We start from the raw sequence: 56257 nt of genomic DNA on the forward strand, positions 1-56257 counted from the left end.
GCGCCGAACCCACGATCCCAAAGACCTCCTTCACCCCGTGCGCCACCAAGGTCTCCACGAACGCTTCGCTCGGAGTCATCCGCACCGGACCCACGCCCACCAGCGCGCTGCCCCGGGGCTCTTCCATTAGCTTGGGATTGGTTGCCATCGTTCTTCCTTCAGTTGGGTTGACCGGTACGGATCACAGAAGATATTCGTCGCGCAGGAAATACCACCGATACAGCAGCCACTGGCCAAGCCGGCGAAACGGCGCGAACGCGTGGCCCGGCAAGGGGGAGTTGTAGATGGGCAGGTCGAGCCCGCGCCCCTTGCCCGCGATCCATTGGGCCATCCGCCGACCGGCCTGGGCGGAGAAGGAGACGCCGTTCCCGCCGTAGCCGAGCGCGTAATAGATCGTCTGCCTCGGATCCGGCTGGACGATGCGCGGCATCATGTCGTGGCTGATGTCCACCCAGCCCCACCACGAATACTCGACCTCGATGCCCTTCAGCGCAGGAAACTTGCGGTGCAAGCCATCCACCAGGAGCTGAAAGTGCTTCGGGTGAGGGGCGTCCCGCCCCGTGATAGCGCTGCGGCTGCCGATCTGCACGCGGTTGTCCGGCAGCCGGCGGTAGTAGAAGCGGAGCGTGCGCGTATCGGTGAGCACCTCGGTGGTGCGCCAGTTGCACGCATCGATTTCCTGGGGCGTGAGCGGGCGGGTCACCATGGAATTCGAGAGCACCGGGAAGACGCGATTCTTGAGCAGCGGGTGCAGCGTCTGCATGGTGTAGCCGCCCGTGGCGACGCCCACCGCGCGCGCCCGGACGGTGCCCCCCGGCGTCTTGAGGTGATGGACGCCGTTTTTCGTCTCCCATTCGACGACGGGACTGACGGGATGCACGGTGGCGCCGAGCTGGCGCGCGAGTCTGAGATAGCCGAATGCCAGCTTCATCGGGTGCACCCCGATGCCGTCGGGCTCGTGCATCGCACCCGCGGCTTCGGCGTCGTTCACGTAGCGGCGGCGCAGGGTCGCCGCGTCCAGGATCTCGGCCTCGTAGGCGAACACGTCTTTCATCACCCGCGCCTCCGCCTCGAGCTTCTTCATGACGTGGGGGCGGTGGGCGATCCATAAATGGCCGCCCGGCTGAGGATCACAGTCGATGTCCTGGATGAGAGACTTAAACGTTTCGAAGCCGTCTCGGATCTCGGCGTGCAGGCGCAGGGCCGTGTCCTTGCCCCAGCGCTGGAGCCACTGGGAACGGTACAGGCGTCCGCTGGCGTTCTGGGCCTGGCCGCCGTTGCGGCCGCTGCAGCCCCAGGCGGCTCGGTTGGCTTCCAGGACGGTGGACTTGATGCCATGCTCCCGGGCAAGGAAGATGGCGGTGGCGAGCCCCGTGAAGCCGGCCCCGATGACGGCCACGTCCACGTCCACGTCTTGGGTGATGGGTCCGTCGTCGGGCGGAGGCGTGCCGGCGGTGGCGGCCCAGTAGGTGGGCGGGTACGCCTGGCCGCACGCCGGAGTGTCCGCGGCCAGCGGATCGAAGGTCGGATCGTACGTCGCCGGCGCCCGTGGGAAGTCGCTCTGATCCATGGCAACACCTCTCATTCTCGTGGGTCCTTGGGTAGCTTCGTGACGCGGTCAGCGGGAAGGCCCCTTGACCGGCGGACGATCCTTGCGGAAGGCGTTCTTGACGGCGATCTTCCCGCCCCGGAAGGTGAAGAGGTCCACGCCGTTCGCCTCGATGCGGATACCGTCGGCCCGAGTGCCGGTGAACGTCCATTCGGACACGCCTCGATCGCCGCAGACAAAATGGCGTCCATTCCTCCAGCGGGCGTCGGGAAAGAGGGCCCACACCTGGGCGAAGGCAGCGCGCACCGCTTCGCGGCCTTCGTACCGGGTGCCCCAGGCATCCGGTCCGGCCGCGGTCTCGAACACACAGTCGTCGGTCATGAAGGTCATGAGGGCGTCGATGTCGTGGCGGTTCCAAGCCTCGGCGAAGGCTTGCAGGGTTTCGGTCGTCACGCTGTGTGTTTGCTTGCTCATGCTTTCTTTCTCCTTCGGCAGTTGTCCTGTCGTTCCGGCAGGTGCTTCCACCCGCGGGATTTGGAAACCCCTCGGCACGGCGATCACCTTAGGAGAGTGAGCGGTCAGACGGTAGCGCCAGTTGGCGGAATTCGCTTGGGCCAGCGGGCGGCGCGGTGGCGAGGCGCCGAAAAGGGATCTTCAAGCGGGCGGAGAACGCCCGGGCTAAGGCGCCTTGCTTATCCGGATACTGCGGGAGCTGGCCTGTTCGTCCAGCGCCTCGACGAGGCGCCGGATGCCGGGCTCGATTTTGTCCACGGGGATGGAAGAGAAGCCGAGGCGGAAATGATGACGAGGCGGATCCTCCGCCATGAAAAATATGTCCCCCGGCTCGATCAGCACGCCCCGGGCGGCCGCCGCTCTTGCCAGCTCGCGGGCGTCCAGCCAGTCCGGTCCCCTGACCCAGCAGGAAGCGCCGCCGGTGACGGGGACATGGGCCACTTGGGGCAAATAGCGGTCGATGGCCTCGGCCAGCACTTGGGCCCGCTCCCGATAGGCGTAGGACAGGCGCCGCAGCAGGGCGTCGTGGTGGCCGAGGGCGAGAAACAGCGCGAAGGAGCGCTGGATGAACGCGGAAGGGTGGCGCAGCATGAGCCGGCGCAGGGCCCGCACTTCCCGGATCAAGGCCTCGGGCCCAACGATGTACCCCAGACGCAAGCCCGGCGCGAAGGTCTTCGAGAGGCTGCCGATGTAGATCACCCGGTCGCTGCGGTCGAGGCTTTTGAGCGCCGGGGTCGGCTCCTTGGAAAAGCCGTACTCGCACTCGTAGTCGTCCTCGATCAGGACGAAATCGGCTTCTTCCGCCCGTTTGAGGAGAGCTTCCCGCCGCTCGAGGGGTAGGGTGACCGTGGTGGGGCATTGGTGGCTGGGCGTCACGTACACGTAGTCGCACCGGTCGAGAGCCTCGCTCATGGGGAGCCCCTGCTCGTCCACCGGCAAGCCGATCACCTGGAACGTGCGGCTCGCGAAGATGTTGCGCGCGTCGGGATAGCCCGGATCCTCCATGCCGACCACCGTCCGGTCGGTGACCAGCAGGTCGGCCAGGAGATAAAGCGCCTGCTGGGCGCCCACGGTGACCACGATCTCTTCCTCCGACGCCCACACCCCGCGCCGGGGCAGCACCCGGGTGCGGATCTGCTGGATGAGGGAAGGATCGTCCCGGGCGATGAGGTCCGGGGCCCAATCGCGGATCTCCATGACCGACAGCTCCTTCATGCAACACTCCCGCCACTCGGCGGTGGGAAAGAGCGACGGATCGAACTGGCCATAGATGAACGGATAGGGAAACTTCTGCCAGTCCGCCGGTTTCACGATGTTGCGCTGCCGGGAGGGCTGGAAGCGGAATCGCTCCGTCCACTGGGGAGCCGGCCCGCTCCCTGTCGCGCTGCCGCGGGGGGACGCTTTGCGCCCCAGGATGTCGGGATTGACGAAGTGGCCGCTGCGCTCCCGGGAGATGAGGTAACCCTCGTCGATGAGCTGCTGGTAGGCGAGCACCACGGTGTTGCGCGCAACGCCGAGCTGCTCAGCCAGCTCGCGGCTGGAGGGCAGGGGTACCCCCACCGGGATCTGGCCGTCGAGAATGGCGGAGACCAGCATTTGCCGGATCTGCCCCTGCAGGCTCATGCCGCCCTGGGCGGAGCGCTGGAACAGCCGGTCCCACATCAGCGTCCTGAGCCTGCCCGCCATTTCAGCGCCTCCGGCCGATACGCCTTATCACCTAATACCTTAATGTACGGCGAAACCAGGGGAATGAAAACGTGCGCTAGCCTCCGGCACGGGCATCCCCTTGGCCCCATTGATTCCCGCCAACTGGTTCTAACCAGCCTTCCCACGGGCATGCAATATGGCGTCACGCTCCAGCCGGTTCCAGGCTGGGGCCCCATGCCAGGGTAGCGCTGCATCCATGCGGTCAAGTGCCAGGATAGTCCGATCAGACAAGAAATCCGGGAACGAGCGGCCACTCCGACTAGAGCACCATTGGCTGCCCTTCACGCCGAACCGGGACTTCCGGGCCGAGCCGCGAATTATCGCCCGCGCCGAGGGCATGTACTACTGGGACGATCGCGGGCGGCGCATCCTGGACGGGTCTTCGGGCCTCTTCACCTCTCCAGCGGGCCACGGCCGGCCGGAGATCGCCGAGGCGGTCAAGCGCCAATTGCTGGAACTCGACTATGTCCCGAGCTTCCTGCGGGGGCACCCCGGCGCCTTCGAGCTGGCCGAGCGCCTGGCGGCCCTCACCCCGTCCGGGCTCGACCGGATCTTCTTTGTCAATTCCGGCTCGGAGGCGGTGGATACCGCCATGAAGATCTGCCTTGCCTACCACCGCGCGCGCCGCGAGGCAAGCCGGACCTTGTTCGTGTCCCGGGAGCGGGCGTACCACGGGGTCAATCTCGGCGGCCTGGCCCTGTCGGGCATGGTGCAGAACCGCCGCGGCTTCGGCGGCCCCGCCGTCGGCGTCGCCCACATGCGCCACACCTGGCTGCCGGAGAACCGGTTCACTCAGGGACAGCCCGGTTCCGGTGCCGAGCTGGCGGAAGACCTGCAGCGCTTCGTGGACCTGTACGGTGCCGAGAACATTGCCGCCTGCTTCGTCGAGCCCATCGCCGGCTCCACGGGCGTGCTGGTCCCCCCCAAGGGCTACTTGGAGCGCCTGCGCCAGATCTGCGATGAAAGCGGGATTCTGCTGGTGTTCGACGAAGTGATCTGCGGTTTCGGTCGCACCGGCCCCGCTTTTGCCGCCCAGAGCTTCGGGGTCACCCCGGACTTAATTACCATGGCCAAGGGGATCACCAACGGCGCCCAGCCCATGGGGGCAGTGGCGGTGAGAAGGGACATCTACGAGACCATCTTGAGCGCGGCAGCGCCAGAGGCGATCGAGCTCGCCCACGGGTATACCACTTCCGCCCATCCGGCGGCCTGCGCCGCCGCCCTGGCCGCGCTGGATGTCTACGAGAAGGAAGCGCTGTTCGAACGCGGCGCTGCCCTGTCGTCCTGCTTCCTCGAAGCGGTGTTCGCCCTGGGGGATCTGCCGGTAATCACCGACATCCGGGGCTACGGGATGATCGCCGGCATCGAGTTCGCGAAGGACGCGGTTCCAGGGCGGCGCGGCTACGAGATCCAGAAGCGGTTGTTCGACGCCGGGCTGCACATCAAGACGACCGGCGATGCCGCGATCCTGGCGCCGGCGCTCGTCGCGCAGCGGCACCATATCGAGGAGATGTGCCAGATTCTGCGGAGCGTGCTCTCCGCCTGCGGGTAGAGGCGATCGGCCCGCGGTTTTTGCAGCAGTACGTTAGCCAAAACGACTTTTCTTGCGAGGAGGACGTGGGATGAAACGCATCAAGACCTGGGTATGCAACGCTTTAGGGGTGGGGCTGGCGGTTGGGCTGATGGCCGGTTCCGGCGGCTCATGGGCCCAGCAGAGCGAAGTCACCGTCGCCTACCAGTTGATCGTCGGTCCGCTGTTGGTGGGGATCGCCGACGGCCGCTTCGAGAAGGCGACCGGCTACAAGATCCGCTGGCGGCAGTTCGATTCGGGGGCCAAGGTGGCGACCGCCATGGCCTCAGGCGACGTGCAGGTGGGCGTGATCGGCTCGAGCCCTCTGGCAGCAGCGGTGAGCCGAGGCGTGGACCTGCAGCTCTTCTGGATCCTGGATGACATCAACGAGGCGGAAGCCCTGGTGGTGCGCAACGGCTCCGGCATCAACGGTCCGCAGGATCTTAAAAGCAAGAAGATCGCCGTGCCGTTCGTTTCCACCGCCCATTTCCATACCATGTTCGCCCTCGAGGTCTGGGGCATCAAGCCCACCGAAGTGCGGCTGCTCAACATGCAGCCCAACCAGATCGCCGCCGCCTGGGAGCGGGGCGACATCGACGCGGCCTACGTGTGGGACCCGGCGCTCTCCCGCATCAAGCAGAGCGGTAAGGTGTTGATCACTTCGGGTGAGCTTTCCAAGAAGGGCAAGGCGACCTTTGACGGCATCGCTGCCAACCGCAAGTGGGCGGAGGCGAACCAGGACTTCATGGTTAAGTTCACCCAGACGCTGGCCGACCTCTACGCCGCTTATGCCGGGGAGGGCAAGCGCTGGACGGCGGATTCGCCGGAGGTGAAGGCCATGGTGAAGCTCGTGGGCGGCGAGTCCAAGGACGTGGCGGAGGCCGTCAAACTCTACCGTTTCCCGACCGTGGAGGAGCAGGCGTCGGCCGCCTGGCTGGGGGGCGGCCAGAATGGCGGGGCCGTGCGGGCCCTCAAGGCCACCGCCGAGTTCCTGAAGGCGCAGAAGAGCATCGACAGCCTGGCGCAGGATTATGGCAGATTCGTCACCTCGAAGTACGCCGAGGCGGCCATGAGGCCGTAACCGTCCGCTCTCCTGGGGTCGCCGGGTTGGCTCGGCCCGGCGGCGCCGCAGAGAAAAGGATCCCGCCAAGGCGGGCAACATGGAGGAGGAAATCGAGATGGAAAGCCTACATATCAAGGGCGTGAGCGTCGTCTATCCCGGGCGGCGCCGCGGAGAGGAGGTGCATGCCCTGGACAACATCAACCTCTCCATCGAGAGCGGCGACTTCGTCGTGGCGCTAGGCGCGTCAGGGTGCGGCAAGACGACGCTGCTCAACCTGATGGCGGGATTCATCTCGCCCTCGAGCGGCGAGTTGCTTTTGGGCGGACGCCGCATCACGGGACCCGGGTCCGACCGCGGCGTCGTGTTCCAGAAGCACGCCCTCCTGCCCTGGCTCAACGTCATCGAGAACACGGAGTTCGGCCTCAAGCTCCAGGGTGTGCCCAAGCGGGAGCGGCGGGAAGTCGCGGCGAAGAACCTGGCCCTGGTGGGGCTGCAGGACTTTCACCGCCATATGATCTACCAGCTCTCGGGCGGCATGCAGCAGCGGGTAGGCATCGCCCGAGCTCTCACCTGCAATCCCTCCATGCTGCTCATGGACGAGCCGATGGCGGCGTTGGACGCCCTCACGCGGGAGACCATCCAGGAGCTGCTCCTCGACGTGTGGCAAAGAACGAAGAAGATGGTGTTCTTCATCACCCATAGCGTGGAGGAGGCCCTGTTCCTCGGCAGTCGCCTGGTCGTGATGTCGCCGCGGCCGGGCCGCATCACCCACACCTACGAGCTGGACTTCAACCGGAGGTTCCTGGAGTGCCGCAACGCCCGGGCCATCAAGTCGAGCCCCGACTTCATCCAGGTGCGCGAGGAAGTGCTTTCCATCATCTACGGCGACGAAAGGGCGGGAGAGAGCGCTCGGGAGGTGGTCCATGCCTAGGAGCGTTTTTTTATTCTCGACGCGGAGGACGGCGTCCAAGCAGCAGGGCGCCGTTAGCATCCCGAGGCCGATGAAGACCGAGGAGACGAGACTGCACGCGTTGCTGACCCGCTGGTTCGGCGCCGGCGCGGTGAAGCCGGGCGACGCCTACGGGGCGCCCGGCCAGGGCAGCAGCACGGCGATCAACGTCGCCACTGTTGTGACTCTGGTAACGTTGTGGGTCGTGGTCACCAACCTGGGATGGGTCAAGCCCCTGTTCCTACCTTCACCCCAGGCTGTGTTCCAGAAGTTCATCGTGGTGGCGACGGAAGGCTTCGCCAACTCGACCCTACTGGAGCACACGATCACCAGCCTGTCCCGTGTGTTCGGCGCGTTCCTGCTCGCCTGCGTGACCGCCATCCCCATCGGCGTGCTCATGGGGGTGAACCGGGTGGTGCGGGGGATCTTCGACCCGCCCATCGAGTTCTACCGGCCCCTGCCGCCCCTAGCGTATCTACCGCTGGTGGTGATCTGGTTCGGTATCGGCGAATTCTCCAAGGTGTTCCTCATCTACCTGGCGATCTTCGCCCCCATGGCCATCGCCGCCCGGGCCGGGGTGCGCTCGGTGTCCATCGAGCAGATCCACGCCGCCTATTCGATGGGGGCGACCCGGCTCCAGGTCATCCGCTTCGTGATCCTCAAGGCTGCTTTGCCGGAGATCTTCACCGGTATGCGCATCGGCATCGGCGTGGGCTGGACCACCCTGGTGGCGGCCGAAATGGTGGCCTCGACCCGCGGCCTGGGATTCATGGTGCTCAACGCCGCCGAGTTCCTGGCGAGCGACGTGGTCATCATGGGTATCATCGTGATCGGGTTCTTCGCCATCGCCTTCGACCTGTTGATGCGCTACCTTGAGCGGGTGCTGGCGCCGTGGAAGGGGAGGGTGTAGGGTGTCTAGAGGGCGCCGCACAGGTTGCGGCAGGCAGGCGAAGCGCACCGATTTGTCGGAGTTCCCTCGCTGTGGTGCGCTGAAGCGCGCCCTGCTCGTCGGGAGAGGTCAGACGCCGTTGCTCTTCCAGAGAGGCGATGCGCCGGGTGGACGCTTCGACGAAGACCAGGCCTCGTCAACGGCGCGGTTCTTTCGCCTGGTGGTCTGGATCATTTGCCCCGATCATGCCCTCTAGTGCCCGTCGCCGGACGGGCGGAACGAGCCGGCTGCCCGGCGTACATATTCGCTCATGGAGAGGCCGGCTTCTTCGGCTTTGACGGTCCCCGCGAAGGCTACCCGGGAACCAGCACCGCCCAGGGGATCGTCCTGAAGAGCTCGGCGGCCGGCACGGACGCCGTCCCCGATCCGTCGGTGGCGGTGATGCGCTCCCCGGTGAGCACGTTGAACCATTCCCCCGGCGCCGGCGTTTCCACCGCCGTGCCGGTCCAGAGGTCCCCCACAGGCTTCACCGTCACCGCGTTCAGCTTGGCGAACCAACGGGTAACCGCCACGGCCACGGAGGCGTTGCCATGACTGCGCGCGTAGGCGATCACATGGTCGGCGCGGGGACCCATGATCCGCAGGGGCAGGTATTCGCCGCAGCGAAAAAGCTCGTCTCGCTCAGCGCGCAAGGTGAGGAGCTTCCAAGTGAAATAGAGTTTGAGCCGGCCGTCCTCGATGCCTTCGTAGAGCTCGGCTACGTAGTCGGCGAGGGCAGAAGGGTCGCCCGAGGCGGCCTGACGAAGCTGGGCCAACAACCGGGCGCGATGCTCGTAATCCACCGGCCGGCGGTTGTCCGGGTCCACCAGGCTGAAGTCCCACAGCTCGTTGCCCTGGTAGAGGTCGGGAACGCCGGGCACGGTGAGCTTGAGCAGCACCTGGGTGAGGCTGTTCAGCAGCCCCAGCCGCGCCACCTTGCGCTGGAAAGGAAGGAATTCGGCGAGGAAAGGGTTATCGGCGTCCGGCGCCAGCAAGGCGTCAATGAAGCCGAGCATGGCCTCTTCGTACACCGGGTCCGGGTTGATCCAGGAGGTGTAGGCCTTGGCCTCCCGGATGGCCTTGAGCATGGCGCTTGCGATGCGCTCCCGGAAAGCGGCGAGGCCCGCCTGGTCCAGCGGCTCCAGGGGCCAGGCCCCCAGCAGAGTCTGGTAGAAGAAGTACTCGTCGTTCAGGCTTGGCGCCCGTAACGTTTCCAGCTTGCGCTTGTGGGGGCGGTTGATCCGGTGCCAGCGCAGGACCTTGGCGCGCCACTCGTCGGGAATCTCCGACAGGACGTGGAGCCGCGCCCGCACGTCTTCCGAGCGCTTGTTGTCGTGGGTGGAGGTGGCGAGCAGGGTATGGGGCCAGCTCTTCTGCCGCTCCCGGTTGGCCCGGTGGAAGGCGAGGGGCGTCACCCCGAAACGGCGCGGATCGCCGCCTACCTCGTTCAGGGAGATGAGCCGGTTGTAGAGATAGAAGCTCGTGTCCTCCATGCCCTTGGCGGTCACGGGCGCGGTGTACTGCTGCAGCTTCATGGCGAAGGTCATCACCTGCCGGCGGTAGGCGTCGCCCTTGCCCTCGGCGACGGCGGTGAGCATGACATCGCGCACGAAGTCGAACACGCTCACGTCGCCGGCGCGCGAGCGGCGCTTGGCGGCTTCTACCGCCTGGTGGATGGTGCGCCGGTCGTCCTCGCGGGCGGCCCCGTGGGCGATGTACGTCCGGTACACGGGGAAGCAGGCCACGATCTCCCGCAGCGCGTAGCGCAGATTGTTCAGCGTGAAGTCGCAGGTGTGGCGGTCTCCCTCGGAAATGCGGTTCAATTGGGTGGCCAGCACGTTAAGCTCGCCCGCTAGGGAGGTGCGCATGATGAGGCGCTTCGCCTGGTAGAGGATTTCGTCGAAGGAATCCGCCTCCCGGGTAAAGGCGCGGTAGAAACGCTCCAGCCGCGGCCCGGCAGCGGGATCGAGGAGGAGGCCCCCCACCAGGTTCATGAAGTCGTATCCCGTGGTACCGTGCACGGGCCAGTCTTCCGGCAGGCGCTCGTCGCCCTCCAGGATCTTTTCCACCACCACGTAGGTGGAGCGGAAGGGTGGCTGGCCTTCCGGCTCCGCCGACGGCGGCGGCACTTGGGCACGGCGGTACTGCAGTCGCCGGAAGTATTCCGCCGGGTCGAAGAGGCCGTCGGGATGGTCGATGCGCAGAGCATCCACCTTGCCGGCGTTGAGGAACTCCAGCACCCGGCGGTGGGTGAACTCGAACACCTCCGGGTTTTCCATGCGCAACGCGGCCAGATCGTTGATATCGAAGAAGCGCCGGTAGTTGATCTCGTCGGAGGCGACCCGCCAGTAGGCGAGCCGGTAGGCCTGGGCCTCCAGCAGGAGATGCAAGGCGTCGAAGGACAAGGGATCCCCCGGCGTGCCGTTCAGCTCCCTCACCACCTCGTCGAGGTACCAGGCAATGTCGGGCGAGCGGCGCACGAGCTCCCCCAAGTGGCGCTTGTGGATCTCCTTGTCCCGGTGGCGCTCCGCGAGCCTGACGGGGTCGGTCTCGCCGCGCCCTGGAAGATTCTGAAAAGCGGTGGCGAGGCTTTTAAACTCCAAGGCGTTGGGATCGTCCGGACCCAGGCGGGCGTCCAGCCGCTCGATGGCGGCGAGCAAGATGCGGGGATACTCCCGGGGGTCTATGGGGAAGCGGTGCTCGTAGTACCAGACGCTGAATTCTCCCCGCTGGGCGTCGAAGGCGAGCTTCAGCTCGCCCCGCTCCAGGATGATCCCGTATTGATCCCCCAGCACCGGCACCAGCACCTTGCCCTGGATCTCGTCCTTGACCGGCTCCCAGTCGATGTCGAATACGCCGGCGTGGACCGAGGCCGGGCCGTTCTCCAGCACGTCGAGCCAGTAGGCGTTGTCCGCCCCCAGCACCCCCATGTGGTTGGGAACCAGGTCCAGGATCTGGCCCATGCCGTGAGCCTTCAAGATAGCGACGAAGTGCTCGAAGTCTGCCTCGGAGCCGATCTCGGGGTTGAGGGCTGTGTGGTCGATGATGTCGTAGCCGTGGAGACTTCCGGGGCGGGCCTTGAGATAGGGGGAGCAGTAGACGTGGGAGATGCCAAGCTGGGCGAGGTAGGGCACCAGCTCGGCGGCGCGGGTGAAGGTGAAGGCCCGATTTAATTGCAGGCGGTAAGTTGCCCGGGGAATGATGGGGGTGGCCTCGGGACGCCCCGGGGCGGCCGCTTCCTCTTTGGGGTGAACGCCCGCTCCGCGGCTGCGCTTGAGGGTCTCCGCTAGAGCGGTGAAACGTGGGTCGGTGCCCCACTCCTCCAGGTTTAAGGGAAGCTTGCGCTGCCAGTTGGGATGCTGGTCGGTGGTTCCCGGAAGGTTCACCTGCTCGAGCTGGCCCAGCACGTCCTCCATCTGGATCATCATGATCTTGGCCGGGCTGCGCGCTAGGTAGGCGTGGATGGCGAGCATGAGCTCGGGGGTCATCTCGGGCGCCGAGATGGGATGGTGGCTCACCCCGGCGGGCAGCAGCCCCTCTTGCTCCAGTGCCCACAAGAGCCGCGCCCGGTCCTGGGAGCGCTCCACGAGCTGCCGGGCCCGCATCTCCTCGTTGGGATAGAGGTGCAAGTTCGCCCGCAGATCCAGGTCGTGGCCGAGCCAGAGGCTCTTCAACGTCGGCAGATCATGGGTGCTCACGGCCACCAGCGCCTGGGCCGGGTACGCCTGGGGTGGCTTGAAGGCGCCGTCGCTCTCCTTTTCGAACAGGAGTAGCCGGTAAGAAAGCACTCCCAGGGGCTCGAGGCCTGCGTGCACTTCGTCGGGCACCGTGCCCAGATCCTCCCCCACCACCAGGCAACGGTTGCGTTGGCTCTCCAGCGCTAGGATTCCCAGCAGTTCCTGGAACGGGTAGTAGACATAGCACCCTTCAGAGGGCTTTCTCCCCGCTGGCACCCAGAACAGGCGCAAGAGACCCATCACGTGGTCGATGCGCAGGGCCCCCGCGTGGCGCATGTTGGCACGCAGCATGGCGATGAAGGGCGCGTAGGCGGCTTCTTCCAGCCGCTCCGGGATGAGGGGCGGCAGCCCCCAGTCCTGGCCGTGGAGGTTGAAGTCATCCGGCGGCGCGCCGATGCTGACCTCGAGTGCGTACAACCTCTGCCACGCCCACGCCTCGGCGCCGGCCCGATCGATGGACACCGCCAGATCTTGGTAGAGGCCGACGCCCAGTCCCATTTCCCAGGAGCGCTTCCCACACGCGGCGAGCTGCTCCTCGCACAGCCACTGCAGCCAGGCGTGATAGTCGATGCGGTCGCGATGGGTTTGAGCGAAGCGCTGCACCGCCGGAGCCAGAGGATCGCGGTAGTCCTCTGGCCACACCGGCCAGCCCCATATGCCCGGGTCCTGAGCGTGGAGGTGCTCCTGGAGCGCGTGATAGACGGCGAAGCGCTCTAGGGCTTCTCCCTGGGCCTGACGATATTGCTGGAACGCTTTGGCTCGCGCCGTGCCGGTAGCCAGATGCCGCTCCTGGAAGTGGGCGAACAGAAGCTCTAGCACCGGGAGCTTCACCTCGGCGACCCCGGCGTAGTCCACCAGCTCCGCCGCCCGCAGTGCCCGCAGCCGGGCCTGGAACTGGGGATCGGCCACCCGCTCCCGGGCCTTCACGCACTCGGCGAACTCCGGCACCGCCTCCACGTCCAGGTAGAACACGTTCAGGAATTGCCGGCTGGACGGGCTGTAGGGGCTCTTGTGCTGGGGATTGTGGGGAAACAGGGCGTGCAAGGGATTCACGCCCACGATGCCGGCGCCCGCGCGGCCGGCGATCTCCACCACGCTGCGCAGGTCGGTGAAGTCGCCCATGCCCCAGTTGCGGGCGCTGCGCAAGGCGTAGAGCTGCAGCGCCGGACCCCACACCCGGCCCTCTCCCTCCAGGGCGGGGGGCAAGTAGCACCGGTCGGGCGCGACGATGAGACTCGTTGTCGCTGCGGTCTGGGTGCCTGGCGGATGAACGGCGAAGCGGTGATAGCCGAGGGGCAGCCGGTCGCGCCACTGGAACGCGACCTCCACGAAAGGAATCCCGTCCACGTCCCGGCGGCCGCGCTGCTCGAGCTGCCCGGGCTGAAACTCGCCGGTTTTCGTCTCGCCGTTTTCCAGCGTGAGGGTCCAGCGGTGGCTGCGGGCGGCGAGGCTTTCGGCGCAGCGATAGACGATGACGTACGGCGGTGTCGCTTGCCGCACCACGGTCGCCGGGGCGAGCCCCCTGCGCCAGGGCCGCTCCTCCCGCTCCTTGAGCGCCGCGGGCACGTCGGCTGCGTCCCGGATTACGCCCATGGCGTGGAGCAGGCCGAGACGCGTCGCGTCGGGTACGCGGTGGACCTTGCCCCAGATGTCGGTGTACTCGGCGGCGATGCCGACGAGCTGGCACAGGCGCTCGAGGGCGTGGGGCTCGGTCATGCCGGGCTCCTTCCTTCGTCCAGGAACCAGACGGCGCTGGCGGGAGGCAGGCGACCCGCGGAGAGCGCAGTGCAGGCACTCTGGGGCTCGGCGAAGAAGGGCCGATCCTCAGGCGGCGTGTCGATCGCCACCGACTGGGGCCCAAGATTGAGCCATAGGACGAGACGGCTTCCGTCCCCCAGCTGCCAGCGGACAGTGAGCGCCCCCTCGGCCAGCACCTGGAAGCTTCCCGCGCGCCCGGCCATGCCGGGAAGCCGCGGCACGACGTAGTCGCGGCGCAGCTCGAGCAGGCGCCGGTACAGGGCAAGCCAGCGATCATGGGGCGCCCGCCGCAGGCAGTTCCAGTCGAGCTTGCTGCGGGCGAAAGTTTCCTCGGCGTTGGGATCTGGGATTTTTTTCCGGGCTTCCGGGTCGGCGAAGCGGACGAAGCGGGCGAACTCCCGTCGCCGCCCCTGGGTGACCGCCTCGGCCAGCTCCGGCCCAAAATCGCAGAAGAAAAGGAAAGGCGTCGCAGCACCGAACTCTTCCCCCATGAAAAGCATCGGCGGGGAGGGGGCGAGTAGCCAGGCGGCGGTTGCGGCGCGCAGGCCCGCTTCCAGCGCGAGCGCCGCCAGCCGCTCGCCGAAGGCTCGGTTGCCCACCTGGTCGTGGGTCTGGAGGAAGGTGACGAAGGCGCCCGGCGGCAGCTCGGCGCTGGGCTCGCCTCGGGGCTTGTGGTGCCGGTAGGGCGAAGGCTCGCCCTGGTAGGCGAAACCCTCGGCGAGGGAGCGACCCAGGTACCAGGTCGGCTTATCCCCGTAGTCGGCGTAGTAGCCGTCCTTTTCCCCGGTCAGCAGCACGTGGAAGGCGTGGTGGACGTCGTCGTTCCACTGGGCGTCGTACCAGCGGGGGCGGCCGGAAGGCTCGCGCACCAGGTAGCGGGCCTGGTTCTTGTCGTTCTCCAGGATGAGGTGCACGGGGCGCTCCCTTCCCGGGCCGCGGCGCACCGCTTCCGCCAGCTCCTCCAGGATGTCGGGGCGCGAATCGTCGGCGATGGCGTGCACCGCGTCGAGGCGCAGCCCGTCCAGGTGGAATTCCTCGATCCAGTAGAGGGCGTTGTGGATGAAGAAGTCGCGCACCACCCGGCTGCCGGGACCGTCGAAGTTGATGGCGGCGCCCCAAGGGGTCTGATGGCGCTCGGTGAAGAACGGCTTCGCGTACAGGTGTAGGTAGTTGCCCTCGGGACCGAAATGGTTGTACACCACGTCCAGCAGCACCATGAGGCCCCGGGCGTGGGCCGCCGCCACCAGGCGCTTCAGCTCCTCCGGCCGCCCGTAGGCCGCGTCGGGGGCGAAGGGAAGGACAGCGTCATAGCCCCAGTTTCTCCGTCCCGGGAAGTCCGCCACCGGCATGAGCTCCAGGGCGGTTACCCCCAGCCCAGCGAGATGGTCGAGCCGTGCCTCCACGCCCGCGAAAGTCCCCTCCGGGGAGAAGGTGCCCACGTGCAGCTCGTAGATCACCGCCTCTTCCCACGGCCGCCCGCGCCAGGCCGAGTCCGGCCAGTCGAAGGCGCCCGGGTCCACCACTTCGCTCGCCCCGTGCACGTCGTCGGGGTTGAACCGGGACGCAGGATCGGGCACGGCCAGGCCCCCGTCGATGCGCAGCCAGTAGCGGGTACCGGGGGGCGCAGGGACAGTGCGTTCGAACCATCCCTCCCCCACGGGCGCCATGGCCAGGCGTCCGCCAGCGCCTTCCAGCTCCAGATCCACCTCCCGGGCGGAAGGCGCCCAGAGGCGGAAGCGGGTGCGGCCGTCCCCCTGCACCTCGGCGCCGAAGGGCATCGAGTGGGCACGTCTCATGGGGAAACCTTCTGTTGTTGCAGAAGGGCAAGGGACCGGCCCTGTAGAGGATAGGAAGCGCCCGCCATGTACACCCCATCCCAGGCGAGGCCCTCCTCGTAGGCCGTGTCCAGCACCACCAGCCAGCGGGGCCCGCCGGCGAGCTGGGGCAGGCTAAAAGGGATCTCCTCGTGGTGGGCATTGAATAGTACGAGGAAATTGCTGTCGGTAATGGGGCGGCCCCGCTCGTCGGTCTCGGTGAGTCCCTCTCCCGCGAGATAGACGCCCAAGCAACGGGCGTGGTGCTGGTTCCATTCCTCGTCGGTCATCTCTCGGCTATCGGGGTTGAGCCAGACGATGTCCTTGACCCCGGTGCCATGGATGGGTCGTCCCTGGAAGAAGTGGCGTCGGCGGAACACCGGATGATCGCGCCGCAGGGCCACCATCCGCTGGACGAAGGCAAGGAGTTGGCGTTTCGGCTGGGTCAGGTTCCAGTCCACCCAGGAGATTTCGTTGTCCTGGCAATAGGCGTTGTTGTTCCCCCGCTGGGTGCGGCAGATCTCGTCCCCGGCGAGCAGCATGGGCACCCCCTGGGACAGGAGCAGGGTGGCGAGCAGATTGCGCTTCTGGCGCGCCCGCAGGGCGTTCACCTGGGGATCATCGGTCTCGCCCTCCACGCCGCAGTTCCACGACAGGTTGTGGTTGTGGCCGTCCCGGTTCTCCTCCAGGTTGGCCTCGTTGTGCTTCTCGTTGTAAGTGACGAGGTCGTGCAGGGTGAAGCCATCGTGCGCGGTCACGAAGTTGATGCTGGCGTGGGGGCTGCGTCCACTCTTGCCGTAGAGGTCGCTGGAGCCGGTGAGCCGCCGGGCGAACTCCCCGATCAGGCCCCCGTCTCCCTTCCAGTAGGCGCGCATGGTGTCCCGGTACTTGTCGTTCCATTCGGTCCAGCCGACCGGGAAGTTGCCCACCTGGTAGCCGCCCTCGCCCAAATCCCAGGGCTCGGCGATAAGCTTGACCTGGGACAGCACCGGGTCCTGGCGGATGATGTCGAAAAACGCCCCCAAGCGGTCTACTTCGTGCAGCTCCCGGGCGAGGGCCGAGGCGAGATCGAAGCGGAAGCCGTCCACGTGCATCTCGTTCACCCAGTAGCGCAGGGAGTCCATGATGAGCTGGAGCACCCGCGGATGCTGCATGTTCAGCGTGTTGCCGCAGCCGGTGTAGTCCATGTAGTAGCGGGGATTGTCGGCCACCAGCCGGTAGTAGGAGGCGTTGTCGATGCCGCGGAAGGCAAGCGTGGGCCCCAAGTGGTTGCCTTCAGCGGTGTGGTTGTACACCACGTCCAGGATCACCTCGATCCCGGCCGAGTGCAGGGCCTTCACCATGGTCTTGAACTCGGCCACCTGACCGCTGGCGGAATAGCGGTTGTCGGGAGCGAAATAGCCGATGGAATTGTAGCCCCAGTAGTTGCGCAAGCCCTTCTGCACCAGGTGGCGATCGTCCACGAAGGTGTGCACCGGCATGAGCTCCACCGTGGTGACGCCGAGACGTTTCAAGTATTCGATGACGGGGGTCGTGGCAAGCCCCGCGTAGGTGCCCCGCAGAGCGGGGGGCACCTCCGGGTGCAGCATGGTGAAGCCCTTCACGTGCAGCTCGTAGATGATGGTCTCGTGCCAGGGAATGTCGGGCCGGCGGTCGTCACCCCAGGTAAAGGCGGTATCCACCACCTGGCACTTGGGCATGCCGGGCGCGCTATCGCGCCGGTCGAAAGACAGGTCCTCCCGTTCGTGGCCGATGCGGTAGCCGAAGTGGGCGTCGCTCCAGTTGATGCCGCCCACGATCGCCTTGGCGTAAGGGTCCAGCAGCAGCTTGTGGGGATTGAAACGGTGGCCCGCCTCGGGCTTGTAAGGGCCGTGGACCCGGTAGCCGTAGAGCATGCCGGGTCGCGCCTCCGGGAGATAGCAGTGCCACACCTGGTCGGTGTGCTCCTTGAACTCGATGCGCTGGAGCTCCCGCCGGCCCTTGTCGTCGAAGATGCAAAGCTCAACCTTCTCGGCGTTCTCGGAGAAAAGGGCGAAATTGACGCCCTCCCCGTCCCACGTGGCCCCGCGAGGGTACGGGCGGCCGGGCCAGACCGCTGTGATCGGTTTTGCCATGGAATTTGCTCTTGCGTCCTGTTCTTCTGAGGAATCTTCGGCTCCGCTGCGCGCGCCGTCTCCGGGCCGCGTGCAGCGGAGACGGCGCGGCAGGCGGACTCCAGCCCGGAGGATTTTGCGAAGGTATCTCCGTCATCCGGCCACCGGGCGCTTGTGACCCCTCCGGGCCGGCGAGAGACCGATCAGTAATAGCGCCGGGTATCGGCGCGGTGGGCGCCCTTGGGGATCACGACGATGCCCGATCCGGTCACGTGAAAGCGCTTCTTGTCCTCGTCCAGATTGTAGCCGATGCGCTCGCCCGGTCCGAGGACATTGTAGCGGTCCACGATCACCCGTTTAAGCCGAGCGCCGGCGCGCACGATAGTGTAGTCCATCACGATGGAGTCTTCGACCACCACGTCTTCTTCCAGCAGGACTTCCCGGCGCAGCACGGAGTTGCGTACCGTGGCGTCTTTGATGAGGCTTCCGGCGCCCACGTCGCAATTCTCCAGGGTGCCGCGGACGATAGCCGCCACCGGTCCTTGATAGCCGCTGGAGAGAATCGGCCAGCGGGGATTGAACAGGTTGAAGCGGGGCTCCGTCCCGAGGGTATCGCGATGGGCGGCGTAAAAGGCGTCGATGGTGCCCACGTCGCGCCAATAGGCGGGTTCCTCGTAAGAGCGCACGCCAGGCACCTTGTTCTTGGAAAAATCGTAGGCGAACACCCGGTGACTGGCGATCAACCGCGGGATCACGTCCCGGCCGAAGTCCTTCTCCCCCAGGCGCCGGGCTTCGTGCAGGGCCTCGATCAGCACCTGGGTGTTGAACAGGTAGTTGCCCATGGAGGCGAAGGCCCGCTCAGGATCCGAGGGCATGGGAGGCGGAGAGACCGGCTTCTCGACGAAGCCGGTGATGCGCCCGCTGCGGTTGGCCTCTACGATGCCGAAGGCGGAAGCCTCCTGGATCGGCACCGGAAGCGCTGCCACCGTCACCTCGGCCTCCCGCTCCAGGTGGAAGCGCACCATCTGCCGGATGTCCATCCGATAGACGTGATCGGCGCCGAACACCGCCACCAGGTCGGGGGCGTGGGGGTCGAGCAGGTTTAGGTTTTGATACACCGCGTCCGCCGTGCCCTGGAACCACTCCGGGCCCTCCCGCATCTGGGGCGGCACGATGGAAACGAACTGCCCCGGGATGATGGGCGAAAGCACCCAGGCCCGGTGGATGTGCTCGATCAGGGACTGGGACTTGTACTGCACCAGCACGTAGATGGAATGGATCTCGGAGTTGATCAGGTTGGAAAGCACGAAGTCGACGATGCGGTAGCGGCCGCCGAAGGGCACGGCTGGCTTGGACCGCTCCGCCGTCAGGGGAAAGAGGCGCGTTCCCTCGCCCCCCGCCAGCACCATCGCCAGGATTTTGGGCCCTGCCACGGGATTCACCCTCCTCGTGAGAGAGAAAGCGCCAGGAGCCCCCGCACCGGAATGGCGACCCAGTCGGGCCGGTTATCCATCTCGTAGCGCAGCTCGTAGAGCGCCTTCTCCAGAATGAACAGTTCCAGCAATCGCTGCCAGTGGCCGGCGTCCGCGGGCACCGAAGGGCAGTCGCGGGTGGCGCCCCGGTAGCCGGCGAAGAAGGCCTCCACCGCCTGACTTTCCCATTCGCCGATGGCGGACTCCAGGGCCTGGCGTTTCTCCTCCGGCTGCTCCGCCTGGTGGCCGACGGCGGCGGCCGCGGCGTAGTTGAACGAGCGCACCATTCCCGCCACGTCCCGTAGGGGCGAGTGCTTGGCCCGCCGCTCGGCCAGGGGCCGGGCCGGCTCGCCCTCGAAGTCGATGAAGATGAAGTCGTGCTGACTGAGCAGCACCTGCCCCAGGTGCAGGTCCCCGTGGTAGCGGGTCTTCGCCAGGGCGGGTCCCTCCAGCGAGAGCTCGTCCAGCCAGTCGAGCATGGAGAGCCGCCGTCCCAGCAGCGCCTCTACCGGCGGGCGCACCGCCTCGGGAAGCTGCGAGCGCCGTTCTTCCAAGGCGTCCAGGGTGCGCACCGCGTCCTCGCGCACCCGCTGCACCCAGCGCCGGTAGTCCTCGGGGGTGGCGGGCTCGGGATCGAAGGCCGGATCGCCGGTCGTGCGGGCGAAGGCCTGGTGCAGCTCGCCCACCCGCCGGCCGAGGGTTTCCGCCAGCGCCAGGTACATTCCGTGGGGATTCTCGACCCGGCGCTCGGGCTCGGGCAGCTCGGTGCCGGCAGACAGGGTCTGGGTCAGCCGTTCCAGGTAGTCCACGGTGAAGGTCCAGGCGCTGCCTTGGTTCTCCACGTACTGCTGCAGCAGGGCCAGGGTGATAATGGTGCCATCGTCGCGCAGGTACTCCACCGCGCCGAGGACCGGGACGATGTGGGGGAAGGGGGAGACGTCGGTGAGGAAGCGCCCGATTTCCAGCTCGGGGCTCACCCCCTCCGACAGGCGCCGGTAGCCCTTGAGGTAGAGCTTGTTGCCGAAGAATACGCCCGTATTGCTCTGGTCCAGGGCCGGGTGGTGCACCGGCTCGTCGATGGCCGCCGCGTGGAGGGAATAGGCGGAGGTACAGGTGAACTTGAGCCGGCCGTGGGCGAAGGGCACCTCGGCGTTGGTGCCCATGGCCCGGGCCAGGGCCCGGCAGAACCGGGGATCGCCGAAAGCGCCGTAGAGGATCCCCATTTTCTCCTTCTGGCGCACCCGGGCCAGGGTCCAGGCGCCGAAACGGTGTAGGGGATCCTCGCCCTTTTCCTCCCAGGCAATGGCCAGGGGCAGGAAGTAGGTCTGGATCGGGATGTCTTCGCACTCCACCTCCAGGAACGCCAGCAGCCAGCTTCCCTCGGCGGTGGTCCACTCGCCTTCGTCCACCAGCTCGATACGCTTGACCGGATGCCCTTTGGCGGCGAACCAGCGCTTGGTGGACATGTAAGGGAGCAGCACCTCCCGCTGGAGCTGCTCCCGGGTGCGGGAGGCGATGAGACGCTTGATATCCTTCGCCCCGCCTTTTGCCTGGAAGAAGGTGCGCAACCCTTCCAACAGCACCAGCACTGGAAGCTCCCGGTGGGGCAGCTTCTCCTCATGCCACTCGGGCACCGGGGCCTCAAGGGATAGGGCGAAGCCGTAGTAGCCGTAGGCGGGCAGGGTGAGCAGGTAGGGGAGGTGGCCAATCGGGGGAAAGGAAATATTGCTCGATAACTCCACGGGGACGCGGCCGACAAAGCGGGCGAGATCCAGCTCTACCGCCTGGGGAGTGTGGGAGAGATTGGCGACGCAGAGGATGACCTCGTTGTCGTATTCCCTCAGGTAGGCCAGGATTTTGCGGTTGCCGGGCTCGAGGAAGGTGAGGGTGCCGCGCCCGAAGGAGCGGTGGCCTTTGCGCACCTGGATCAGCCGCCGGGTCCAGTTGAGGAGGGAGCTGGGGTTGCGCGCCTGGGCCTCCACGTTGACCGCCTGGTAGCCGTACACCGGGTCCATGATGGGGGGCAGGTACAGGCGCTGGGGGTCGCAGCGGGAAAAGCCCCCGTTGCGGTCGATGCTCCACTGCATGGGGGTGCGCACCCCGTTGCGGTCCCCCAGGTAGATGTTGTCGCCCATGCCGATCTCGTCGCCATAGTACAGGATGGGCGAGCCGCGCAGAGTCATGAGGAGCCAGGTCATGAGCTCGATCTTGCGCCGGTCGTTGTCCATGAGCGGCGCCAGGCGCCGGCGGATGCCCACATTGAGGCGCATGCGCGGGTCGGCGGCGTACATCCGGTACAGGTAGTCCCGCTCCCGGTCGGTCACCATCTCCAGGGTGAGCTCGTCGTGGTTACGCAGAAAGATGGCCCACTGGCAGTTCTCGGGGATGTCCGGCGTCTGGCGCATGATCTCGATCACCGGGTGCCGGTCCTCCTGGGCGATGGCCATGAACAGGCGCGGCATCAGGGGGAAGTGATAGGCCATGTGGCACTCGTCGCCGTCGCCGAAGTACTCCCGCACGTCCTCCGGCCACTGGTTGGCCTCGGCCAGTAGCATCTTGTTCTTGTAATGGGCGTCGATCTCGGCCCGGATCTGCTTGATGACGGCGTGGGTTTCCGGGAGGTTCTCGTTGTTGGTGCCCTCCCGCTCTACCAGGTAGGGGATGGCGTCCAGCCGCATGCCGTCCACCCCCATGTCCATCCAGAAGCGCATCACGCGGATGACCGCCTTCAGCACCCGCGGGTTGTCGAAATTCAAGTCCGGCTGGTGGCTGAAGAAGCGATGCCAGTAGTAGGCCTTGGCCACGTCGTCCCAGGCCCAGTTGGACACCTCCGTGTCGGTGAAGATGATGCGCGTGCCGGCGTATTTCTTGGCGGTTTCGCTCCACACGTAGAAGTTGCGCTTGGACGAGCCGGGCGGGGCCCGCCGGGCCGCCTGGAACCACGGATGCTGGTCCGAGGTGTGGTTGATCACCAGCTCGGTGATGACCTTCAGGCCCCGCCGGTGGGCTTCCCGCATGAACAGCCGGAAGTCGTTGCGGGTGCCGTAGTCGGGATGCACGTTGTGGTAGTCGGAGATGTCGTAGCCGTCGTCCTTGAGGGGTGAGGGGTAGAAGGGCAGGATCCAGATCGTGTTGACCCCCAGCTCCTGTACGTAGTCGAGCTTGGCGGTGAGCCCCTTGAAGTCCCCGATGCCGTCGTTGTTGGAATCGAAAAAGGCCTTCACGTGCAGCTCGTAAATGATCGCGTCCTTGTACCAGAGGGGATCGTCGGCCCAGGCGAAAGCCTTGGGGGCCGCTTCCGGTGCCAGCAACTCGTGGGTTGGCTGATCCACGGCGGACGATCCTTTTCACATGAAATAGTCGAAGTCCCGCTCGGTGCGCACGCGCCGGCGCAGCCGGAACACGTGACCCATGCCCGGGGCGAGCTGCACGAAATTGCGCGCTCCGTTCCATAGATACCGGGCGCCGGAAAGGAGCTCGTGCATCTGGTAGGGGGAGCGGGGGTCCAGGCCCAGGGCTTCCAGGTCCAGCTCCACCCAGCCGGCCTGGGCGTGGTAGGGATCCAGGTTGACCACCATGATCATGAGATTAGACCCGTCCTCGGTGGATTTCATATAGGCGATCAACTGGTCGTTGTCCACCGGCAGGAAGGTGAGGCTCCAGTCCGATTGCAGAGCGGGATTTTCCCGCCGGATGGCGTTCACCCGGGCGATCAGGTCCCGCAGGCTGTCGGGGCGGTCCAGGTCCCAGTGGCGGAGCTGGTACTTCTCCGAGTCCTTGTATTCTTCGCTCCCCGGTTCCCGGGGCTCGTGCTCCTGCAGCTCGAAGGCCGGCCCGTAGATCCCGTAGCTCGCCGCCAGGGTGGCCGCCAGCAACAGCCGGCAGGTGAAGGCCGGCCGGCCGCCGAACTGGAGGAATTCGGTGAGGATGTCCGGGGTATTGGGCCAGACGTTGGGCCGGAAGTACTCCCGCCCCTCGCCCTGGGTGAGCTCGGTGAAGTAGTCAGTCAGCTCCTGCTTGGTGTTGCGCCAGGCAAAGTAGGTATAGGACTGGGTAAAGCCCAGCTTCGCCAGCCGGTGCATCACCTTGGGTCGGGTGAAGGCTTCCGACAGGAAGATCAGCTCGGGGTGGGCTTTCTTCAGCTCCCCGATCACCCACTCCCAGAAGGGAAAGGGCTTGGTGTGAGGGTTGTCTACCCGGAAGATCTTCACTCCCTGCTCGATCCAGAACTCGAACACGCTTTTGAGCTCCGCCCAGAGGGACGCCCAGGCCTCGCCCTCGAAATGGAAGGGATAGATGTCCTGGTATTTCTTGGGCGGGTTTTCCGCGTACTGCACCGTGCCGTCCGGGCGCCAGCGGAACCACTCCGGGTGCTCCTTCACATAGGGATGGTCCGGGGCGCACTGGAAGGCGATATCCAGAGCGATCTCGAGGCCATGCTCCCGAGCCTTCTCCACCAGGCGGCGGAAGTCCGCGAGCGTTCCGAGCTCGGGGTGCACCGCCTTGTGGCCGCCTTCCGCGGCGCCGATGGCCCAGGGACTGCCCACGTCGTCCGGGCCAGCTTTCACGACGTTGTTCTTCCCCTTGCGGCGCACCCGGCCGATGGGATGGATCGGGGGAAGATAGAGCACGTCGAAGCCCATGGCCGCGATGTAGGGCAGCCGCGCCTCCACGTCCCGGAAGGCGCCGTGGCGGCCCGGCTCGGGGCTGGCGGAGCGGGGGAACAGCTCGTACCAGGTGGAAAAGCGGGCCCGTACCTGGTCCACCACTACTTCCAGCTCCCGGTCGTAGTAGGCGGCCAGGCGCCGGTCGGGATAGCGCATCGCCAGCCCTGCCAGGCCCTCGTCCAAGCCGACGCGGCGGGCTTCCCCGGCTTCCCGGGCCTGCGCCAGGCACTCGGACCACTCCCGCAGCGCCTGGGCCTCCGGGGCCCGTGCCCGCTCGGCCGCCTCCTGGATCAGCCTGGCGCCTACCCGGGCGGCCACCAGGAGGTCCTCCGGCTCGGAGCGGCGGGCGAAATCGTGCCGCCAGGACAGGAAGGGGTCCACCCAGGCGGTCACGGTGTAGCGGTAGCGGCCCAGGCGCTCCACCGGAAAGCTCCCGCGCCAGCGGTCGTTGCCCAGGGGCTTCATCGCCCTCTCATGCCACTCGTTTTCCGCCTCGTGGCGGTAGCGCAGCACGCAGGCCAGCACGTCGTGGCCGTCGGCGAAGGCGTCGGCCTCCACCACCACCCGCTCGCCGACCACCCGCTTGATGGGGAAGCGGCCGCAGTCCACCTCCGGGCGCACGCCCTCGATCACCGCCCGCACGCGCCCGTCCCGGGACGCGGCGGGCTGGCTCGCGGGCAGGGTTTGAGGAGCGTCCATCTCTTCATCCCTCGTGGGTGAAATAGAGCGCGGCGAGGGGCGGGAGCGTCAAGGTCACCGAGTGGAAGCGCCCGTGGGCGGGCACCGGAGCGGCTTCCACGCCGCCCAGGTTGCCGGCGCCGCTGCCGCCGTAGAAGGGCGCGTCCGAGTTGAGCGCCTCCCGCCAGAAACCGCGGTGAGGAACGCCCACGATGTAGTTCTGGCGCAGGACTGGGGTGAAGTTGCACACCACCAGGACCGTGCGCTTGCGGTCCCGGGAGAAGCGCAGGAAGGACAGGACGCTCGCCTGGGCGTCGTGGCAGTCCACCCACTCGAAGCCCTCGTTGTGGAAGTCTAGCTCGTACAGCGCCGGCTCCTTGGCGTAGAAGCGGTTAAGATCCGCTACCCACTGCCGCACCCCGCCGTGCTCCGGATACTGCAGCACGTGCCACTCCAGGCTCTCGTCGTGCTGCCATTCCCGCCGCTGGCCGAACTCGCCCCCCATGAACAGCAGCTTCTTGCCCGGGTGCGCCCACATGTAGCCGTAGAGCAAGCGCAGGTTGGCGAACTGCTGCCAAGCGTCGCCCGGCATCTTGCCGATCAGGGAGCCCTTGCCGTGCACCACCTCATCGTGGGATAGGGGTAGGACGAAGTTCTCGTAGAAAGCGTACCAGATGCTGAAGGTGAGCCGGTCGTGGTGGTACTTGCGGTAGATGGGGTCCTGGCGCATGTAGTCCAGGGTGTCGTGCATCCAGCCCATGTTCCACTTCATGCCGAAGCCCAGGCCCCCCAAGTAAGTGGGACGGGACACCATGGGCCAGGAGGTGGACTCCTCGGCGATGGTCTGCACGTCGGGGTACGCCTGGTACACCAGCTCGTTCAGCTTGCGCAGGAAGGCGATGGCCTCCAGGTTCTCTTTGCCGCCGTAGACGTTGGGGATCCATTCGCCCTCCTTGCGCCCATAGTCCAGGTATAACATGGAGGCCACCGCGTCCACCCGCAGCCCGTCGATATGGTATTTGTCCAGCCAGAACAGGGCGCTGGACAGGAGGAAAGCCCGCACCTCGTGGCGTCCGTAGTTGAAGATGTAGCTGTTCCACTCCGGGTGGAAGCCCTGCTTCGGGTCGGCGTGCTCGTAGAGATAAGTTCCGTCGAAGTAGCACAGCCCGTGGCCGTCGCTGGGGAAGTGGGAGGGAACCCAGTCGAGGATCACCCCGATCCCGTGTTGGTGCAGCGTGTCTACCAGGTACATGAAGTCCTGGGGGGTGCCGTAGCGGGCGGTAGGGGCGAAATAGCCAGTCACCTGGTAGCCCCAGGAACCGAAGAAGGGATGCTCGGTGACCGGTAGCAGCTCCACGTGGGTGAAGCCCATGCTGCGGGCATACTCCGCCAGGGGCTGCGCGATCTCCCGGTAATTGAGCGAGCGATACCCATCCTCGGGCACGCGGCGCCAGGAACCCAGGTGCACCTCGTAGATGGAGATGGGCGCGTCTAGGGCGTTGCGGGCGCGCCGGCTCGCCATCCATTCCTGGTCGTGCCACTCGTAGTCGAGGCGCCAGGCACGGGAAGCGGTCTGGGGCGGCATCTCCCAGTAAAAAGCAAAGGGATCGCCCTTGTCCGCCTGGTAGTCGTGGAAGCGGGAGTGGATGCGGTACTTGTACGCCTGGCCCGGATGCACGCGGGGCACGAAGCCTTCCCAGATGCCGGAGCCGTCGTCCCGCGCCTGCAGGGGATGAGCGGCGGGGTCCCAGCCGTTGAAGTCGCCGATGACGGCGACCTGCCGGGCGTTTGGCGCCCACACGGCGAAGCGGGCGCCCTCGACGCCGCCTTCGCTCGTGAGATGGCAGCCCATCTTTTCATACAGGCGGGCGTGGTTGCCTTCCTTGAAGAGATAGACGTCGTGCTCGGTGAGCGTGGATGCGGCGGCGCGTTCAGCGGTCAGGTCCATCATGAGGTTCGAGCCTCTCCTCTCCGTTGGCCGGGCACGCGGGTACTTCGGGTGGGCTTGGCCCGGGAACCGACGTCTTCGGATACCCGGCGTTGCTCAACTGTTCGAAACCGCTGGCAGGCGCGCTCGCGCAAAAGAATGAGCGCACCCATATAGTGGACGCTTCTTGTTCGGAAGCTCGCCGTTCAATATAGCACAGCGTACCGCGCGGGCCAATGCGTGTATGATTCACGCTCCATGGGGAAAGAAGGGTTGCGGCCGCAGGACGGCGCATTGATCGAGGAATGCGCGGCGCGGGCGACGACGCTGCTCAAGGCAAACCTGACTCCCCACGGCATCCTCGCGGCGACGCCGGGCGGGCGCGCCCGGGAACGGAGCTACGACGCCGTGTTCGCCCGGGACGCCGGCCTGTGCGCGCTGGCCATGGCGCGCTCCGGCGATCCCGACCTGGTGGAGGGAGCCCGGGCGAGCCTCGCCACCCTCGCCCGCCACCAAGCGGACAATGGGCAGATTCCCAAGTTCGTGCGCCCCCGAGAGCAGGAGGCCGACTTCTGGTACGTGGGATGCATCGATGCCACCTTGTGGTGGCTGATCGCCGCCCGCCAGTACGTGCGGCTCACCGGCGACCGCGCCTTCGAGCGCTCCCATGCCGGTGCGATGGAGCGGGGGCTCCACTGGCTACGATGCCAGGAGCATCCGAAGCTCGGCCTTGTGGCGCAGAACGAGGCCGCCGACTGGGCCGACCTCATGCCGCGCTCGGGCTACGTCCTCTATTCCAACGCCCTGTGGTATTACGTCAAGCGGCTCTACCGCCAGCCGGGCGAGCGGGAGACCTGGCGCCACTTCAATCACCTGTTCTTTCCTTTCTCCGCCGAGCTTCCCGAATACCGCCGGCTGCGCCTGCTCGGCCATTTCGTGCGCCGCAAGGCGCGCAACCGGGAGCTTTATCTTTCCTTCGTCAATTTTTCCTTTTGGGGCGAGGAGGGGGACGTGTTCGGCAACCTCCTGGCGCTGCTGCTGGGCCTCGCTCCCGAGGCCCGAGCCCGGGCCATCGTGCGCGTCCTGGAGCGCGCCGGGGTGGAGCGGCCGGTGCCGGTGCGGGTGACCCTTTCTCCCATCGAGCCGGGTGCTCCCCTGTGGCGCGCCTATATGGGACGGCACCGGCAGAACCTGGCCTACCAATACCATAACGGCGGGTGCTGGCCCTTGGTCGGCGGCTTCTGGGTGATGGCCCTCGCCGCCCTGGGCGAGAAGGCCAGGGCCCAGGCAGCGCTTGCCCGGCTCGCCCAGGCCAACGCGGCGGGCGGCTGGGCCTTTTACGAGTGGTTCCATGGCCGCACCGGCGAGCCCATGGGGATGCGGGGCCAATCCTGGAGCGCGGCGGCCTTCCTGCTGGCCCGGGCCGCCCTGGGCGGGCGGGTGCTCTGACCGGCTCGCCGCATCCTCGTCCCCGAGACCGGTACTATGATGAAACAAAGGAGGAGGTCAGCCATGGGCGACAAGGTCTATCTCTACGTGGGCGACGAGCTCGCCCGCTACGGCTTCCCCGACGGCCATCCCTTCGGCCCCGACCGCCAGGCCGCGTTCCTGAGGGAAGCGACCCGCCAGGGTTTGCATCAGCGGGCGGCGCTGCGAACCCCTGTGGTGGCCAAGCGCGACGAGCTGGAGCGTTTCCACACGCCGGATTACCTGGAGCAGGTGGAGCGGGCCTCCCGGGCCGGGCGGGGCTATCTGGACTATGGGGACACGCCGGCCTTCCCCGGCGTTTTTGAAGCGGCCTCCACGGTGGTGGGCTCGGCCCTGGACGGGCTGCGGCGGCTCATGGACGGGGAATGCCGCCGCACTTTCCAGGCGATCGGGGGCCTGCACCATGCCCGCCGCGGCCGGGCGGCGGGCTTCTGCGTCTTCAACGACACGGGGGTGCTGATCGAGACCCTGCGCCGGGACTACGGCATCCGCCGGGTGGCCTACGTGGACATCGATGTCCATCATGGTGATGGGGTCTTTTACGCCTACGAGGACGACCCGGACGTGATCGTGGCGGACATCCACGAGGACGGCCGCTACCTGTACCCGGGAACGGGCCACGCCGACGAGACGGGCACCGGCCCCGCCGAGGGGACCAAGCTCAACGTGCCCATGCCCCCGGGAGCGGGGGACGAGGCGTTCTTCCAGGTGTGGGAGCGGGTGGAAGAGCATCTGCGCCGCTTCAAACCCGAGTTCGTGATCTTGCAGTGCGGCGCCGACAGCCTGGCGGGGGATCCTTTGGCCCACCTGCGCTACTCCCCGGCGGCTCATGCCCACGCGGCGCGGCGGCTCGCCGCCCTCGCCGAGGAGTACGCCCAGGGCCGGCTTATGGCCTTCGGCGGCGGGGGCTACGACCGTCCCAACCTGGGGGCGGCCTGGAGCGCCGTGCTGAAGGAGCTGGTGGAGGCGCCCTGACCCCCGGCGGGGCGGCTCCGGTCCGGCGCTTCCGCCCGTTCCTTCGAGGCCGGCGTCCAGGGCCCTGCGGGGCAGCATTTGCGCCCGCAGGGAATTGTTCCTAGACTGGCAACGAGTCTCAGACTCGATCCACTAAGAGGAGGGCGCAAACAATGAAAAACCCGTTGGATTCGTTGTGGGGCACCATCATCTCCGGTCTCGTCATCACGCTGATCCTCTATTACATCGTCAAGTTCGCCCTGGGAGGCTGACCATGGAATTCGTTCAGCTCGGCATCGGCCGCTGGATCCACATCCTGGCCGGCATCATGTGGATCGGCCTGCTCTATTACTTCAATTTCGTCCAGGTGGATGCCCTGAAAGCGGCTCAGGCCGACGGCACCGCGGCGGGCATCACCAAGCACGTGGCCCCCCGGGCGTTGCTCTACTTCCGCTGGGCGGCGGTGGTCACCTGGCTTGCGGGCGCCAATCTGCTGGGGAAGCATTTCTTCGACGCGTTCTTCTTTCTCGATCGGGCCTTCGTCCCCATCGGCGTCGGAGCTTGGCTCGGCACCATCATGCTGTTCAACGTGTGGGTGCTGATCTGGCCCAACCAGAAGAAGATCCTGGGCCTCACCCAGGCCACCGACGAGGAGAAGAACCGGGCGCGGCGCGTGGCCTTCCTGGCCTCCCGCACCAACACCATGCTCTCCATCCCCATGATCTTTTTCATGGTGGCGAGCGGCGGCATCCTGCGCACCGCCTTTTTCGGCTGAGCCGCCATAGTGTAGACTTTTCCCTCGCAGAAGCACGTATTTTTCCCGGGAGGCGGGCGGCAGGCCGCCCGCCTCCGCCGGCAGTCCCCCCAAGGGGTATCGCTTCCGAAGCGCTTTCCGGCCGGCGCAAAGCCGGCGCGCTCCGGCGCCGTGTCGCTCCATTGCCGGAAGCGAAGCGTCGCCTTTGAGCGGCGTGGGATGCGTCTCGGGGAGATGCCGGCCGGCGCTGGCGTTGCGTCCCGGGGCGTCTTCGTGGAATACCCGGGTTAGATCCTCACAACCAAGAAAGGAGAGTCCTCATGCAGCACGAGCTTCCCCCCCTCCCGTATCCCCTGGATGCCCTGGAGCCCCACATCTCCAGGGAAACGCTGGAATATCACTATGGGAAGCACCACCAGGCCTACGTGACCAACCTGAACAACCTGATCAAGGGCAGCGCCTTCGAAAACATGCCCCTGGAGCAGATCGTCAAGGAAGCGCCGGCGGGGGGCATTTTCAACAACGCGGCCCAGGTCTGGAACCATACCTTCTACTGGAACTCCCTTTCTCCCCAGGGGGGAGGGGAGCCTTCGGGCAGGCTCGCCGAGGCCATCCAGAAGAAATGGGGCTCTTTCGAGGCGTTCAAGGATGCCTTCAGCAAGGCCGCGGTGGGGAACTTCGGCTCGGGCTGGACCTGGCTGGTGAAAAAGGCCGATGGGACCCTGGACATTGTGAACACCGCCAACGCCCAGACCCCCCTGACCGGGCCGGATCGGCCGCTCCTCACCTGTGACGTGTGGGAGCACGCCTACTATATCGATTACCGCAACCGGCGCCCGGACTACGTGGGGGCCTTCTGGAAGATCGTCAACTGGGCCTTTGCCGCCAAGAACTTCGGCGCTTAAGCTCAAGCGAATTCTTGGCGGATAAGGGGGCTGGGTGGCGCGTAGGCGCCGGGCCCGGGGTTCGGGTGCAGTGTCAACCGCCGGCAGCGCAGCGCGTTAAAGCTAGCGACCGGTTCGCCGGTCGCTAGTCTTTTCCCATATCAACACCTAACCTTAAACAGAGGAAAAAATGCGCAAGCTGCTGTCCGCCCTGTTCGCTTCTCTGATCGCCCTCGGGCTCGCCGCCAATCCCGTGATGGCTCAGGAGAAGAAGGAAGAGAAGAAAGAAATGAAGGCCGAAGAGAAGAAGGCCGGCGACAAGAAGAAGAAAGAAGAGAAGAAAGAGGAAGCGAAGAAGGAGGAAACGAAGAAGTAACCGGGCGTCCCGGTTTCTTTCGGGAAGGCAGGGCGCAGCCGCCCTGCCTTTTTTATTCCCGTCGACGGTCGCGGGCGGCGGGGTAAAATAGATCTTTTTCCGATTTTCCCCATGGTGTGGAAGCCCAACGTCACGGTGGCGGCCGTGGTGGAGCAGGACGGCCGGTTTCTCCTGGTAGAGGAGCGCACCCGCAAGGGGCGCCGATTCAACCAGCCGGCGGGCCACCTGGAACCCCACGAGACCTTGATGGAGGCGGTGGCCCGGGAAACCCTGGAGGAGACCGGTTATCGCTTCGCCCCCCAATGGCTGCTGGGGGTCTACCGCTGGCACTACGCGGAGACGGGCATCACCTACCTGCGTTTCGCCTTCTGCGGCGCCGTGACCGGCCACGAGCCTGAGCGCCCCCTGGACCGGGGCATCATCCGGGCGGCCTGGCTCGCCCCGGGAGAGATCCGAGCCAGCCGGGACCGGCACCGCAGCCCCCTGGTGCTGCGCTGCCTGGAGGATTATCTCGCCGGCCGGCGCTATCCCCTGGACGTCTTGACCCACCTCGGCTGACCCATGGCCCGCCCCCGCGTGGTCGTCGGCATGTCCGGCGGCGTCGATTCCTCCGTCGCGGCCCTGCTCCTCAAGGAGCGGGGCTTCGAGGTGGTCGGCCTGTTCATGAAGAACTGGGAGGACGACGATGACGAGGAATACTGCACTTCGCGCCAGGACCTAGTGGACGCGGTCTCGGTGGCGGAGGTCCTCGGCATCGAGATCGAGGCGGTCAACTTCTCCCGGGAGTACCGGGAACGGGTGTTCAGCCACTTCCTGGCCGAGCACCGGGCCGGGCGCACCCCCAACCCGGATGTGCTGTGCAACGCCGAGATCAAGTTCAAGGCGTTTCTGGACCATGCCCTGGGCATGGGGGCGGACTGGATCGCCACCGGCCACTACGCCCAGGTGCGGGAAGTGGATGGGAAGTACCAGTTGCTCAAGGCCGAGGACGGCACTAAGGACCAGAGCTATTTCCTGTACCGGCTGAACCAGGAACAGCTCGGTCGAACCCTCTTCCCCCTGGGCAGGCTCTACAAGCGGGAGGTGCGAGAGATCGCCCGCCGGGCCGGCCTTCCGGTCCACGACAAGAAGGACTCCACCGGCATCTGTTTCATTGGCGAGCGGCCGTTTCGCGAATTCCTCGGGCGCTACCTGCCCCAGCAGCCTGGCCCCATAGAGACGCCTGAGGGGAAGGTGGTGGGCCGCCACGTGGGCCTCATGTTCTACACCCTCGGCCAGCGCCACGGCCTGGGGATCGGCGGGCCCGGCGCGCCCTGGTACGTGGCGGGCAAGGATCTGGCCCGCAATGCGCTGATCGTGGTGCAGGGCCAAGACCATCCCTTGCTGTGGCGCGACAGCCTCACCTGCGCCGACTTGTCCTGGGTGAGCAGGGAAGCCCCCCGGTGCCATTGGGTCTACGCCGCCAAGACCCGCTACCGGCAGCCGGACGCCCCGTGCACCATCGACAGCATCGTGGACGGCCGCGCCACGGTGCGCTTCGCCGCGCCCCAATGGGCGGTCACGCCGGGCCAGTCGGTGGTGATCTACGAAAGCCGGGTATGCCTGGGGGGAGGTCTCATCGAATGAGGCCTTGAAACCCGTTCCCCGCCGCTCATGGCTTGGGCGGTGCGGTGTCGGTGAAAGAGGGGCGCTTGCTGAGCTTGTCGTAGAGCCGCTTGAGGTTGGGGTGGGCGCCGGCCCAATCCAGGTCGGGCAGCCGGAAGCCGAGCCACCCTAGGCAGCAGCCCACCGCGATGTCGGCGAGGGAATAGCCTTCCCCGTGGCACCAGTTTTTCTCCCCCAGCTCTTCGGCCATCATTTCCAGGCCGGCGGAGACCTTCCGTTGCTGCCGCTCGATCCACGCCCCGCTCTGCTGGGCGGCCGGCCGCTTGCCCTCCCGATAGACGGCGATGGCCGCCTCCAGCACCCCGTCGGCGAGGGCCTCCCAGCGGCGCACCATCACCCGGGGGCGGCCGTTGTCGGGGATGAGCCGGGAGACGGGCGTGAGCCCGTCCAGGTATTCCACGATCACCCGGGAGTCGAACAGGGCGGTGCCGTCGTCCATGAGGAGGACGGGTACTTTGCCCAGGGGATTGAGCCGGGGGATGGGGGTGGCTTCGTCCCAGGGATCGTGCGGCTCGAAATCGCACTCGATGCGCTTTTCCGCCATCACGATCCGTACTTTGCGCACGAAGGGGCTGGTCAGGGATCCGAGAAGCTTCATGGAAGGGCGTGGCTCGCGTCGAGAACCGGTGGCGAATTATAGCATCGGCGAAAAGCCGCTTCTCCTCCCGGGCGTGCCCATGCCTCATGATAAAATTCGCGTTTTGCAATGGCTTCTTTCATGACCCTTTCCTCCCTCACGGCCTTGTCCCCGCTGGACGGCCGCTACCATGCCAAAGTGGAGCGCCTGCGGGCCTGGTTCAGCGAGGCGGCCCTGATCCGGCTGCGGGTCAAGGTGGAGATCGAGTGGCTGCTGGCCCTCGCGGCCGAGCCCGCCATCCGGGAGCTTCCCGCCTTTTCTCCCGCCACGGTGCAGGCGCTGCGGGAGCTCGCGGAGCGCTTCGGTCTCGAAGACGCCGCGGCGGTGAAGGCGATCGAAGCGCGCACCAACCACGACGTCAAGGCCATCGAGTACTGGATTCGGGAGCGGCTCTCCGGCAACCCGGAAGCAGAGCGCGCCTCGGTTTTCATCCATTTTGCCTGCACCTCGGAAGACATCAACAACCTAGCCTATGGCCTGATGCTGCAAGGCGCGCGGGAAGAGGTGCTGCTGCCCCTGATCCGACGGCTGGAGGCGGCGCTTGCGGAGCTCGCCCACCGGCTGGCCGACCAGCCCATGCTGGCCCGTACCCACGGGCAGCCCGCCTCTCCCACCACCTTGGGAAAGGAGATGGCGAACGTAGCCTACCGGCTGCGTCGGGCGCGCCGCCGCGTCGAGTCGGTGACGCTCACCGGCAAGATGAATGGGGCGGTGGGCAACTACAACGCCCACCTGGCGGCCTACCCGGACTTCGACTGGGAAGGCTTCGCCCGGCGTTTCGTGGAAGGCCTGGGCCTCGCCTTTAACCCCTACACCATCCAGATCGAGCCCCACGACGCCATGGCCGAGCTGTTCGACGCCCTGGCCGCCGCTAACACCGTGTGCATCGACCTAGACCGGGACCTGTGGGGCTACATCGCCTTGGGCTATTTCAGGCAGCGGGCGGAGGCCGAGGAGGTGGGCTCCTCCACCATGCCCCACAAGGTGAACCCCATCGACTTCGAGAACTCGGAGGGGAACCTGGGGCTCGCCAACGCGTTGCTGCGGCACCTCTCGGACAAGCTCCCCGTCTCCCGCTGGCAGCGGGACCTCACCGACTCCACGGTGCTGCGCAACGTGGGCGTCGCCTTGGGCCACAGCGTGCTGGGCTTCGAGGCCCTGCTCCAGGGGCTCGACAAGCTGGAGGCCAACCCGGCCCGGCTCGAGGAGGACTTGGACGGGGCGTGGGAAGTCCTGGCGGAGGCGGTACAGACGGTGATGCGCCGCCATGGGCTTCCCGACCCCTACGAGCAGCTCAAGCGGCTCACCCGGGGAAAGGGGACCCTCACCCGGGCTGCGCTGCACCAGTTCATCCGGGACCTCCCGTTGCCCGAGCCGGAGAAGGAGCGGCTGCTCAGGCTCACGCCCCGGGATTACACCGGGCTCGCGGCCCGGCTCGCCCGCAGAATCTAGCCCCGGGCCGCCCCCTTTCCGGGGCCGGGTTGAAATTCCCGGCGCCGGCCTTAATTCTTCCAGGAATTCGATAGGGAGTGGGAAAAATGAGTGCCCATTCGTTGGACGTCAACGCATCCGATTTCGATGCGGTGGTGATCGAAGGCTCGAAGCGCCGGCCCGTGCTGGTGGACTTCTGGGCCGCGTGGTGCGCCCCTTGCCGGGCCCTCAAGCCCATCCTGGAGAAGCTGGCGGAGGAATACCAGGGCCGCTTTCTCCTGGCCAAGGTGAATTCCGACGACAACCCGGCGCTCGCCATGCGCTACGGCGTGCGCGGCATTCCCAACGTGAAGGCCTTCGTGGACGGGGAAGTGCGGGACGAATTCTCCGGCGCTCTTCCCGAGTCCATGGTGCGGCAGTTCATCGAGCGGCTCTTTCCTTCCCGGGCCGAGGAGCTGCGCCGCCTGGCGGCGGCGCTGCGGGCGGCGGGCCGGCTGGAGGAGGCCTTGGCGCGCCTGGACGAGGCCCAGGCCCTGGAGCCGGAGAACGAAGGGATCAAGGGGGACCGGGCGGAGATCCTCCTGGACCAGGGCCGGGCGGAGGAAGCGAAAGCCCTGCTGGAAAACCTTTCCATCTTCGCGCGGGACGAGCCCCGAGTAGCGGCCCTCGTCGCCCGGGCGGAATTCGCCGGCGCGGAGAGGCAGGACGTGGAGGCCTTGCGCCAGCGCATCGCCGCCGATCCCGGCGACCTGGAGGCCCGGCTCAGACTGGCGCGCCACTACGCGAGCCGGGGGGAGTACGAGCCGGCGATGGCCGAGCTCCTGGAAGTCGTCCGCCGGGACCGGGGCGAGGCTAAAGAGGCGGCGCGCAAGACCATGCTCTCCGTCTTCGACCTGCTGGGCAAGCGGGGGGAGCTGGTGAGCAAGTACCGGCGGCTGCTGGCGAGCGCCCTCTACTGACGCGCCGCCGCCCGCTGGCGCAGGTACTCGAAGATCCCCGGGGAGATGGAAAGCAGGACGATGCCCAGGATTACCAGGGTGAGGTTTGCCTTGACCCAGGGCAGGTTGCCGAAGTAGTAGCCGGCGTAGGTGAGGGAGACGACCCACAGCACCGCGCCCGTCACGTTGTAGAACAGGAAGCGCCCGTACTCCATGGTGCCGATGCCGGCGACGAAGGGGGCGAAGGTGCGGATGATGGGCACGAAGCGGGCGATGACGATGGTCTTGCCCCCGTGCCGCTCGTAGAAGCGGTGGGTCCGGTCCAGGTACTCCTTCCTGAAGAAGCGGGCGTTCTCCTCGTGGAACACCCGCGGCCCCACCGCCTTGCCGACCCAGTAGTTGACCGTGTCCCCCAGAATCGCGGCCGCGACGAGCAGTAGCACCACCAGATGGACGTCCATCGTTCCCGCCGCGGCCAGGGCGCCGGCGACGAAGAGCAGCGAGTCGCCCGGAAGAAACGGGGTGACCACCAGCCCGGTTTCGCAGAAGACGATCAGGAACAGCAGGGCGTAGATCCATACCCCGTAGTTTTCCACCACCCAGACCAGGTGGCGGTCCAGATGGACGAGGAGATCGACGAGAGTGGCGAGGTCCACGGGCCGAGTTTCACCCCGAGCTCACGGCGTCGCGTCCGCCTGGCTCTTTTTCTCCGGCTTCACGAAATCGGCGCGGGAGACTCCGAGCCACATCACCACGGGGCTCGCCACCAGCACCGACGAGTAGGTGCCGACCACGATGCCGATGGTGAGGGCCAGGGCGAAGTTGAACAGCGTCTCGCCGCCGAAGAACAGAATGGCGAGCACCATGAGCTGGGTCGTGCCCGACAGGATCACGGTGCGCGCCAGGGTCTGGGTGATGGAGTGGTCGATGATCTCGGCCGTGCTCGCCTTGCGCATCTTCTTGAAGTTCTCCCGGATGCGGTCGAACACCACCACGGTGTCGTTGACCGAATAGCCCAGGATCGCCAGCACCGCAGCTAGCACCGTGAGGGAGAATTCCCACTGGAACAGGGCGAACAGGCCCAGGATGAACACGATGTCGTGGGCCGTGGCGACGATGGCGCCCACGGCGAAGCGCCACTCGAAGCGCACCGCCAGGTAGATCATGATGCCGATGGTGACCACTAGCAGGGCCAGCGACCCGTCGTAGAGCAGCTCCGCCCCCACCTGGGGGCCGACGAACTCGACCCGCTGGAGCTCGACCGCGGCGTCGGCCGCCTTGAGGGCGGCGAGCACCTGCTCCGAGAGCTGGGCCGAGGTGACGCCCTCCCGCACCGGGAGCCGGATCAGCACGTCGCGGGCGGTGCCGAATGCCTGGGCGACGGCGTCGCCGAAACCGGCGCGGCTCAAGGTCTCCCGGATCTTCGGCAGGTCGGCGGCGTTCGGATAAGCCACCTCCATGACCGTGCCGCCAGTGAAGTCCACTCCCAGGTTTAAGCCCCGGAAGATCAGCGCCCCCACGGCGAGGGCGAAGAACATCGAGGAGACGATGATCGTCGCCCGGGCGTATTTCATGAACGGGATGTCGCGCTGGAGGCGGATGATTTCGAGCATGCCGGGACAGCCTTCCTGGGACGTTCTACACCGGCAGGCGCTCGAGGCGCCGCTGGCGGCCGTAGATCAGGTTGGTGATGGCGCGGGACACCATGACCGCGCTGAAGATGGAAGTGAGGATGCCGATGCACAGGGTCACGGCGAAGCCGCGCACCGGGCCGGAGCCGAGCCAGAACAGGGCGAAGCCCGCGATCAGGGTGGTGATGTTGGAGTCCAGGATGGTGTCGAAGGCCCGTTCATAGCCCGCGTGGATGGCCGCCTGGGGTGTATTGCCGTTCTTGAGCTCCTCGCGGATGCGCTCGATGATGAGCACGTTGGCGTCGATGGCCATGCCCACGGTCAAGGCGATGCCAGCGATGCCGGGTAGCGTCAGGGTCGCCTGCAGCATGGACATGATCGCCACCAGCAGGAACACGTTGGTCGCCAGCGCCACGACGGCGATGACGCCGAACACCCGGTAGTACACTGCCATGAAGGCGGCGATGGCGACGAAGCCGTAGAGGGTGGAGTCGAAGCCCTTCTCGATGTTCTCCCGGCCCAGGCTGGGGCCGACCGTGCGCTCCTCCACGATCTCCATGGGCGCGGCCAGGGCCCCGGCCCGCAGGAGGAGCGCGATGTCCCGCGCCTCCTCGGTGTTCATGCGCCCGCTGATCTGCACCCGCCCGCCGCCGATTTCCTCCCGGATGACCGGCGCGGTGATCACCTCCGCCTGGCCCTTTTCGATCAGCAGGATCGCCATGCGCTTGCCCACGTTTTCGCGGGTGACGTTCTTGAAGATCCGAGCGCCCGTGCCGTCCAGGGTCACGTGGACCGCCGGCTCTCCCGTGCGGCTGTCGAAGCCCGGCTGGGCGTCGGTGATGCGCTCGCCGGTCAGCACCACGCTCTTTTTCACCAGGAGGGGCGTGCCGTCCCGGTCCCGGTAGAGCTCGGTCCCCAGGGGGAGATTGCCGGTGCGCTCCGCTTCCAGGGGATCGTGGGTCTCGTCCACCAGGCGGATCTCCAGGGTGGCGGTGCGCCCCAGGATCTCCTTGGCCTTGGCCGTGTCCTGGACGCCCGGGAGCTGGACCACGATGCGGTCCGAGCCCTGCTGCTGGATGATGGGTTCTGCCACGCCCAGCTCGTTCACCCGGTTGCGCAGGGTGGTCAGGTTCTGCTGCAGGGCGAGTTCTTGCACCCGCTTCTCGGCCTCGGGCCTCAAAGTGGCCGAGAGCAGGAGTTCACCGCCCTGGGCCTCCTCTCGCAGGAGGAGCTCCGGATAATTTTTCTCGATCAGCTTTACTGCTTCGGCGCGGGCGGCGGGATCCCGGAAGCGGACCTGGACCGTGGTGCCGGTGCGGCTGATGCCGCCGTAGGCGATCTTGTTCTCGCGCAACAGGGTGCGCAGGTCGTTGACGTAGCGCTCGGCGGCCTTCTCCACCGCCGCCTTCATGTCCACCTGCAGCAGAAAGTGGACGCCGCCCCGCAGGTCCAGGCCCAGGTACATGGGAAGGGCGCGGATGGCGGCGAGCCAGCGGGGCGAGCTGGAGAGTAGGTTCAAGGCCACCACGTACTGCTCGCCGAGCTGGGTCGCCAGCAGGTCCTTGGCCTTGAGCTGGGTGTCGGTGTCGGTAAAGCGCACCTTGACCCCCGTGGGATCGAGGAACGCGCCTTGGTGGGGAATGCCCGCGGTCTTGAGGGCCGCTTCCACCCGCTCCAGCAGGGCCGGGTCGGCCTTGGCGGCGGAGCGGGCTGGCGTGACCTGGACTGCCGGCACCTCGGGGAAGAAATTGGGCAGGGTGTAGACCACCCCAATGAGGAGGATGGTCCCGATCAGGAGGTACTTCCAGAGAGGGTAGCGGTTCATCGTCGGCGCGGGCCGGCAAAAGGGACCGGACTAAGACGGGCGCAGCCGGCCGAGACGTTGCCCGAGGCCGTCATCCTTCGCCTTTCGCCGACTTGAACGTGCCCTTGGGCAGCAGGAGCTGGATCGACTGCTTCTGCACCTGAATCTCCACGTTGTCGGCCACCTGCAGGGTCACGTACCCGTCTCCCACCTTGGTGATGCGGCCGAGGGTGCCGCCGGCGGTGACCACTTCGTCGCCCTTCTGCAGCGCCTCGATCATCGCCTTGTGCTCCTTGGCCCGCTTCATCTGCGGGCGGATGAGCATGAAGTAAAACAGCACGAAGATGAGGATCAGGGGCAGCAGGCTCAGCCAGTCGGCGCCACCCGTCGCTGGCGCGCCCTGGGCAAAGGCTTGGGGAATCAGCACCTTGTTTCTCCGAGCAGGTTTATAAAGGGCTGAATTTTATCACGCTTCCAAGGGCGCCCGGTTGAAGGCGGTGGCGTATTCGGCGTAGCGGCCCTGCTGGATCGCCTCTCGGGCCTCCCGCATCAGCCGCTGGTAATAGTGCAGGTTGTGCAGGGTGTTGAGCCGGGCCCCCAGGATCTCGTTCACCCGCTGCAGATGGTGCAGGTAGGCCCGGGTGAACGTGCGGCAGGTGTAGCAATCGCACTCCTCGTCCAGGGGGGAGAGATCTGCCCGGTAGCGGCTGTTGCGCAGCTTCACTACGCCCCGGCGGGTGTACACCCAGCCGTTGCGGGCGTTGCGGGTGGGCAGCACGCAGTCGAAGAGGTCGATGCCCCGGGCGATGGCCTCCACGATATCGGCGGGCGTGCCCACGCCCATGAGATAGCGGGGGCGCTCGGCGGGCAGGCGCGCCGCCGTGTGATCCAGGACGCGCAGCCTCTCCTCCTTGGGCTCGCCGACGGAAAGCCCGCCGATGGCGTAGCCGTCGAAGCCAATGTCCATCAGGCCTTTCAGGGAAGCCTCCCGCAGGTGCTCGAACATTCCGCCCTGAACGATGCCGAAGAGCGCATTCTCGCTTCCCTCGAACGCCCGCTTGCTGCGCTCTGCCCAGCGCAGGGAAAGCTCCATGGAGGCGCGCGCCTCGGCTTCGCTGGCGGGGTAAGGGGTGCACTCGTCGAAGACCATGGCCACGTCGGCGTTGAGCAGGCGCTGGATGCGCATGGACTCCTCGGGAGTGAGGAAGCACCGGTCCCCGTTCACCGGGGAGCGGAAGGCGACGCCTTCCTCGCTGATCTTGCGCAGCGGGCCCAGGCTGAACACCTGGTAGCCGCCCGAGTCGGTGAGGATGGGGCCGTCCCAGCCCATGAAGCGGTGCAGCCCCCCATGGGCCTCGATCACCGCGAGGCCCGGCCGCAGCCACAGGTGGAAAGTGTTGCCCAGCACCATCTGGGCGCCCAGCCCTTTCAGCTCCGCCGGGCTCATGGCCTTCACCGTGCCGTAAGTGCCCACCGGCATGAACGTCGGGGTATCCACCACCCCGTGGGCGAGGACGAGACGGCCGCGGCGGGCGGCGCCGTCCCGGGCGATCAGCTCGAATTGCATGAGGAAGTCACCGGTCAGCTCTGCTGCCTTTCGATCAGCATGGCGTCGCCGTAGCTGAAGAAGCGGTAGCGCTGTTCCACGGCGTGGGCATAAGCCCGGCGGATGGACTCGAGGCCGCCGAAGGCCGAGACCAGCATGAGCAGGGTCGACCTGGGCAGATGGAAATTGGTGAGCAGGCGTTCCACCACCCGGAAGCGGTAGCCGGGCAGGATGAACAGATTGGTCTCGTCGGCGCCGGGGCGTAAGTTTCCCCGGGCGGCGGCCGCTTCCAGGGCGCGCAGGGTCGTGGTGCCCACCGCCAGCACCCGGCCGCCCCGGGCGCGGGCGCGCTCCACCGCCGCCACGGTCTCCTCGGGAATGCGGTACCACTCGGCGTGCATCACGTGGCGCGAGAGGTCCTCCTCCCGCACCGGCTGGAACGTTCCCGCACCCACGTGCAGGGTGAGGAAAGCCGTTTCCGCCCCCGCCTGGCGCAGCCGCTCCAGCATCGCCTCGTCGAAATGCAGCCCGGCGGTGGGCGCCGCCACCGCGCCGGGGATGCGGGCGTAGACGGTCTGGTAACGGCGCTCGTCCTCGGTGTCGGGTGCGTGCTCGATGTAGGGCGGCAAGGGCACTTCCCCGTGGCGTTCCAGCAGGGTGAAGAGGTCGGCTTCGTCGTGGAAGCGCAGCCGGAAGAAGGGCCCTTCCCTGCCCAGCACCGTCGCCGGGATTTCCCCCGCCAGCACCAGCTCGCTCCCCTCCCGGGGGGATTTGCTGGCCCGCACCTGGGCCAGGGCCTCGTGCTCGCCCAGCACCCGCTCCACCAGGACCTCCACCTGGCCGCCCGAGCGCTTCCGGCCCCGGAGCCGCGCCTTGATCACCCGGGTGTCGTTGAACACCAGCAGGTCCCCGGGGTGCACGAGCCGGGGCAGATCCTGGAACTGGAGGTCCTGCACCGCGCCGGTTTTGCCGTCCAGGTGCAACAGACGGCTCGCGCTGCGGGCGGCCGCCGGGGTCTGGGCGATGAGTTCCCGCGGCAGGTGGAAGTCGAAGTCGGAGAGCCGCATGGGCGGGCATTATAAAACGGGCCCTCCGCTTCATCCCTCAGGGTAACGGGGACGGTTGCGACCGGTCAAAGGAAAAGGGCGCCCGCCAGGTCGCCGGCTTTCCTCCCGGCCGGGGCCGGGCCGTCGAAAGCCGCTCGGGAACGCCCCTTGGCAATGGACAGGAGACCCTTATGGATAAGCGCTTGTTGAAAACCTTACCGGCGGGTGTCATCGCCTTGGCCGCCTGGGGGGTTGCGCCCGCCTGGGCGGACGCCGGGGTCTGGGACCACTTCGAGCGCATGCGCCGGGTCTCGGACTGCGTTCCGGCTCCGGGACACGGGCTCGAGCCGATGGGCGGGGTGGAAAAGGCCGCCCGCGGGGTGAAGGGCCAGTCGGGACCCATGGCCGCCGCCCAGTCCGATCCGCAAAAGATGGAGGCCTTGCGGCAGCCCACCGACGGTTGGGCCGCCGGGATGGAACGTTAACCCGGGCTCGTCGGCTGCGAAGCCACCTAGCCCCGGATCCTCCTCCCAAATTTCCTCGTGAAACGTTCGGGTCGAGCCTGCAACCCGGGAGGGTGGGGCCCGCCGCGCCCTCCGGTTGCCGGCCCTTCGGGCGATGGGGGATAATCTCGCGGCTTGCCGGGATGGCGGAACTGGTAGACGCACGGGACTCAAAATCCCGCGGCCGCGAGGCCGTGCGAGTTCGACTCTCGCTCCCGGCACCACGGCTCGCTACTTTTACGAACCCTGCGAGCTCAGGGAAGCCGTGCGATCGGGTCCCGCGCCGTGCGCTCGATTACCGTGCGGAAGGTGACCGGCGCTTCGGCGACCGTGTCCTAGGCGTAGCGCAGCTCCTGGGTGCCTTCCCAGACGATGCTGCCGTCCTGACTGTCCCAGACCTGGAAGAACGGGTGGACCAGCGCGTACTTGGTCTCCACCAGGCGCAGCCCGAAGGCGCCCAGGCGCTGCTTTTCGCCCTGGTCGAATCGCTGGAGCTTGAGATGGGCCACGTACCGGCCCCGGCGACTCTGCCCGCCTTCCGCAGGACGCTGCGGTCGAAGACGCCGGTGTCCCGGCAGTCGTCGTGCATGCGCTTCTAGGCGTCGGTAAGCCCGGCCTGATTGATGGCGGAGAGGGTCGCGGCCAGGGACCGGGACACCCGGCGGGTGGCGCCGGAGTGCGCTTTCACGGGAACCCTCTGGGGTGGGCGCTCGCGCCGGGGATAGGGGCCGGCGGCCATGGCCGGACGAAACGATGGCATTCGATGCATGGTCTCGGATAGGGCAGGTTGAGTTCAAGGCGCCGGCCCTTTGCGGCGGGGCCGCATCCCGCGCATTCTACTCCGCGACGGCGCCGCCCGATCCGGCCCGCCGCAGCACCAGGCTCGCCTGGGTGACTTCGCCGTGGTTCACCTCCTTTACCACCAGCTCCACGCCCCCTAAGCGCACCCGGTCGCCTACCACTGGCCGGCCGCTGAAGGAGCGGGCCAGGAACTCTCCTACGGTCAGCCCCTTCGCCCGCTCGGGCACCTCGAACCCGTAGACGGCGGCGAGCCCCTCCAGCTCGGCCTCGGGGTGAATGACGAAAATGCCGAAGTACTGGGCGTCGGTGAGGGCCTCGGGCGGCTGGGGGCCGAAGATCTTCGACACCCGCTCCACGTCTTCGGTGCGCAGCCACACGTAGACCGCGTCCCCCGGCCGCAGCACCTGGTCGGCGGTGGGCGGCAACGTTTGGCCCTGGCGCACGACGCTCACCAGCCGGGCCGTCGTGGGCAGGGGCAGGTCCTGGAGGGACAGGCCCACCGCCGCCGATTCCTCCGCAAGCCGGTACCCCACCACTTCGAAGCCGCTGCGCTCGGGGTAGTCGATCTCCAGGCGCTGCACCGGCTCGCTCAGCGGCGGCGCCTCCAGCCCGAGCAGCCGGGCGAGGGGCGCGATGGTCCACCCCTGCACCACCAGGGACACCAGCACCACGAAGAAGGCCACGTTGAAATAGAGGTAGGCGTTTTCCAGGCCGGCGAACAGGGGGAAGACCGCCAGCACGATGGGCACCGCTCCCCGTAGCCCCACCCAGGCGATGAAGGCCTGCTCGCGCCAGGGAAAGCGGAAGGGCGCCAGGCTTAGCAACACGGCGACGGGACGCGCCACCAGCATCAACGCCAGCGCCACCACCAGCCCGGGCACCGCCACCTCCAGGAGCCTGGTGGGCGTGGCGAGCAGCCCGAGGAGCAGGAACATGCCGATCTGGGCGAGCCAGGCGAGCCCGTCGTGCACCCGCAGGATGTAGAGCTCGCCTCGGGGGCGGCGGTTGCCCAAGGTGAGCCCCGCTAGGTACACCGCGAGAAAGCCGCTGCCGCCCAGCAGCCCCGTGAGCCCGAAGGCGAGCAGTCCCCCCGAAAGGGCGAGCAGCGGGTAAAGCCCCGCCGCCACCAGGGTCAGGCGATCGATCAGCCAGGCGAGGGCGTGGCCCGCCGCGATGCCGAGCACGGCGCCGAGGCCCATCTGCTGCACGAAGCTCGCGAGGACCGTCGCGTCCAAGGTGGTCTTGCCGGCGAGCAGCAGCTCGATCAGGACGACGGTCAGGAACACCGCCATGGGATCGTTGCTGCCGGACTCGATCTCCAGTGTCGCGGCCACCCGCTGCTTGAGCTGCATGCCGCGGGTATGGAGCAGGGCGAACACGGCGGCGGCGTCGGTGGACCCCACGATGGCGCCGATCAGCAGCCCCTCCAACAAAGGAAGGTCGAGGAGGCGGGCGGCGAGGAAGCCGGTCAAGCCCGCCGTGACGGCGACGCCCACGGTGGCGAGGGACACGGCGGGCCACAGGCCGGCGCGGAAGCTCTCGTAGCGGGTGCGCAGCCCCCCGTCGAACAGGATGACCGCCAGAGCCAGGTTGCCGACGAAGAAGGAAAGCTCGAAGTCGTCGAAGCGCACGCCGCCGATGCCGTCTTCCCCGGCCAGCATGCCGACCCCCAGGAACACGAGCAAAAGCGGCGCGCCGCTGCGGGAGGCGGCGGCGGTGAGCACGATGGCGGCGAGGGCCAGCAGGCCGCCGAACAGGATGAGCTGGTTGACAGCGTCCATTCGGAGACTGGGGACGGACTCCGAAGCCGTAGCGGGCAGCGACAATCCACCCCCTTTGGAGCCCGACCGGTACGGCCCGGGTGATGGGGTCGAGAAATGCGTTGCAATTATCGGATGGGGAAAGCGCGTGTGTCCATCGCCGCCGATCCGGGCCTTTTTAGAACCCATCCAAAACCGAATGGGGTGCGTTGAGCAAGGCGAAACGCACCGCGGATTCTCAGGGTGCGCGGAGCGCATCGACCCCTTAAGCGGCCGTCCGGGCGAGGGCTGTGAAGCGGGCGGTGAATTCCTCCCAAGGCGGGGGAGGCGCGGCGAGAAATCCTTGATAGGCGTCGCAGCCGAACCGAGCCAGGGCCTCGAGCTGGGCGGGATGCTCGACCCCTTCGGCCACCACCTGGAGGCCCAGGCTGTGGCCCAGGGCCACGATCGCCCGGACGAGGGCCGCGTCGCCGGCGTCCCCGGCCATCCCGCCCACGAAGGACTGATCGATCTTGAGCCGGTCGATGGGGAAGCGGCGCAGGTAGCTCAAGGACGAATAGCCGGTGCCGAAGTCGTCGATGGCGATGCCCACGCCCAGCCCCTTGAGCCGGGACAGCACGGCGGCGGCGCGGGCCGGGTCCTGCATGGCCGCGCCTTCGGTGATCTCCAGCTCGAGGCGGCCGGGGTCCAGGCCGGTCTCAGCCAGCACTCCGGCCACCGTATCCACCAGGGCTTCATCGGCGAACTGGCGGGCGGAGAGGTTGACCGCGATGGTCAAACCGCGGCGGCCGACGGCGCTCCACGCCGCCCCCTGGCGGCAAGCGGCCCGCAGCACCCACGTGCCCACCGCGGCGATCAGTCCCGTTTCCTCCGCCAGGGGGACGAAGGTCGCCGCCGGCACCCATCCCAGCGCCGGGCTGTGCCAGCGCGCCAGCGCCTCGACGCCGAGCAGGGCGCCGCTCGCGATGCCGATCTGGGGCTGGTAGTCCACTTTCAGCTCGTTGCGCTCCAGGGCGTGCTGCAGCAGGGCCTCCATTTCCAGCCGGGCGGCGGCCGCCACGTCGTTCTCCGGCAGTCCGCAGCGCATCCCGTTTCCCCCGGCGAGCCGCACCTGGTGCAGGGCGGCGTCGGCGATGGCGAGCAGCCGGTTGCCGTCCTGCCCATGGACCGGGAACAGGCTGTAGCCGATGCTGAAGGTCACGAACACTTCGTGGCCGCGCACCGCGAGGGGGGCGAGCATCGCCTCGCGCACGCGGCGCTGCGCCGGCACCGCCGCATCGGCGACGCGGCTGCCGGCGATGAGCACGGCGAAGAGGTCTCCCTCGAACCGGTAGACGCGGGCACGGGCCGCTTCCTCGAAACCCTCCAGCGCTGAGGCCAGCCGGCGGCCGGCGGCGCGCAGGACCTCGTCGGCGGCGCTGTGGCCCAGGCTGTCCACGACCCGGCGCAGGCGATCCACGTTCAACAGCATCACGGCGCCGAAGCCTTCTTCCCGGCCGAGGACCTCCTCCAGGTCGCGCTCGAACCGGCGGCGGTTGGGCAGCCCCGTCAGCGGGTCGTGATAGGCGAGGTAGGCGAGGGTGCACTCCGCCCGCTTGCGCTCGGTCACGTCCACCAGGTAGGCGTGGAACATCTCCGGATCGGAGAGCCAGTGGGCGCGGCCGTCCAGGATGCGGCCGCCGATCTCGTGCTCCCACTCCACCGTGTCCTCCCCGGCCCGCAGCGCCTGGGCGAGCCGCTCCCCGATGTCGGGGGGAAGGAGCCGCCTTGCCTCCGGCGGAAAGCCCAGACGTTCGAGCAAGGCCGCAGCGCCCGGGTTGGCGTACAGCACCGTCCCGTCCCGGGCGAGGCTCAACACCGGGTTTGGGTTGCGCTCCGGGAACAGGCCCAAGCGCCGCCGCTCCCGCGCTTCGGCCAGGTAGGCGTGCACGTGGTAGCCGACGAGGACCGCCACCACGAAGGCCACCGCGGCGAAGCCCGCGACCCAGAGCACCGTCGCCAGCACCCTGGCTTGGGCCAGCGCTCCGCGCTCAGCGACGATTCCCCGCAGCTCGCCCACCAGCAGATCCACCGTGGCGTTGATGCCGGCGCAGATGACGGCGAGCTCGGCGATCAAGGCGCGCGCGGCCTCGCGCTCCGCCGGGGGCGCCTGCAAGGCCCGGTCCAGGCGTACCGCTCGGTCCAGGATCTCCCGGTACTGGCGCTCGATCTCGAGGAGCGCCGGGTGCTCCGCAAAGGCCGTCCGGGCGGCGGCGAGCCCGGCCTCGATGACCGCCCGGTTGCGGCCGTGGCGCGCCAGGAAGCGCTCCCGGTCGCCCGCGAACAGATACTCGTAGAACGTGGGCTCCTCGTCCACCACCGCCACCTTGAGGTCCGAGAGCCGCTCGAGCAGCGGCAAGTCCTCTTCGATCAAGGGGCGGATCGCCTGGAGCGTGCGCTCTCCCTGGAGATAGATGACGAAGGTGAGCAGCAGGTTGAACGCCAGGATGGCGCCGTAGACGACGGCCAGGCTCTTGCGGTAGCGCATCCCGAAGGGCTCCGGGAAATGAGGTGCGGGAACGGCGCGCCGGCGCGGCGTGGTAGTGGGATGAGGAACGGAGAGGCCGCCGGCCGATCTCCACGCTCGTTCCCGCATGCCATCAGACCGGACCGGGCGGGGGAAGCTGACAACCCCCGTCCGTTTGCACAGAAACCGTAAGATCCGGCCGCGCCGAAAGACTAATGGGCAGGTGAAATGCTGGTTGCAGCAGCAGGCTCACCCCAGAGCAACCCGCGATCTGCGGGAACACGGAACGATCGGGAAAGGAGGCTTGCCATGACGAAGGGAATGAAGCTCGTGAACGCGTTTCTCGCGGCGGCGGCCGTGTCCGCCCTGGCCATGCCGGTCCGGGCGGCGGAAGGGGAAGGGGATCGCTATTCCCTCGCTTTCCGCCAGTCCATCACCGACGGCAGTCCTTATGGCACCGACATAAAGGCCGGCATGGAGCGCAAGCGCGGCGTCGAAGGGCGGGCGGGCATCGAGGCGCCCGAGGCCCTGGACCCGCGCGCGCGGGAATTCCAGCGCCAGCTTTCGGCGTCCGACGGCGAATCGTTGGGCTTGTGATGACCCTTTTCCAGGGTCGGCGGATCACGCCGGTGATCCGCCCGGCCCCGGGGGGATGAGGGGCAGGCCGCGCCTGCGCCGCTCGGCGATTTCCTCCAGGAACGCGTGCGGCCCGCGCCCGTACCAGTCGCTTCTCACCCGGTAGAGGAAAGGGGTCCCCGTGCGCAGCATGAGGTCGTCCATCCACCGGATCAGGGCGCCGTCCGGGTCGCGCCCGGCCGGCACCAGCACGTAAAACAGCCCGCCTCTCCAATGGGCCTGTTGAATCAAGATACCCAGTCGATCGGGTCGGAACGCGTCCGGGAACGGGCTCCCGTCGGCGAGCCAGCCGCAGACGAAGGTGCGGCACGGCTCCACCGGCCGGTGCTGGTAGATGCGGCAGCCGCCCCCGGTGCTGAAGGGGCACGGCTTTCCGGGATAGACGTCGTGGCCATAGACGCGGATTCTCACCCAGCCGTCGCAGCAGGCGGTGCAGCCGTCGCACGTCCGTCCGTGGTGGCGTTGCAGAGGCTGCGCTCCTGACAACCCCCACCCCGGGAGCGCGGCTGAAGCCGGCCGGCCGCAACATTTTTTGTACTTGAGGCCGCTGCCGCAGGGGCAAGGGTCGTTGCGCCCCGCAACGCTATTGGAAGCGTCGCCCTCCGCCATGGTCCCACCGCTTGTTGCGCGAAGAAAAGGGGCGGACGCCCGCTGGCGCCCGCCCGATTCTCCGAACCGAGGTCTCGATCCGCCGTCGCGCCTCCCTCAGAAGGAATGGCGGATTCCTAGGGAAACGGCCCGCGGATCCGCGCCCGGACCGCCGACGCCTACTTCCCCCGGTCCGGCGCCCAGGCGATAGAACTGGGCTTCCCCGTTGTCCATGTCCACGTACTGCACGTAGAGCTGGGTGCGCTTGGAGAAGTTGTAGTAGTAGCCGATGGCCCACATCTCCACGTCGGTGCCGCCGCTAGCGCAGGGGGCGCCGCTTTTCAGCCGGCACTCTCCGTCGTCGGCGGTCACGTAGTTGAAGTGCACCGCGCCGGGGCCCACCGGCAGGATGGCGTAGACGCCCCAGGCGTCGCGCTCGTACTCGGTCAACAGGTTGGCGCCAGCGGCGCTGGTCTCGTACTCGAGCCGCTCCCAGAGAGCGCCGACCAGGTACTTGCCCTGGATCTTGTACGAGGCTTGAACCTTGATGCCGGTGTCCTTGGAATCCGCGCCAGGAACGGCGGGGGCCGCCAGGCTTCCCCCGTCGATGGCGCGGGTGCCGAAGAGGTCCTCGTGGCGCTCGTAGGCGACGCCGAGCTGGATGCCCATCCCTTCCCAGGTGAGGGATCCGCCCCACACCGCCGGGTTGGTGGTGCCGCCGGCGGGCTTGGAATCGTTTTCCGCATAGACCGCCCGAAAGCGCACGCCGCGAAATTCCGGCGACCAGTACTGGACGCTGTTGTTCTGCCGCCGGTCGAAGGCCGCGTTGCCGTTCAGGCTGCCGGCCCCCGCGGTGGTGCCGCTGCGCACGCCGAAGCCGGGCGAGCCGATGATGGCGTTGTAATTGGCCGTCGTGGTGCTAAAGAACGGCATGCCGAAGCCGGTGGTCATGGCCTTGTACGGCGTGTCCCAGTTGCCGAGAAAGACCGTGCCCCAGGGGCTGCTCAAGCCCACGGCGGAGTTGCGGCCGGCGAAGGCGCCGGCGGTGGAGCCGTCCGGGCGCACGTCGTTCTCCAACTGGAACCAGGCCTTCCAGCCTCCGCCCAGGTCTTCCTGGCCCTTGAACCCCAAAGCGCTGGAGTTGCTGGTCACCTGGTTGCGGGAGCTGACGTTGACGCCGTTGCCGTTCACGAAGGAGTTGCCGGGAATGGGGCCGAGGGGACTCGCCCCGTCCGACTCGAAGTTCTCGAAGTTCACGTTCAGCGTGCCGTAGATGGTCACACTGCCCTGGGCCTGGGCGGCGGAAAGCGGGAGCGCGAAGGCGCCCGCCACCGCCAGGGCGACGAGGGTCTTGTCCATGGTTGCCTCCTCTCATGGAACTCAAAGCGAGAGAGATTCGCGATGCTGTTCTTTCCCGCCGGATGAAAGATGATTTTTCACACACGAACGCCGTCGCGGGGCGAGGATGCTGCTACTGCCGTTTGGGCTCGGGGCGTCAGGAACCTTCTCCAGCCTTCCCGGATGGACTGGAGCAGGTCTGGGCCGCTCCGGCCGGCGGCGCCGGACGGCTTGTCGCCGGTGCGCTCCTCCGGGTAAGGGGTACCGTCGCTGATCGCCTGGTTTCTCTTCAACCAGGCGCACACGTCCGAGGAGCCCGCCTCGGCGGGCGGCGGGCCAACGGCGAACGCGGCGATGACGATGGCAATGGCCGGTAAAAGCTTGAGCGTCTTCATGACGGGCTCCTTCAGGTGAAGATGGCGAAGCGACGTGCAACCGGCGCCCTGACGACTTCTCAGGACCCGAAGCGGGCGAGGCGTGACCGTCTCGCCTGCAGTTAGTCCGCGACGTGGGAGCGTTCTTACGCCGGCGCGATGGAAGCAGCGTGGGGGGCGCGAAAACAAATTTAATTTGTCGAACCGGCAGGCCCCGTCTTACGTCCTGTCAGGAACCGCCCTGGCCGGCGGTCTAACGGGATAAAGGCGCAAGTGGGGATTTCGGAAGGAGGCGCTCCATGGGCTCGGGCGGAGCGGGGCGATATTCGACGATGCGGTTCCTGGCCTGGACGCTGGCCGGCCTGGTGGCTGCGGGATCCATGGCGGCCGGGGAGGTGCCGGCAGCCCTCAAGCGGGAGTGGCCACGCACCGATTTCAACCGTGCGACGGTGCCCCTGGCAGAAATCCAGCCGGGCGGGCCGCCCAAGGACGGCATTCCTGCCATCGACCGGCCCCGCTTCGAATCCTTCCCCTCGGCGGACCGCTGGCTCCACCCCCGGGAGCCGGTGATCGCGCTGGAGATCGCGGGCGACGCCCGGGCGTACCCCCTGCAGATCCTGATCTACCACGAGATCGTGAACGACCAGGTGGGCGGCCGCTTGGTGGCGGTCACCTTCTGTCCCCTGTGCAACGCCTCCATCGTGTTCGATCGCCGCGTGAAGGACCGGCTCCTGGACTTCGGCACCACCGGTCGACTCAGGAAGAGCGACCTGGTGATGTACGACCGCCAGACGGAGAGCTGGTGGCAGCAGTTCACGGGCGAGGCGATCGTGGGCCACTACGCCGGGACGGTGCTCAGGCAGATCCCCTCCGGGATCGTGGCCTACGAGGACTTCAAGCGCGCCCATCCCCAGGGGCAGGTGCTGTCCCGGGAGACGGGCTTCAGCCGCCCCTACGGCATCAATCCCTACCGGGGCTACGACCGCATCGACGAGATTCCCTTCCTCTTCGCCGAGACCCCGGACCCGCGACTTCCCGCCATGGAGCGGGTGCTCAACGTGAGCGTGGGCGGCCGCCACCGCCTCTATCCCCTGGAGGAGCTCGCGAAGACGCCGGTGGTGAACGACACCCTGGCGGGGGAGCCGTTCGTGGTGTTTTCCAGCGGCGGCCTGCTCTCGCCCCTGGACGAGGGGATCATCACGTCCTCCCGTACTATCCGCGCCGCCGCGGCCTACAGCCGGCGGGTGGGCGGGCGCGTCCTTACCTTCGAAGCGGCGGGCGACGGCTTCGCGGACCGGGAAACCGGCTCCCGCTGGAACCTGCTGGGGCAGGCCGTCGGCGGGCCTCTCGAGGGGACGCGGCTTGAACTCCTGAGCGGCGGCGTCCATTTCGCCTTCGCCTGGCTCGCGTTTAATCCCGATTCCGAGATCTATCGGGTGGACGGCGAGCAACGGGCGAAAGGACGCTAACGGGCCTGGAAAGGAATCGGTGCATGGGAGGCGCGCTTCTTGAAAGGATCGGCCGGGCGCTGGCGAGCTACCTCAACCAGCCCTCCCGCGGCTACCAGCCCCTGGCCACCGCGGACCCCCGCCATCTCGCCCGGGTGATCCGGCCCGGGGACGTGCTGCTGGTGGAAGGCAACCGGCGCATCAGCACCGCCATCAAGTACCTGACCCAATCCACCTGGTCCCACGCGGCTCTTTACGTTGGACCGATCCCGGGGCTGCCTGGTGACCCCAACGACCCGCCGGTCCTGGTCGAAGCCGACATGGTGCATGGAGTGTGGGCGGTGCCCTTGAGCCGTTATGCGGACTACCACACCCGCATCTGCCGCCCGGTGGGGCTGTCGTCCGAGGATCTGCAGAAGGTGGTCGAGTTCGCCATTTCGCGGATCGGCTTAAGCTATGACCTCAAAAACCTGGTCGATCTGGCCCGCTACTTGCTCCCCACCCCGCCGGTGCCCACCCGCTGGCGCCGCCGCCTGCTGGCCTTGGGCAGCGGGGAGCCCACCCGGGCCATCTGCTCTACCCTGATCGCCCAGGCCTTCCAGTCGGTGCACTACCCGATCCTGCCCATCGTCGTGCGCCGCCCGGCGCCGCGGCCCGGGTGCGACTGGTGCTACGACGAGATCTTCCACATCCGGCACCACAGCCTGTTCGCGCCCCGGGATTTCGACATCTCTCCCTACTTCCAGGTGGTGAAGCCCACCTTGGAGGCCGGCTTCGACTACCGCTCCCTCAAGTGGGAGGAAGCGCCGGCCGGCGCCGGCGCGACACAGGCGGCCGCCACCGCGTAGATTGGGAGATGGGAAGCGGGCGGGCATGTCAGGTTTCGTCCGCCCTCCAGGTCTTATCCTGTGAAATGAAAGCCCGGAGCCCAGGTCTCCGGCGCGGGAGGGGGAAAGGCGGAATGGTCTTGGGCTTTCGGCGGCGGGCGTTCGAGACCCTGGTGCGGGCCCACGCGCCGGATCTGTACCGCTACGCCTACTGGCTGTGCCGGGACCGGTTCCTGGCGGAGGACCTGGTGCAGGAGACCTTCGCCCGGGCGTGGAAGGCCTGGGACAGCTTAAGGCGCGAGGAATCGGGCAAGGCGTGGCTGTTTTCGATCCTGCACCACGAGCACGCCCGCCTCTACGAGAAAAAGCGCCTGGAGACCGAGGCGCTGGACCCGGAAGAGGCGCTGGCTGGGGTGGAGCGGGACATGGAGGCGGGTATCTCCCTGCAGGCCGCCCTGAAGCGCCTGCCCGAGGGGTACCGGGAGCCGCTGCTCCTGCAGGTGCTGGGCGGCTTCAGTTGCGCCGAGATCGGGGCGCTGCTCTCCTTGAGCGAGGCCAACGTGATGCAGCGGGTGTCCCGGGCCCGCAAGGCGCTGCGGAGTTTGCTGGAGCAGGATGCGACGCGATGGAAAGAACGCCGATGACGTGCCTGGAGTTCCGCCGGGAGGCGCTGGCCGATCCCCGGCGGCTGAGCCCCGCGGCCGAGGCCCACCGACGGGGCTGCCCCGGTTGCGCCGAGCACCTAGAGCGCCTGCGCCGGCTGGACGAGGACTTGGGGGCGGCGGCCCGGGTACCGGTGCCCGACGGGCTGGCGGACCGGATATTGCTGCGCCACCACCTCGAAGCGCCGGGGCGGCGCGCCTGGATGGCGAAAGCGGCGGGGCTGGCGGCGGCAGCGGCGGTAGGCGGCTGGCTGATCCACGAGGGATCGGGCGACGCGGCCCGCCCGGCTCTTGCGGCCATCGACCACGTGCTCGGCGAGGAGCCCCGCGAGCTGGCCATCGGCCGCCGAGGCGACGAGCGGGTCCTGGCCCGGGTCCTGGAGGCGACAGGCCTCACCCTGCGGCAAGCCCGCGACGTCCGCTATACCGGAACCTGCGCGGTTTACGGCACCTACGCCCACCACGTGATCCTGTACACGCCCCTGGGGAAGGCGACGCTGCTGGTGTTCCCCGACCTGGAGATGAAATCCCCGGTGGTGGCGGAGAGAAACGGAGCATGGGCGCGGGTGGCGAGCGCCGGGATCGGCAGCTTCGCGGTGGTGGCCCCCTCCCGCGAACAGGCGCAGCGCATCGCCGACGCCCTCCGGGCGTAAAGGAGACGAGTCATGCTCATGCCAGGCCAGGTTTCCCGGGAGGAGACGGCGGGGAAAGCGGATTCCCCGGTGGCGATCGAGGCGGCTTCGCCGCCGGCGGGGCGGGTCGTGGCGGACGATCTCGTTCCCCACATGGGCTACTTGCACCGCTATGCCCTGGCCACCCTGCGCGACGGGGAACTTGCCCGGGAAGCGGTGCAGGAGACCCTGTTGGCAGCGATCCGGGGCTTGCCGTCCTTCGCCGGACGGGCCGCGGTCCGCTCCTGGCTCACCTCCATCCTGCGGCACAAGATCGTGGATCTGCAGCGGGAGAGGGCGCGGCGCGTCGCGCCGGATGACGGGGAGGAAGGAGAGGAGGAGGCCTTCGAGGCCTTGTTGTTCAACGCCGGCGGCCAACGGGTCGCACCGGTGGAGGAATGGCGCGACCCGGAACGGGCGCTGGAGCGGCGGGAGTTCTGGGAGGCGTTCGAGCGCTGTGTCGAGGGGCTGCCGAGGAAGGCGGCCCAGATATTCGCCCTGCGGGAGATCCTGGGGGAGTCCATCGAGAGCATCTGTAAGATCCACGGGGTGTCCGCGACCAACTGCTCGGTGATCCTCCACCGGGCGCGGGTGCGGCTGCGGGAATGCCTGTCCGAGACCTGGTTCCGCGATGCGCGCGGATAAAGCATCGGTCGCCGAATCGCCAAGTTCTTGAAAGAAGGAGGAAGATCCATGAGCCGTCCCGAATGTCGTCACCGTACGCTTCCCTGGCTGGTGGCCACCGCCCTGTCGGTGGGCATCGCCAACGCGGCGGGCCCCTGCGGCCCGCGCAACCCCTGCGCGGCGAGGAACCCGTGCGCGCCCAAGGCGAACCCCTGCGCAGGAAGAAACCCTTGCGCCGCCAGGAATCCTTGCGCCGCGAAAAACCCCTGTGCCGCGAAGAGCCCCTGCGCCGCCAAGGCCGATCCCAAGCTGGTCACCCGGCCGAAGAACTACAAGCCGTACAAGGGGGACAAGAAGGAGCTGACCGCCTACGGCGAAAAGCTGTGGAACGACACCAAGCTGAGCACCAACGGGCTCTCGTGCAACACTTGCCACATGAATAACGCCGGGTTCCAGGCGACCTTCGCCCAGCCCTATCCCCACTATGTGGCCATGACCGAGCAGCAGATCGGTCTCAAGAAGGTGTACCTGGACGAGATGGTGCAGGCGTGCATGGTGATGCCCATGGCGGCGAAGCCCCTGCCGTGGGACTCCAAGGAGCTGGCGGCGCTGGTGGCGTACACGGAAAAAGTGCAGAAGACCTTCGACCCGAAGAAAGCGGCCGCCGCCGGTCCGTGCGCTCCGAAGAGCCCATGTGCGCCGAAGAGCCCTTGCGCGGCGAAGAATCCGTGCGCGGCCAGAAACCCGTGCGCCGCGAAGAATCCCTGTGCCGCCAGGCGCTGAGCTTCAGCGGAACCCTTGGCGGGGCGGTGGGGTATCCCCGGGGCGGGGAATGGCAACCGCTCCGGATTCATCACGCTTGTGTAAAAGGAGAGAAAGTCATGAAGCTCACCCGTCGTAAAGCCAAGCTGTTCGCGGGCGCCGTGGCCCTCGGCGTCGCCATGCCCGTCTTCGGCAACCCGTGCGCCGCCAAGAATCCCTGCGCGGCGAGGAACCCCTGCGCCGCCAAGACCGCCACCAAGAAGGGCAGCCCTTGTAATCCCTGCAGCCCGTGCGCGGCGAAGAACCCCTGCGCGGGTAAAAACCCCTGCGCGGCGAAGAACCCCTGCGCCCCCAAGAAAAACCCTTGCGCGGGCAAGCGGTACTAGTGGGGTGGTGCGTTTCGCGTTCGCTCAACGCACCCTACGGAATCTGATGCCTGACGGGGAGCGGTAGAGTGCGCTCTCATGTACTGATTTGGCTTCGGCGGGAAGGGAAACGCGGACGTTCCCTCCCGCCGGCTTTTTCAGGACGGCCGCAAGGGTTCGACCGGTGACGATTTCTTCCGTACCGCGTAAGGAAAAAGCCAGCCGGGGCTCGAAAGGAAAAGGCCGCGCGGGCCCGCCGCCTCTCACGCCCCCCGATCTGGCCGCACTTCCCCGGCCAGCGTTGACGGCCATGCTGGCGGCGGGGGAAGAGGCGCTGGAGTGCCAGCGGGTGCTGGCGAAAGGGGGACTCAACCTGGTGGGGGAAGTCCTCAAGGGCCACGGCACCTTCTACGAGTACGAGCACTATCCGCCGAACGACGTCTTCGACGGCGAGACCTTCAGCCAGTACTACTACCACGCCCACCGGGGCGTGGCGGGGGAGCACGGCCACTTCCACACCTTCCTGCGCTCGGGCGGCATGCCGCTGGGGGTCGCGCCTGTCGCCCACGAGGGCGAGGAGCCATGGCCTTCGGGGAGCGAGGCCATCGCCCACCTGATCGCCGTGTCCATGGACGCCTACGGCCGTGCCATCGGGCTCTTCGCGGTGAACCGCTGGGTCACCGGGGACACTTGGTACCCGGCCCCGGACGTGATCCGCATGCTGGACCGGTTCGCCATCGACCATGCGTATCCCTCCTGGCCCCTCAACCGGTGGCTCACCGCCATGTTCCGGCTCTACCGTCCCCACATGGA

The 56257-nt window shown here is 67.4% G+C and carries 46 protein-coding genes, 1 tRNA gene and 1 pseudogene (1 of these 48 cut by a window edge); 24 read left to right on the plus strand and 24 right to left on the minus strand.

Going from position 1 to position 56257, the window contains the following annotated elements:
• Window positions 1-181: 181 nt before the first annotated feature.
• The 3 genes from ACUVYZ_RS13390 to pdxR all read right to left on the minus strand — a co-directional run bounded on the left by ACUVYZ_RS13390 (window position 182) and on the right by pdxR (window position 3748).
• Complete coding sequence (locus tag ACUVYZ_RS13390) at window positions 182-1570, minus strand: NAD(P)/FAD-dependent oxidoreductase (RefSeq protein WP_439935019.1); 1389 nt, start codon at window positions 1568-1570, stop codon at window positions 182-184.
• Window positions 1571-1618: 48 nt separating this feature from the next.
• The gene (locus ACUVYZ_RS13395) at window positions 1619-2023 is read right to left on the minus strand and encodes a nuclear transport factor 2 family protein (RefSeq protein ID WP_439935018.1); all 405 of its coding nucleotides are present in this window, start codon (window positions 2021-2023) and stop codon (window positions 1619-1621) included.
• A 204-nt stretch (window positions 2024-2227) separates the two neighbouring features.
• The gene (gene pdxR, locus ACUVYZ_RS13400) at window positions 2228-3748 is read right to left on the minus strand and encodes a MocR-like pyridoxine biosynthesis transcription factor PdxR (RefSeq protein ID WP_439935017.1); all 1521 of its coding nucleotides are present in this window, start codon (window positions 3746-3748) and stop codon (window positions 2228-2230) included.
• 217 nt (window positions 3749-3965) lie between these two features.
• Between pdxR and ACUVYZ_RS13405 the strand changes: the two genes are divergently transcribed.
• From ACUVYZ_RS13405 to ACUVYZ_RS13420, 4 genes are all read left to right on the plus strand, one after another.
• Entirely contained in the window at window positions 3966-5321 is a 1356-nt protein-coding gene (locus tag ACUVYZ_RS13405) for an aminotransferase class III-fold pyridoxal phosphate-dependent enzyme (protein ID WP_439935016.1), read from the plus strand.
• Window positions 5322-5391: 70 nt separating this feature from the next.
• Window positions 5392-6420: a taurine ABC transporter substrate-binding protein gene (gene tauA, locus ACUVYZ_RS13410; RefSeq protein WP_439935015.1), complete on the plus strand. Its 1029-nt coding sequence runs from the start codon at window positions 5392-5394 to the stop codon at window positions 6418-6420.
• 97 nt (window positions 6421-6517) lie between these two features.
• Window positions 6518-7333, plus strand: a complete 816-nt coding sequence (locus tag ACUVYZ_RS13415) for a taurine ABC transporter ATP-binding protein (protein ID WP_439935022.1) — start codon at window positions 6518-6520, stop codon at window positions 7331-7333.
• A gap of 70 nt (window positions 7334-7403) precedes the next feature.
• On the plus strand, window positions 7404-8261 hold the full coding sequence (locus tag ACUVYZ_RS13420) for an ABC transporter permease subunit (RefSeq protein ID WP_439935014.1): 858 nt from the start codon (window positions 7404-7406) through the stop codon (window positions 8259-8261).
• A 332-nt stretch (window positions 8262-8593) separates the two neighbouring features.
• Here ACUVYZ_RS13420 and ACUVYZ_RS13425 read toward each other — a convergent pair whose 3' ends face one another.
• From ACUVYZ_RS13425 to glgB, 7 genes are all read right to left on the minus strand, one after another.
• Entirely contained in the window at window positions 8594-13732 is a 5139-nt protein-coding gene (locus tag ACUVYZ_RS13425) for a malto-oligosyltrehalose synthase (RefSeq protein WP_439935013.1), read from the minus strand.
• Window positions 13729-15570 carry a malto-oligosyltrehalose trehalohydrolase gene (gene treZ / locus ACUVYZ_RS13430; RefSeq protein ID WP_439935012.1) on the minus strand — a complete coding sequence of 614 codons (1842 nt, stop codon included), beginning with the start codon at window positions 15568-15570 and terminating at the stop codon, window positions 13729-13731. The genes ACUVYZ_RS13425 and treZ overlap by 4 nt, the downstream gene beginning before the upstream one ends.
• Window positions 15567-17702 carry a glycogen debranching protein GlgX gene (gene glgX / locus ACUVYZ_RS13435; protein ID WP_439935011.1) on the minus strand — a complete coding sequence of 712 codons (2136 nt, stop codon included), beginning with the start codon at window positions 17700-17702 and terminating at the stop codon, window positions 15567-15569. The genes treZ and glgX overlap by 4 nt, the downstream gene beginning before the upstream one ends.
• Window positions 17703-17884: 182 nt before the next feature.
• Window positions 17885-19114, minus strand: a complete 1230-nt coding sequence (locus tag ACUVYZ_RS13440) for a glucose-1-phosphate adenylyltransferase (protein WP_439935010.1) — start codon at window positions 19112-19114, stop codon at window positions 17885-17887.
• Window positions 19115-19119: 5 nt separating this feature from the next.
• The gene (treS, locus tag ACUVYZ_RS13445) at window positions 19120-22485 is read right to left on the minus strand and encodes a maltose alpha-D-glucosyltransferase (protein ID WP_439935009.1); all 3366 of its coding nucleotides are present in this window, start codon (window positions 22483-22485) and stop codon (window positions 19120-19122) included.
• A 15-nt stretch (window positions 22486-22500) separates the two neighbouring features.
• Window positions 22501-24519 (minus strand): alpha-1,4-glucan--maltose-1-phosphate maltosyltransferase, encoded by a 2019-nt coding sequence (locus ACUVYZ_RS13450; RefSeq protein ID WP_439935008.1) that lies wholly within the window; start codon window positions 24517-24519, stop codon window positions 22501-22503.
• Between the two features lie 4 nt (window positions 24520-24523).
• Entirely contained in the window at window positions 24524-26446 is a 1923-nt protein-coding gene (gene glgB / locus ACUVYZ_RS13455; RefSeq protein WP_439935021.1) for a 1,4-alpha-glucan branching protein GlgB, read from the minus strand.
• 237 nt (window positions 26447-26683) lie between these two features.
• Between glgB and ACUVYZ_RS13460 the strand changes: the two genes are divergently transcribed.
• From ACUVYZ_RS13460 to mnmA, 7 genes are all read left to right on the plus strand, one after another.
• Window positions 26684-27874 (plus strand): amylo-alpha-1,6-glucosidase, encoded by a 1191-nt coding sequence (locus tag ACUVYZ_RS13460; protein ID WP_439935007.1) that lies wholly within the window; start codon window positions 26684-26686, stop codon window positions 27872-27874.
• A 63-nt stretch (window positions 27875-27937) separates the two neighbouring features.
• The gene (locus tag ACUVYZ_RS13465; RefSeq protein ID WP_439935006.1) at window positions 27938-28888 is read left to right on the plus strand and encodes an acetoin utilization protein AcuC; all 951 of its coding nucleotides are present in this window, start codon (window positions 27938-27940) and stop codon (window positions 28886-28888) included.
• A 253-nt stretch (window positions 28889-29141) separates the two neighbouring features.
• Window positions 29142-29642 (plus strand): urate hydroxylase PuuD, encoded by a 501-nt coding sequence (locus tag ACUVYZ_RS13470; protein ID WP_439935005.1) that lies wholly within the window; start codon window positions 29142-29144, stop codon window positions 29640-29642.
• 299 nt (window positions 29643-29941) lie between these two features.
• The gene (locus ACUVYZ_RS13475; protein ID WP_439935004.1) at window positions 29942-30526 is read left to right on the plus strand and encodes a superoxide dismutase; all 585 of its coding nucleotides are present in this window, start codon (window positions 29942-29944) and stop codon (window positions 30524-30526) included.
• Window positions 30527-30695: 169 nt separating this feature from the next.
• Window positions 30696-30881, plus strand: coding sequence for a hypothetical protein (locus ACUVYZ_RS13480; RefSeq protein WP_439935003.1), 186 nt, complete (start codon window positions 30696-30698; stop codon window positions 30879-30881).
• 111 nt (window positions 30882-30992) lie between these two features.
• The gene (locus ACUVYZ_RS13485; protein WP_439935002.1) at window positions 30993-31439 is read left to right on the plus strand and encodes an NUDIX hydrolase; all 447 of its coding nucleotides are present in this window, start codon (window positions 30993-30995) and stop codon (window positions 31437-31439) included.
• A 3-nt stretch (window positions 31440-31442) separates the two neighbouring features.
• Entirely contained in the window at window positions 31443-32507 is a 1065-nt protein-coding gene (gene mnmA / locus ACUVYZ_RS13490; protein WP_439935001.1) for a tRNA 2-thiouridine(34) synthase MnmA, read from the plus strand.
• A 25-nt stretch (window positions 32508-32532) separates the two neighbouring features.
• Here the strand turns inward: mnmA and ACUVYZ_RS13495 are convergent, their stop codons facing one another.
• Complete coding sequence (locus tag ACUVYZ_RS13495; protein ID WP_439935000.1) at window positions 32533-33144, minus strand: glutathione S-transferase; 612 nt, start codon at window positions 33142-33144, stop codon at window positions 32533-32535.
• Between the two features lie 120 nt (window positions 33145-33264).
• Here ACUVYZ_RS13495 and purB point away from each other — a divergent pair, with 120 nt between their 5' ends.
• Together purB and ACUVYZ_RS13505 are read left to right on the plus strand one after the other, a co-directional pair.
• On the plus strand, window positions 33265-34635 hold the full coding sequence (purB, locus tag ACUVYZ_RS13500; protein ID WP_439934999.1) for an adenylosuccinate lyase: 1371 nt from the start codon (window positions 33265-33267) through the stop codon (window positions 34633-34635).
• A gap of 86 nt (window positions 34636-34721) precedes the next feature.
• Entirely contained in the window at window positions 34722-35573 is an 852-nt protein-coding gene (locus ACUVYZ_RS13505) for a tetratricopeptide repeat protein (protein ID WP_439934998.1), read from the plus strand.
• Here ACUVYZ_RS13505 and ACUVYZ_RS13510 read toward each other — a convergent pair.
• From ACUVYZ_RS13510 to queA, 6 genes are all read right to left on the minus strand, one after another.
• A complete protein-coding gene (locus tag ACUVYZ_RS13510) occupies window positions 35567-36208 on the minus strand; it encodes a DedA family protein (protein WP_439934997.1) in 642 nt (213 codons plus the stop codon). The genes ACUVYZ_RS13505 and ACUVYZ_RS13510 overlap by 7 nt on opposite strands.
• Before the next feature lie 21 nt (window positions 36209-36229).
• The gene (gene secF / locus ACUVYZ_RS13515; protein WP_439934996.1) at window positions 36230-37165 is read right to left on the minus strand and encodes a protein translocase subunit SecF; all 936 of its coding nucleotides are present in this window, start codon (window positions 37163-37165) and stop codon (window positions 36230-36232) included.
• Window positions 37166-37190: 25 nt separating this feature from the next.
• Window positions 37191-39008 carry a protein translocase subunit SecD gene (secD, locus tag ACUVYZ_RS13520; protein WP_439934995.1) on the minus strand — a complete coding sequence of 606 codons (1818 nt, stop codon included), beginning with the start codon at window positions 39006-39008 and terminating at the stop codon, window positions 37191-37193.
• A 70-nt stretch (window positions 39009-39078) separates the two neighbouring features.
• On the minus strand, window positions 39079-39414 hold the full coding sequence (gene yajC / locus ACUVYZ_RS13525; protein WP_439934994.1) for a preprotein translocase subunit YajC: 336 nt from the start codon (window positions 39412-39414) through the stop codon (window positions 39079-39081).
• Between the two features lie 39 nt (window positions 39415-39453).
• Window positions 39454-40554 (minus strand): tRNA guanosine(34) transglycosylase Tgt, encoded by a 1101-nt coding sequence (tgt, locus tag ACUVYZ_RS13530; protein ID WP_439934993.1) that lies wholly within the window; start codon window positions 40552-40554, stop codon window positions 39454-39456.
• A gap of 14 nt (window positions 40555-40568) precedes the next feature.
• Window positions 40569-41600 carry a tRNA preQ1(34) S-adenosylmethionine ribosyltransferase-isomerase QueA gene (queA, locus tag ACUVYZ_RS13535; RefSeq protein ID WP_439934992.1) on the minus strand — a complete coding sequence of 344 codons (1032 nt, stop codon included), beginning with the start codon at window positions 41598-41600 and terminating at the stop codon, window positions 40569-40571.
• A 170-nt stretch (window positions 41601-41770) separates the two neighbouring features.
• Between queA and ACUVYZ_RS13540 the strand changes: the two genes are divergently transcribed.
• Window positions 41771-42064 carry a hypothetical protein gene (locus tag ACUVYZ_RS13540; protein WP_439934991.1) on the plus strand — a complete coding sequence of 98 codons (294 nt, stop codon included), beginning with the start codon at window positions 41771-41773 and terminating at the stop codon, window positions 42062-42064.
• Between the two features lie 155 nt (window positions 42065-42219).
• Window positions 42220-42306: transfer RNA gene (locus tag ACUVYZ_RS13545), tRNA-Leu, on the plus strand.
• 111 nt (window positions 42307-42417) lie between these two features.
• Here the strand turns inward: ACUVYZ_RS13545 and ACUVYZ_RS13550 are convergent.
• The 3 genes from ACUVYZ_RS13550 to ACUVYZ_RS13560 all read right to left on the minus strand — a co-directional run bounded on the left by ACUVYZ_RS13550 (window position 42418) and on the right by ACUVYZ_RS13560 (window position 47170).
• Window positions 42418-42591, minus strand: coding sequence for a hypothetical protein (locus tag ACUVYZ_RS13550; RefSeq protein WP_439934990.1), 174 nt, complete (start codon window positions 42589-42591; stop codon window positions 42418-42420).
• A 327-nt stretch (window positions 42592-42918) separates the two neighbouring features.
• Entirely contained in the window at window positions 42919-44664 is a 1746-nt protein-coding gene (locus ACUVYZ_RS13555; protein WP_439934989.1) for a potassium/proton antiporter, read from the minus strand.
• Window positions 44665-44908: 244 nt separating this feature from the next.
• Window positions 44909-47170 carry a putative bifunctional diguanylate cyclase/phosphodiesterase gene (locus tag ACUVYZ_RS13560; protein WP_439934988.1) on the minus strand — a complete coding sequence of 754 codons (2262 nt, stop codon included), beginning with the start codon at window positions 47168-47170 and terminating at the stop codon, window positions 44909-44911.
• A gap of 288 nt (window positions 47171-47458) precedes the next feature.
• Between ACUVYZ_RS13560 and ACUVYZ_RS13565 the strand changes: the two genes are divergently transcribed.
• On the plus strand, window positions 47459-47746 hold the full coding sequence (locus tag ACUVYZ_RS13565; RefSeq protein WP_439934987.1) for a hypothetical protein: 288 nt from the start codon (window positions 47459-47461) through the stop codon (window positions 47744-47746).
• A 24-nt stretch (window positions 47747-47770) separates the two neighbouring features.
• Here the strand turns inward: ACUVYZ_RS13565 and ACUVYZ_RS13570 are convergent, their stop codons facing one another.
• From ACUVYZ_RS13570 to ACUVYZ_RS13585, 4 genes and pseudogenes are all read right to left on the minus strand, one after another.
• Window positions 47771-48271, minus strand: a complete 501-nt coding sequence (locus ACUVYZ_RS13570) for a YkgJ family cysteine cluster protein (RefSeq protein WP_439935023.1) — start codon at window positions 48269-48271, stop codon at window positions 47771-47773.
• Between the two features lie 30 nt (window positions 48272-48301).
• A pseudogene (locus tag ACUVYZ_RS13575) lies at window positions 48302-48394 on the minus strand (SEC-C metal-binding domain-containing protein); the annotation flags it as partial.
• A 96-nt stretch (window positions 48395-48490) separates the two neighbouring features.
• Window positions 48491-49732 carry a porin gene (locus ACUVYZ_RS13580; RefSeq protein WP_439934986.1) on the minus strand — a complete coding sequence of 414 codons (1242 nt, stop codon included), beginning with the start codon at window positions 49730-49732 and terminating at the stop codon, window positions 48491-48493.
• Window positions 49733-49809: 77 nt separating this feature from the next.
• Complete coding sequence (locus tag ACUVYZ_RS13585) at window positions 49810-50106, minus strand: hypothetical protein (protein ID WP_439934985.1); 297 nt, start codon at window positions 50104-50106, stop codon at window positions 49810-49812.
• 278 nt (window positions 50107-50384) lie between these two features.
• Between ACUVYZ_RS13585 and ACUVYZ_RS13590 the strand changes: the two genes are divergently transcribed.
• The 8 genes from ACUVYZ_RS13590 to ACUVYZ_RS13625 all read left to right on the plus strand — a co-directional run.
• Window positions 50385-51554: a DUF3179 domain-containing protein gene (locus ACUVYZ_RS13590; protein WP_439934984.1), complete on the plus strand. Its 1170-nt coding sequence runs from the start codon at window positions 50385-50387 to the stop codon at window positions 51552-51554.
• 23 nt (window positions 51555-51577) lie between these two features.
• Complete coding sequence (locus ACUVYZ_RS13595; RefSeq protein ID WP_439934983.1) at window positions 51578-52381, plus strand: YiiX/YebB-like N1pC/P60 family cysteine hydrolase; 804 nt, start codon at window positions 51578-51580, stop codon at window positions 52379-52381.
• A gap of 113 nt (window positions 52382-52494) precedes the next feature.
• Window positions 52495-53004, plus strand: a complete 510-nt coding sequence (locus ACUVYZ_RS13600) for a sigma-70 family RNA polymerase sigma factor (protein ID WP_439934982.1) — start codon at window positions 52495-52497, stop codon at window positions 53002-53004.
• Window positions 52986-53675, plus strand: coding sequence for a DUF3379 family protein (locus ACUVYZ_RS13605; protein ID WP_439934981.1), 690 nt, complete (start codon window positions 52986-52988; stop codon window positions 53673-53675). Before ACUVYZ_RS13600 ends, ACUVYZ_RS13605 begins: the two co-directional genes overlap by 19 nt.
• A 12-nt stretch (window positions 53676-53687) precedes the next feature.
• Complete coding sequence (locus tag ACUVYZ_RS13610; protein WP_439934980.1) at window positions 53688-54338, plus strand: sigma-70 family RNA polymerase sigma factor; 651 nt, start codon at window positions 53688-53690, stop codon at window positions 54336-54338.
• Window positions 54339-54386: 48 nt separating this feature from the next.
• Window positions 54387-55100, plus strand: coding sequence for a c-type cytochrome (locus ACUVYZ_RS13615; RefSeq protein WP_439934979.1), 714 nt, complete (start codon window positions 54387-54389; stop codon window positions 55098-55100).
• A gap of 98 nt (window positions 55101-55198) precedes the next feature.
• On the plus strand, window positions 55199-55465 hold the full coding sequence (locus ACUVYZ_RS13620) for a hypothetical protein (RefSeq protein ID WP_439934978.1): 267 nt from the start codon (window positions 55199-55201) through the stop codon (window positions 55463-55465).
• Window positions 55466-55754: 289 nt separating this feature from the next.
• Window positions 55755-56257, plus strand: the 5' portion of a protein-coding gene (locus ACUVYZ_RS13625) for a DUF6969 family protein (protein ID WP_446033076.1). 184 nt of this gene lie beyond the right edge of the window; 503 of the gene's 687 nt are visible here — the first part of the coding sequence; the start codon lies at window positions 55755-55757; its stop codon lies beyond the right edge, outside the window.

The sequence above is a fragment of the Pelomicrobium sp. P1 genome (genome assembly GCF_052805615.1).

Excerpts from the sequence above, each read along its gene's own strand:
- ACUVYZ_RS13390 (WP_439935019.1), bottom strand. The coding sequence starts at position 1,570 with ATGGATCAGAGCGACTTCCCACGGGCGCCGGCGACGTACGATCCGACC.
- ACUVYZ_RS13395 (WP_439935018.1), bottom strand. The coding sequence starts at position 2,023 with ATGAGCAAGCAAACACACAGCGTGACGACCGAAACCCTGCAAGCCTTC.
- pdxR (WP_439935017.1), bottom strand. The coding sequence starts at position 3,748 with ATGGCGGGCAGGCTCAGGACGCTGATGTGGGACCGGCTGTTCCAGCGC.
- ACUVYZ_RS13405 (WP_439935016.1), top strand. The coding sequence starts at position 3,966 with ATGCGGTCAAGTGCCAGGATAGTCCGATCAGACAAGAAATCCGGGAAC.
- tauA (WP_439935015.1), top strand. The coding sequence starts at position 5,392 with ATGAAACGCATCAAGACCTGGGTATGCAACGCTTTAGGGGTGGGGCTG.
- ACUVYZ_RS13415 (WP_439935022.1), top strand. The coding sequence starts at position 6,518 with ATGGAAAGCCTACATATCAAGGGCGTGAGCGTCGTCTATCCCGGGCGG.
- ACUVYZ_RS13420 (WP_439935014.1), top strand. The coding sequence starts at position 7,404 with ATGAAGACCGAGGAGACGAGACTGCACGCGTTGCTGACCCGCTGGTTC.
- ACUVYZ_RS13425 (WP_439935013.1), bottom strand. The coding sequence starts at position 13,732 with ATGACCGAGCCCCACGCCCTCGAGCGCCTGTGCCAGCTCGTCGGCATC.
- treZ (WP_439935012.1), bottom strand. The coding sequence starts at position 15,570 with ATGAGACGTGCCCACTCGATGCCCTTCGGCGCCGAGGTGCAGGGGGAC.
- glgX (WP_439935011.1), bottom strand. The coding sequence starts at position 17,702 with ATGGCAAAACCGATCACAGCGGTCTGGCCCGGCCGCCCGTACCCTCGC.
- ACUVYZ_RS13450 (WP_439935008.1), bottom strand. The coding sequence starts at position 24,519 with ATGGACGCTCCTCAAACCCTGCCCGCGAGCCAGCCCGCCGCGTCCCGG.
- glgB (WP_439935021.1), bottom strand. The coding sequence starts at position 26,446 with ATGGACCTGACCGCTGAACGCGCCGCCGCATCCACGCTCACCGAGCAC.
- ACUVYZ_RS13460 (WP_439935007.1), top strand. The coding sequence starts at position 26,684 with ATGGGGAAAGAAGGGTTGCGGCCGCAGGACGGCGCATTGATCGAGGAA.
- ACUVYZ_RS13465 (WP_439935006.1), top strand. The coding sequence starts at position 27,938 with ATGGGCGACAAGGTCTATCTCTACGTGGGCGACGAGCTCGCCCGCTAC.
- ACUVYZ_RS13470 (WP_439935005.1), top strand. The coding sequence starts at position 29,142 with ATGGAATTCGTTCAGCTCGGCATCGGCCGCTGGATCCACATCCTGGCC.
- ACUVYZ_RS13475 (WP_439935004.1), top strand. The coding sequence starts at position 29,942 with ATGCAGCACGAGCTTCCCCCCCTCCCGTATCCCCTGGATGCCCTGGAG.
- ACUVYZ_RS13480 (WP_439935003.1), top strand. The coding sequence starts at position 30,696 with ATGCGCAAGCTGCTGTCCGCCCTGTTCGCTTCTCTGATCGCCCTCGGG.
- ACUVYZ_RS13485 (WP_439935002.1), top strand. The coding sequence starts at position 30,993 with ATGGTGTGGAAGCCCAACGTCACGGTGGCGGCCGTGGTGGAGCAGGAC.
- mnmA (WP_439935001.1), top strand. The coding sequence starts at position 31,443 with ATGGCCCGCCCCCGCGTGGTCGTCGGCATGTCCGGCGGCGTCGATTCC.
- ACUVYZ_RS13495 (WP_439935000.1), bottom strand. The coding sequence starts at position 33,144 with ATGAAGCTTCTCGGATCCCTGACCAGCCCCTTCGTGCGCAAAGTACGG.
- purB (WP_439934999.1), top strand. The coding sequence starts at position 33,265 with ATGACCCTTTCCTCCCTCACGGCCTTGTCCCCGCTGGACGGCCGCTAC.
- ACUVYZ_RS13505 (WP_439934998.1), top strand. The coding sequence starts at position 34,722 with ATGAGTGCCCATTCGTTGGACGTCAACGCATCCGATTTCGATGCGGTG.
- secF (WP_439934996.1), bottom strand. The coding sequence starts at position 37,165 with ATGCTCGAAATCATCCGCCTCCAGCGCGACATCCCGTTCATGAAATAC.
- secD (WP_439934995.1), bottom strand. The coding sequence starts at position 39,008 with ATGAACCGCTACCCTCTCTGGAAGTACCTCCTGATCGGGACCATCCTC.
- tgt (WP_439934993.1), bottom strand. The coding sequence starts at position 40,554 with ATGCAATTCGAGCTGATCGCCCGGGACGGCGCCGCCCGCCGCGGCCGT.
- queA (WP_439934992.1), bottom strand. The coding sequence starts at position 41,600 with ATGCGGCTCTCCGACTTCGACTTCCACCTGCCGCGGGAACTCATCGCC.
- ACUVYZ_RS13540 (WP_439934991.1), top strand. The coding sequence starts at position 41,771 with ATGGATAAGCGCTTGTTGAAAACCTTACCGGCGGGTGTCATCGCCTTG.
- ACUVYZ_RS13555 (WP_439934989.1), bottom strand. The coding sequence starts at position 44,664 with ATGGACGCTGTCAACCAGCTCATCCTGTTCGGCGGCCTGCTGGCCCTC.
- ACUVYZ_RS13560 (WP_439934988.1), bottom strand. The coding sequence starts at position 47,170 with ATGCGCTACCGCAAGAGCCTGGCCGTCGTCTACGGCGCCATCCTGGCG.
- ACUVYZ_RS13565 (WP_439934987.1), top strand. The coding sequence starts at position 47,459 with ATGACGAAGGGAATGAAGCTCGTGAACGCGTTTCTCGCGGCGGCGGCC.
- ACUVYZ_RS13580 (WP_439934986.1), bottom strand. The coding sequence starts at position 49,732 with ATGGACAAGACCCTCGTCGCCCTGGCGGTGGCGGGCGCCTTCGCGCTC.
- ACUVYZ_RS13585 (WP_439934985.1), bottom strand. The coding sequence starts at position 50,106 with ATGAAGACGCTCAAGCTTTTACCGGCCATTGCCATCGTCATCGCCGCG.
- ACUVYZ_RS13590 (WP_439934984.1), top strand. The coding sequence starts at position 50,385 with ATGGGCTCGGGCGGAGCGGGGCGATATTCGACGATGCGGTTCCTGGCC.
- ACUVYZ_RS13595 (WP_439934983.1), top strand. The coding sequence starts at position 51,578 with ATGGGAGGCGCGCTTCTTGAAAGGATCGGCCGGGCGCTGGCGAGCTAC.
- ACUVYZ_RS13600 (WP_439934982.1), top strand. The coding sequence starts at position 52,495 with ATGGTCTTGGGCTTTCGGCGGCGGGCGTTCGAGACCCTGGTGCGGGCC.
- ACUVYZ_RS13605 (WP_439934981.1), top strand. The coding sequence starts at position 52,986 with ATGGAAAGAACGCCGATGACGTGCCTGGAGTTCCGCCGGGAGGCGCTG.
- ACUVYZ_RS13610 (WP_439934980.1), top strand. The coding sequence starts at position 53,688 with ATGCTCATGCCAGGCCAGGTTTCCCGGGAGGAGACGGCGGGGAAAGCG.
- ACUVYZ_RS13615 (WP_439934979.1), top strand. The coding sequence starts at position 54,387 with ATGAGCCGTCCCGAATGTCGTCACCGTACGCTTCCCTGGCTGGTGGCC.
- ACUVYZ_RS13620 (WP_439934978.1), top strand. The coding sequence starts at position 55,199 with ATGAAGCTCACCCGTCGTAAAGCCAAGCTGTTCGCGGGCGCCGTGGCC.